The sequence below is a fragment of the Actinomadura syzygii genome (assembly GCF_008085905.1).
Taxonomy (GTDB): Bacteria; Actinomycetota; Actinomycetes; order Streptosporangiales; family Streptosporangiaceae; genus Spirillospora; species Spirillospora syzygii.
In genome coordinates this window covers 676,171-732,898 of record NZ_VSFF01000001.1, presented here as the reverse complement: position 1 = coordinate 732,898, position 56,728 = coordinate 676,171, and the positions used below count along the sequence as shown (strand labels likewise).

The following is a 56,728-nucleotide window of genomic DNA, read 5'->3' as shown; positions in this document are numbered from 1 at the left end:
ACGGCGGGGTCGTCCTTGTCGGGGAGGGGGACGGTGACCGTCGGGACCTCCGACTCGGGGACGTACACCGGCGCGGGTTCTCCGCTCCCCGTGGTCTCCTCGTCGGGGCCGTTGGTCTCTGATGGCTGCTTCACGCGCGTCATCCCGTCCCAGATCGTCCGCCCGGGGCCCTAATTTCCCCTTCTTCGCCGGACTAACGTCTCACACGTCCCGGGATCGGCGATGCCCGGCCAGGACCGCGTGATGATCTTCACCGTCGCGGGCCTCGGGATCCGGGTGGACGACGGCGCCGGACAGCCGGGGCAGCGCGTGCAGCAGGCTGTGCTCCGCGTCCACGGCGACCCGGTGGGCGTGGACGACGGTCGAGCCCGGGTCCACGACGACGGCGCACTCGGCGCGGAGGCGGTGCCCGATCCAGCGGAGCCGGACGTCCCCCACGCCGAGGACGCCGGGCGTGGCGCTCAGCGCGGCCTCGGCGCGGTCGACCAGGGCCGGGTCGACGGCGTCCATGAGGCGGCGCCACACCTCGCGGGCCGTCTGCCGCAGGACGGCCAGGATCGCGACGGTGATCAGCAGCCCGACGACCGGGTCCGCCCAGGGCAGGCCCAGCGCGACGCCGCCCGCGCCGATCAGGACGGCGAGCGAGGCGAACCCGTCCGTGCGGGCGTGCAGGCCGTCCGCGACGAGGGCGGCGGAGCCGATCCGGCGGCCGACGCGGATGCGGTAGCGGGCGACCAGCTCGTTGCCCGCGAACCCGACCAGCGCGGCGCCCGCCACGGCGGCGACGTGGTCCACAGGCTGTGGATGGACGAGCCGCTCCACGGCCGCGAACCCGGCCGCGACCGCCGAGACCGCGATCGCGAGGACGATCATCACGCCCGCCAGGTCTTCGGCGCGCCCGTACCCGTAGGTGTAGCGGCGGGTCGGGGGACGCCGTCCGAGGACGAACGCGATGCCGAGCGGGACGGCCGTCAGCGCGTCCGCCGCGTTGTGCAGCGTGTCGCCGAGCAGCGCCACCGAGCCGGTGAACGCCACGACCGCCGCCTGGAGGACGGTGGTCGCGCCCAGGCCCGCGAGCGAGATCCACAGGGCACGCATCCCCTGCGCGCTCGCCTCCATCTCGGAGTCGACCTTGTCGCCCGCCTCATGCGAATGCGGCCGAACGGCATGAACAACCCGCCCCCGCCACGCAGCCCACCCCGCACGTCCCCGACCGGAGCCATGCCCATGGCCGGGCTCGTGACCGTGGCCGTGGCCATGACCACGGTCGTGCCCAAGTCCGTGATCGTGGCGGTGAGCAAGATCGTGTCTGTGGCCGTCTGTGCTCATAGGTCCACGATGAACCTGAAATCGCGTTGCAGCACCTCGACACCTGCGGCGTCATCGCAGGTACGGGGGCTTTGTCAGTGCGGGTTCGTGGCCAGTAGCTCGGCGAGGACGTCGTCCAGCGTCACGATCCCGGCGAACTCGCCGTCCGCGTCGTTGACGACGGCGAGCTGGGCGCGGGCGCGGCGCATGCGGCTGACCGCGTCCAGGACGGTCGTCTCCGCCGTCAGGACGGGCGCCGGGTGGGCCAGCTCCCCGGCGCGCCGCCGTCCGTCCGGCTCGGTGATCGCGGCCCGGACGTGCACGATCCCCGCCATGGAGCCGTCCCCGTCCCGGACGAGCATGCGGTTGTGACCGCTCGCGGTGGCGGTCCGCCGGATCTGCGCGGCGGTCGCGTCCGCGCCGATCGTGGTGACGGACGTGGCGGGCACGACGAGCCGTCCGACCGTGGCCTCCCGCGCGGAGATCGCCCGGCGCAGCAGCTCGTGGTCGTGCCGCCCGATGAGGCCGAGCCGCCGGGATTCGCCGACGAGGTGGCTGAGCCGGGCCGGGTCGGTGTGGTCGTCCAGCTCGTCCTTCGGCGTGACGCGGATGAGGCGCAGCAGCGCGTTGGTGACCGCGTTCAGCGCCGCCAGGATCGGCCGGGACACCTTCGCGAACGCCCGGAACGGCAGCGCGAGGATCACCGCCGACCGCTCGGGATGCGCGATCGCCCACGACTTCGGCGCCATCTCCCCGACGACCATGTGCAGGAACGTGATCACGGCCAGCGCGCAGCCGAGCGCGATGGCCTTCGACCCCGTCTCCGGGACGCCGAGCGCGTGCAGCGGCGGTTCGAGGAGGTGCTCGAACGCGGGCTCGGTGACGATCGCGAGGCCGAGCGAGCACATCGTGATGCCGAACTGGGCGCCCGCGAGCATCAGCGACAGCTCCCGGACCCCGGCGAGCGCGGCGACGGCCGGACGGCTGCCCTTCGCGGCGGCACGTTCGAGTTGCGGACGTCCGGCCGCGACCAAGGCGAACTCGGCCGCGACGAAGAAGCCGTTCCCGGCCAGCAGAAGCACGGTGATGACGAGTGGCGTCAGGAGGTCCACGACGCCTCCTCAGACTCCGCGGACTCTCCGGATTCCCCGTGTCTCGCGGGATTCGCGGATTCCGAAGCCTGTTCGTACACCTCGACCGGCGTGATTTCCCCGGCCCGCTCAGCCGTTCCAGCCTGTTCGGCAGCTCCGGACTGCTCGGTCTCTCCGGCCCGCTTGGTCGCTGCGGCGTCCCCTGCCCGCTCGGCCGTCCCGGATTGTCCGGCCTCTTCGGCCTGCCGGGACGCTCGGGGCTGGTCGGGGGGCTGGGTGGTGGGGACGGTTCGGATTATGCGGATCTTCTCGGCGACCCGTCGGGCCACGCTGACGACCTCCAGTTCGACCGGCGGGCCGCCGTCCGGTTGGACCGTCAGGCGGTCTCCGGCGGACGGCAGGCGTCGCAGCTCGGCCATGACGAGGCCGCCGAGCGTGTCGTAGGGGCCGTCGTCCGGGAGGTCGAGCCCGGTGAGCCGGGCGACCTCGTCGATGCGCATGCCCGCGTCGACGAGCCACGAGCCGTCCGGGCCGGACGTCGGGGCGTCCTCGCGCTCGTCGGTCTCGTCGGCGATCTCCCCGACCAGCTCTTCGGCGACGTCCTCGAAGGTGAGGATCCCGGCGAGGCCGCCGTACTCGTCCACGACGCAGGCGAACTCCTCGCCGGAGTCGCGCATCCGCTCGATGACCCCGTACAGCGGCTGGCTGCCGGGCACGAACAGCGCGGGCCGCGCGACCGTCCGGATCGGGGTGGCCGGGTCGAGCGCGTCGTCGGCCACCTCGCGGACGCCCGCGACGCCGACGACGTCGTCGACCTCCTGCCCGTACACCGGGTAGGCGCTGTGCCCCGTCTCGCGGATCAGCGCGACGAGGTCGGCGACGGGCGCGGTGCCCGGCAGGGTCCGGACCTGGGGGCGCGGCACCATGACCTCGTCCGCGCGGAGGTCGCCGAAGGACACGGCCCGCTCCAGCAGCCCGGACAGGTCGGCGGGCAGGTGCCCCGAGCCGCGCGACTTGCCGATGATGTCGCCCAGTTCCTCAAGCGTCGCGCCGCCGTGCAGCTCCTCGACGGGCTCGACGCCGACCGCGCGCAGCAGCCGCTCGGCGGAGCGGTCGAACAGCCGGATCACCGGCCCGGCGACCGTCAGGTAGAAGAGGGTGGACGCGGCCAGCGCGCGGGCCAGCGCCTCGGCCCGCGCGAGCGCGAGGTTCTTCGGGAACAGCTCGCCCAGCAGCATCTGGATGAGCGTGGCCAGCACGAACCCGGAGGCCAGCGCGATCGCCCCGGTCGCGCCCTCGGGGACGCCGAGGACGTCCAGCAGCGGACGGATCAGCTCGGCGAGGGCGGGCTTGGCGATGAACCCGACGACCAGCGTCGTCATCGTGATGCCGAGCTGCGCGCCCGACAGCATGAACGACAGGCGTCCGATGACCTTCACGGCCCGCCGGGCGGACGTGTCGCCCCGCGCGGCGGCCTGTTCGAGCGTCGCCCGGTCGGCGGCGACGTACGCGAACTCCTGGGCGACGAAGTATCCGGTGGCGGCGGTGAGGACGATCACCGCGAGCACTCCGAGCGTCGCGCTCAGCATGGGGCACCGGGTCTATCACTGGGGTCCGACACCGCGGACTCACCACTCCTCTCGAAAGACGTGCTCGAATGTCGTAACGTCACCACGGAAAACGAGGTTCCCGGAGCACAGGGTACGGGTCGGCCTCCGGAGCGGCCGCGGGTCGGCCCCAGGCAGCCGGTCGGCCGTCCGAATCGGGGCGGCGGGGAGCCGGGCGCGGCCATTCGATCGCGATGAGATCGAGATCCGCGATCATCGGTACAGAATGGTGCTTGTCTGGTTCGGTGTCACGGATCACACTTGTATGAGAGCGTACGCCCGATAGTGGACCGGTCCGTGCTCCCAGACCGCCGTACCGGGCATGCTCAGGGGGTCCGTAGGAGAGCGAACGCGGGGCTGACGTTGGACCATAGCGGGGCCGGGCCCACCGCGCCCATGAGCCGGGAGGGCGTCGACCATGCCCTGCGGACGCTCCGCGCCGAACGCGACCGGATCTCCGCCTCCCTCCTCGACCTCGACGGCCACGAGGGCAGCCGCCTGCTGGAGGGCGCCCGGCTGACCGGCGAGACGTGGCGCCGCTGGGACGACGCGAAGACGCGGATGACGTCCCTGTGGGCGCTGTTCGACGCCTACCAGCGCGTCCTCGAAACGGCCCGGGAGCTGCGCGACCGGAACCCGCGGCCGGACGCGGCGACGCTGGTCGAGCTGTCCGGGATGCTGTCCGGGCTGTCGGTGGAGCTGCCCGACGGCGAGATCCCCCTCCAGGACCGCACCCTCCTCGGCCCGCACGAACGCCGGGTCACGCTGGAGGAGGCGGTCGCGCTGATGTCGGAGGCGTACACGTTCGTCGCCGGCGAGATCGCCGCCGCCGACGCCGCCTGGACGGCCCTGCTGCTCCCGCTGGAGAAGGCCGAGGAGTGCTGGCGCGGCACGGCCCGCCTCGCGCACTCCCTGGACGGCACCCGCCACCCCGAGCTGGACCGGGTCGGACGCGAGCTGACCGCGCTCGGCCGCCTCATCCGCACCGACCCGCTGTCGCTCGTCCGGAACGGCGCCCCGGACACGACCCGGCTCGACCGCGTCCGCACGATCCTCACCTCCCTCGGCGACGAGCTGGCCGGGGTCGCCCGCATGCGCGACGACTACGAGGGGCTCGTCGCGCGGGTCACCGCGTCCATCGAGGAGATCGAGGCGACGGAGCGGCGCGCGCACGAGGCGCACCGCACCGCGCTCAGCAAGATCGAGTCGCCGAACCTGCCCGCGCCGTCGCACGGGCTCGGCCGCGGGCTCCGCGACCGGCTCGCCGCGCTGGAGCGGCTGCGCGAGGCGGGCCGCTGGGTCGAGATGGCCGGACGGTTCGCCGAGCTGGAGCGGGCGACGGACGACGCGCTGGAACGGGCGCGCGGAGACCTGCGTCTGAGTGCGGGCCTGCTGGACCGGCGCGGCGAGCTGCGCGGCCGCCTGGAGGCGTACCGGGCCAAGGCCGCCCGGCTCGGCGTCGTCGAGGACGAGCACCTCACCGAGCTGTACGGGGAGGCGCGGGACGTGCTGTGGACGGCGCCCTGCGACCTGCGGCGGGCGACGACGGTGCTCGCCGAGTTCCAGCGGGCGCTGCGGGCGTGCGAGAGCGAGACGGGGACCCGGCGATGAACCGATGCGCCCAGCCCGGCTGCACCGGCGAGGTCGAGCCGGACGGCTTCTGCGACACCTGCGGCATGGCCCCACCGACCCCGGCGGCCCCGGCAGCCCCTTCCGCCGCGTCTGCCCAGCCCGCCGGACCCGCCGTCCAGCCGGTGACGCCCGCTCCGGTCACGACGCGGACGCCGGTGGCGCCGCCGACGACCAGGCAACCGTCCGGCAGCCCGGACGGCTCCAGCGGACGGAGCGGCCCGAGCGTCGCCTCGGCCGGGTCGGCGGCGTCCTCAGGCGGCTCGCGGGGCCTCGGCTCCGGACGGACGGCGTCGCGCGGCGGCAGCCGGAGCTCCAGCGGCTCCAGCGGGTCCGGGCGGCGCGGGATGCTCGGCGCCGGGCTGGTCGACGTCCCGCCGGTCCCGGCCCGCGACCCGGCGTCGGCGGTCATGGAGAAGCCGGAGGTGCCGGAGAACCGGCGCTTCTGCAGCAGCTGCGACGAGAGGGTCGGCCGCAGCCGGGACGGGCGGCCGGGCCGCACCGAGGGGTTCTGCGCGAACTGCGGGCACCCGTTCTCGTTCACGCCGAAGCTCCACCACGGCGAGCTGATCGGCGGGCAGTACGAGGTGCTCGGCTGCCTCGCGCACGGCGGGCTCGGCTGGGTGTACCTGGCCCGCGACCACAACGTCAGCGACCGGTGGGTCGTCCTCAAGGGCCTGCTCGACCTCGGGGACGCCGACGCGATGGCCGCGTCCACCGCCGAGCGGGCGTTCCTGGCGGAGGTCGAGCACCCCAACATCGTCAAGATCTACAACTTCGTGCAGCACGGCGGCTCCGGCTACATCGTGATGGAGTACGTCGGCGGACGGTCCCTCAAGGACATCCTGCTGAGCGTCCGCCGCGACCACGGCGACACGGCGGCGCTGCCGCTCGGCCAGGTGATCGCCTACGGCCTCGAAGTGCTGAGCGCGCTCGGCTACCTGCACGGCGTCGGCCTGCTGTACTGCGACTTCAAGCCGGACAACGCGATCCAGTCGGAGGAGCAGCTCAAGCTGATCGACCTCGGCGGCGTCCGCCGCGCGTTCGACGTGGACAGCCCGATCTTCGGCACGCCCGGCTACCAGGCCCCCGAGATCAGCTCGCAGGGCCCGTCGGTCACGTCCGACCTCTACACGGTCGGCCGGACGCTCGCCGTGCTCAGCTTCCCGTTCCGCGGCTACACCGGACGCCACCTGCGCAGCCTGCCGCCCCGCGAGGAGGTGCCGCTGTTCCAGCGGCACGAGTCCTACCACCGGCTGCTGCGCCGCGCCACGCATCCCGACCCGGCCCGCCGGTTCCAGAGCGCGGCGGAGATGGCGGAGCAGCTCACGGGCGTGCTGCGCGAGGTGCTGTCGGCCGAGGACGGGCATCCGCGGCCCGCGCCGTCCCCGCTGTTCGGGCCGGAGCAGCACACCGCGGGCGCGGAGATCGTCGAGGGCCTGGGCGCGGACGGCGCGCGGCCCGGCGCCGCGGCCCCGCCGATCCTCGTGCCGCTGTCCCCGGCGGCAGCGGCGGCGGCGCTGCCCGTCCCGCTGGTCCACGGGTCCGACCCGGCCGCCGCGTTCCTCGCCGGGCTCACCGCCCGCGACCCGGGCGACCTCGCGGCGGCGCTGAGCGCGGCGCCGGTCGCGTCCCGGGAGGTGCGGGTCGCGCTGGTCCGGGTCCGGATCGAGCTCGGCGACCTGGACGGCGCGCACCGCCTCCTCGAAGAGCTCGCCGCCGAGGACCCGGACGACTGGCGCGTCGACTGGTACCGCGGCGTCCGCGCCCTCGCGGGCGGGCGCGGCCGGGAGGCGGCGGCCGTCTTCAACGACCTGTACGACCTCGCGCCCGGCGAGCAGGCACCCAAGCTGGCGCTCGCGTTCTGCCACGAGACGCTCGGCGACCTGACCCGCGCGGAACGGTTCTACGAGACGGTCTGGCGCACCGACCCGACCCATGTGAGCGCCGCGTTCGGGCTGGCCAGGGCCCGGCTGGCGGCCCGCGACCGGCTGGCCGCCGAGCACGTGCTCGACTCCGTCCCGCGCATTTCGAGCAACTACCTGGCGGCGCAGCTCGCGTCCGTCGCCGCCGCCGTGCGCGGCCGGGGGCCGACGGAGCTGGACGCCGCGTCCCTGGTCGAGGCGGGACGGCGGCTCGCGTCCCTCCGGCTCGGCATCGAGCGGGCGGCGGCGTTCGAGGCGGAGGTGCTGGAGGCCGCGCTCGCCTTCGTCCTGACCGGACGCACCACGCCCGCCGGGTTCCGTAGCCAAATCCTCGGCACCGAGATGCGCGAGGACCCGCTCCGCGTGCGGCTGGAGGCGACCTACCGCACGCTCGCGCGCTTCGCCGACGACGCCGGACACAGGCACGCGATGGTCAAGCGCGCCAACGCCGTCCGCCCGAGGACGCTGTTCTGACGATGGACGCGGACCAGTACACCCACGCCGGGCCCTGCCATGGCTGCGGCCAGCCCGTCCGCCGCGACGACCGCTTCTGCGAGCAATGCGGCCGCCCCGCCCCACCGTCCCCCCACCCCCAGGCCCAGCCGGGAGCCCCCCGCACCACCCGCCCCGCTCCGACGCTCACGGACGCACCAACGCGAACCCGCGCGGAGCACCCCGCCCCGACCAGCCCCGCCCCGACCAGCCCCGCGCCACCGTGGCCGAACGCGGCCCACCCCGCGCCCACCGCGCCGGCGCCCGTCCCACCCGCCGCCCCGCCTGGGCAGGTGGCACGGCCGGGGCGGCCTGTGGCCGCGGTGGTGGACACTCGGGCTGATCTGCCTGTCATCGCCGAGTGCGCGGACTGCGGGGGCGGGGTCATCGGGGCGGACGGGTACTGCGAGCAGTGCGGGCTTCGGCGGCCGTCGTCGGCCCGCGAGGGACGCGGCCACTTCGAGATCGACCTCGGGTTCCTCGGTGCGGCCGTCAGTGATCGTGGGCTGAGGCGGCGTCGCAACGAGGACGCCGTCGCGCTGGCGGCGCTGCCCGCCGGGGCGTGCGGCGTGGTGTGCGACGGGGTCGCGACGGCGCCCGGCTCGGACGAGGCGTCCAGGCGCGCGGCGGACGCGGCGGCGGCCGTCCTGTCGGGGCGCGTCTCCGTCGGCGTGGACGCGCGGGACGCCACCCGCGCCGCCGCCGAGCGGGCCGCCGAGGTCGTCACGAGCCTCGCCCCGTCGCAGAACCCGGACGAGGCCCCCGCCTGCACGTTCGTCTCCGCCGTCGTCGACCGGGCGGGCGTCACGGTCGGCTGGGTCGGCGACAGCCGCGCCTACTGGCTGGCCCCCGGCGGCTCGTCCCTGCTGACGCGGGACGACTCCTGGGCCGCGCGGATGGTCGACAGCGGCGAGCTGAGCGAGGCGGCGGCGTGGGCGGACCGGCGGGCGCACGTCCTGACGGCGTGGCTCGGCGCCGACGCGGGCGCGGTCGAGGCGCGGGTGACGGCGTTCCGCCCGGCCGTCCCCGGCCTGGTCATGCTGTGCAGCGACGGCCTGTGGAACCACCTGCCGGAACCGTCCGCGCTCGCGGCCGTCGCCTTCGCCGCAGGCGCGGACGGCCCGGCGGGGGCGGCGCGGCGGCTGCTGCGGGCGGCGCTCGACGCGGGCGGGCACGACAACGTCACGGTCGCGGTGATCCCCTATCCGACGAGCAGGGAGCCGGGCAGATGAGCGAAGTCCCCCAGTTCACGGTCCGCGTGGACCAGAACCCCTACCTCCCGGCGGGCGGGCGGGAGATGCACGCCATCGTGACCGTGGAGGCCCACTCGTCCGGCGGCGCCGGCCCGAAGACGGGCCGCGCCCCGGCTGCCGAGATCATCATCATCGACACGTCCGGCTCGATGTCGTACCGGGGCAAGATGGCGGCGGCGAAGCGGGCCGCCCGCGCCGCCGTGAACGTGCTGCGCGACGGCGTCCGCTTCGCCGTGGTCGCGGGCGCGAACCAGCCGCGCATGGTCTACCCGCAGGCGGAGCGGCTCGTCGAGGCGAGCGAGACGTCCCGGCGCGGCGCGGTGAACGCGGTCGGACGCCTGGAGGCCGCGGGCGGCACGGCGATCGGCTCCTGGCTGCGCCTCGCCGAGCGGCTGTTCACCGGGAACGACGACGACGCCGTCAAGCACGCCATCCTGCTGACCGACGGCAAGAACCAGCACGAGACCGCCGACGAGCTGGACGCCGCGCTCCGCGCCTGCTCGGGCCGCTTCCTCTGCGACGCGCGCGGCGTCGGCACCGACTGGGACGTCGCCGAGCTGCGCAAAATCTCCTCCGCGCTGCTGGGCGGGTTCCTCGACGTCCCGGACCCGGCCGACCTGGAGGCCGACTTCCTCGCCATGACCAGGGCCGCGATGGGCAAGGAGGTCGCGGGCGTCGCGCTGCGCGTGTGGACGCCCCGGCAGGCGCGGCTCCGGTTCGTCAAGCAGATGGTCCCCGCCGTGGAGGACCTGACCGACCGCCGGGTCGAGTCCGGGACGCAGACCGGCGACTACCCCCTCGGCGCGTGGGGCGACGAGGCCCGCGAGTACCACCTGTGCGTCGAGGTGGAGCCCGGCGACATCGGACGGCAGATGCGCGCCGCCTGGGTGAAGCTGCTCGCGGGCGACACGGTTCTGGCGTCCGGGAACGTCCTCGCCGAGTGGACGGACGACGAGGCCATGTCCACCCGCATCAACGGACGGGTCGCGCACCACACAGGCCAGTCCGAGCTGGCCGACGCGATCCGGCAGGGCCTGGAGGCGCGCCGCGAGGGCGACGAGGACACCGCGACCGCCCGCCTCGGCCGCGCCGTCGTGCTCGCCCGCGAGGTCGGCAACGAGCAGATCTCCGACCTGCTCGACAAGGTCGTGGACGTGGTCGACCCGGCACGCGGCACGGTGCGGCTGAAACGCGAGGTGGCGAAGGCGGACGAGATGTCGCTCGACACCCGGTCGGTCCGCACGGTCCGGACTCGCCAGGACGACGTGGGGGGAGGAGGCTGAGGACCATGCCGGTCTGCCCGAGCGGGCACACGTCCGAGGCCGACGACTACTGCGACGTGTGCGGCGACCTCATGGACGGCGCGCCACGCGCCCGTTTCGGCGAGCCCACGCCCGCGCCCGCGCCGGACCCCGCGCCGGCGCCGACCTGCCCGCACTGCGGCAACCCGCGCTCGGGACGCTTCTGCGAGGCCGACGGCTACGACTTCGAGAAGGGCGCGCTGCACACCGTCCAGCTGGCGGCGGCGCAGGCCGTCCGGCCGCGCCCGGCCGCGCAGGCCCGCCAGCAGGGCCCACCCCCGCCGGCGCCGTCCGGCCCGTCCGCGCTGATCGCGGCCGACCGCGCCTACTTCGACACGGTCGTCGCGCAGATGGGCCCGGACGCGGCGGGGCTGGCGTTCCCGCCGTACTGCCCGGAGCGGCGCGTCCCGCTGATCGGCGACCAGGTCCGGATCGGGCGGCGCAGCACGTCCCGCGCGCTCCTCCCGGAGATCGACCTGAGCGCTCCCCCCGAGGACCCCGGCGTCTCGCACCTGCACGCCGTCCTGCTCGCCCGGCCGGACGGCGCCTGGAGCCTGGTCGACCCCGGTTCGACGAACGGCACGACGCTCAACGACGCGGCGGACCCGATCGGCGTGAACGTGCCGGTCCCGGTGTCCGACGGCGACCGCATCCACGTGGGGGCCTGGACGACCATCACGCTGTTCTTGCAGGAAGGCCCGCCATGACGCTGACTCCCCCCCAGGGTTCGCCGGTCAGGCCGGGCCCGCCCGCGTCCCGTCCCCCGGCGCCGCCGCCCGCCGCCGAGCCGCCGTCCCGGCCGCCCGCCGAGCGCGCCCCGCGCCGCGCCGGACGCCTGACGACGTTCGTCCGCGGCCGCTGGCTCCGGACGATCCCCGGCCGCATCGGCACCCACGTCGCGCTGTGCCTGATCGCGATCGTCGCGCTGCTCGCCGTGCTGACCGTGGCGATCGGGAACGCCCGCGACTCCGTCCAGACGATCGGGCACGACGCGGGCCCGCAGGTCGTCGCGACCGGCACCCTGTACTTCGCGCTCAGCGACATGGACGCGCAGGTCGCCAACATCCTGCTCATCGGACGCGACCACAACCTCGGCATCGGCTACGCCGAGTCGCTGCGGGTGTACGAGCGGCGCCGCGCGGAGGCCGACGCGGCGGCGGTGCAGGCCGCGCAGCTCGCCGGCCGCGACCCGGCGCTGCGCCGCACCGTCCAGGAGGTGCTGGACGGCCTCGGCAGCTACGAGCGGCTCGTCGGCGCGGCGATGAAGCTGAACGAGCAGTCCGGGCACGCGCCGGGCGAGCTGCCGCCGGACGTCGTGAACGCCTACCGCGACGCGACCGACCTGATGAAGCTCCAGCTCCTGCCGAAGGCGTACAACATCACGCTGGACAGCGGCGCCCACGTCCGGCAGGCGTACGAGACGAAGCGCTCGGCGGTGCTGTCCGGACGCACCTGGGTCGCCGTGACGGGGCTGATCGTCCTGCTGCTGCTCGTCGCGACGCAGCTCTACCTCGCGCGGACGTTCCGCCGCGTCCTCAGCCCGGCGCTGGTCCTCGCGACGCTCGGCGCGCTCGCCCTCACCGCGGTCGGCGCGGGGCTGCTGACCGCGCAGGCCGGGCACATCAGGAAGGCGAAGGAGGACGGCTTCGACTCCATCCTCCAGCTGTCGAGGGCTCGCGCGATCAGCCACAGCGCGTTCGCCGACGAGAGCCGCTACCTCCTCGACCCCGGACGCGCCGACACCTACGAGCAGACCTACCTCGACAAGTCCCTGTCGGTGATCTATCCCGACATCGGCGACAAGCCCGTGAACCTGGAGAACTACTCCGCCGGCCTCGACCAGCGGCTCGGCTCGTACAAGGCGGGGCAGGGGAGCGTCCCGTTCCTCGGCTTCCTCGGGGACGAGGCCCGCGCGGTCGAGCACGGGCGCGAGGCCGACGCGCTGCTGAAAACGCTGACCGCGTACCGGAACGTCCAGCGCAACGACGTGCAGATGCGGCGGCTCGCCTCGGCCGGGAACCGGAGCGGGGCGGTCGACTGGCGGATGGGCCGCACGTCGAACTCGATCCGCGACTTCGCGGCCTACGACGCGGCGCTCAGCTCGCTGACCGCCGTCCACCAGGACGCCTTCGACACGGCGATCGAGGACGCGGACGGCGGGCTGCGCGGCTGGAACGCCGTCCCCGCGGCGAGCGCCGCCGTGCTCGCCGTGCTGATCTTCCTCGGCGTCCGGCGCCGGCTGGCCGAGTTCCGCTGAGGGGGACGAGACATGCGTGCCGATCAACGAACGTTCCGCGCGGCCGCCGCGTCGCTGGCCGTCGCCGCGGCGCTCGCCGCGCTGGCGGCCTGCGGCCTCGGCGGCTCCGAGGAGGAGAGCGTCGCGGACAAGGACTCCCTGGTCATCGGCGTCAAGGCCGACCAGCCCGCGCTCGGCGTGAAACGCCCCGACGGGACGTACGAGGGCTTCGACGTCGACGTCGCCACCTACATCGCGGCGCGGCTCGGCGTCCCGGCGAGCCGGATCACGTTCAGGACGACGAACTCGTCCGTCCGCGAGAAGGTCCTCGCCGACGGGACCGTCGACCTGGTCGTCGCGACGTACTCGATCACCGCCAAGCGCAAGATGATGGTCACCTTCGCGGGCCCGTACTACGTCGCGCACCAGGACACGTTCGTCCGCGCCGACGCCCCCTCGATCAAGAACGTCCGCGACCTGAAGGACAAGCGGATCTGCGAGGTGACCGGCTCCAACTCCTGGCGCCGCGTCATCGAGGAGCGCAAGGTCGCCGCGAAGCCCGTCACCGTGAACACCTACGGCGCCTGCATGGACGCCCTCGCCGCGGGCCGGCTGGACGCCGTCTCGACCGACGACCTGATCCTCGCCGGGTTCGCGGCGGGCCGGTCCGGGCGGATGATCAACGCCCCGTTCACCGACGAGAAGTACGGCGTCGGCCTCAAGAAGGGCGACCTGAAGGGCTGCGAGGTCGTCAACCGCGCGATCACCGCCATGTACCAGGACGGCACCGCGCAGCGCCTGCTGAACAAGTGGTTCGGCGAGTCGGGCCTCAAGCTGAACACGAGCGTCCCCCAGTTCGAGGGCTGCACGTGAGCCCCTACCGGGTGGTGGACGGGAGCTCGCCGAGCGCCTCGCGCAGCGTGTCGTAGATCGGGATGAACTTGTCGATCCCGGTGATGCGGAACACGCGCTGCACCCGCGGCGGCAGCGCCACCAGGTGGACGGCGGTGCCGCGCTCCCCGGCCCGCCGGTTCGCGGCGACGATCGCGTTCAGCCCGGTCGAGTCGCAGAACGTGACCTCGCGCATGTCGACGACCAAGGGCTCGCCGGACTCGACGACCTCGAACAGCGCCTGCTCGAACCGCGCCCGGGACACCACGTCGATGTCGCCCTTCACCCGGACGAGGGTGCAGCGGTCGTCGCGCATCAGGTTGACGTCGAAATCCATGGTCACCTCACGCCCCACTCCGGTGGTACCCGGCCAACTCAGGTGACTCCTCAGGATTGCGCACCGGTGCCCGCAATCCAAGCTCTTCTCGGGAAACGGGCCAGGTCGCCCCGCGGCGGCCGAGGCCGTGACACGCACCGGTAACTCCGGCCGGACACCACGTTGCCGACCCTACCCGACGGAACCGGCGGCGCGTCCGGACCCGTCCCGTGACATCCGAGAAACGGGGCAAAAACGTACTGAAGGGAAACTTACTGTTTAGTAAGGGCCGCCGGATAAGGCGTCGCGCAGCCGTCGTGACCTGCGGTGCGGCCATTCCGACCCGCCTCGCGCGGGTAAAGCGGGCGCTGTCGGGGACGCGACCGGGGCAGACGTTACAGTGGCGGTGGCGAAATCGGGAGGCTGGGTGTTCTACACGTTCATGACGCGCGTGGTGCGTCCGATCCTGTGGCTGCTTTTCCGCCCGCGGGTCGTGGGCGGCGAGCACGTGCCGAACTACGGGCCGCTCATCGTGGCGAGCAACCACCTGTCGTTCATCGACAGCTTCATCATCCCGCTCGCCGTCCCGCGGCCGGTCACCTACATCGCCAAGGCCGCCTACTTCGAGGGCGGCGGGCTGAAGAAGGGCTTCGTCCGCTGGTTCCTGACGAACCTCGGGCACGTCCCGGTCCGGCGCGGCGCCCGGCGCGCCGCGATGGGCGCGCTGGAGCAGGCCGCCGAGGTGCTGGAGAACGCGGGCGCGTTCGCGATCTACCCCGAGGGCACCCGCTCCCCGGACGGCCGCCTCTACCGCGGCCGCACCGGCGTGGGCTGGCTCGTGCTGGAGTCCGGCGCGCGGGTGCTGCCCGTCGCGCTGGAGGGCACCGAGAAGATCCAGCCGATCGGGGCGTCGTGGCCGCGCGTGTTCGGGCCGCGGCCGACCGTCCGGATCGGCCCGCCGATGGACTTCTCGCACTACCGCGACCTGCCGCCCGCCAAGGCCCGGCGCGCGATCACCGACGAGATCGTCGAGACGATCCAGAAGATGTCCGGCCAGGAGTACGCGGCCGAGTACAACGGGCGCGCCGAGCAGGGCTGATCTCCGGCGCCCCGCTTCGGGACGATTCGGACGTCGGGTTCGTCCGGAAGGCGTGTCGTCCGCGCCCTCGCGCGCCCGGTGCGCCTAGTGTCGCGGCCATGGCGCACAGGCTCCTCCCGATCATGCTGGTGTCGACGGCCGCCGCGGTCACGGCGTGCGGCGCGGGCGCGGAACGCGCCCAGCCGGTGCGCGGCACCGTGCCCGCCGAGGTCGCGGCCGCCGGCTTCACCTCGGCGCAGCTCGGCCAGGCGCTGCTCACCGAGGTCCCCGGGCACCGCCGCGCGGGCGAGCCCGACTCCGGCGAGTACGGGACGCTCGCCGCGATCCAGAACTCGGCGCGCGTCCAGCGGGAGGCCGTGCTCGACAAGCCCCGCTGCGGGACGGGCCGGCCCGGCTCCGACGTCCCCGCCGACGCGCCCGCCGCGCTCGTCACGTTCGCGCGGCAGGGCCAGACGGTCACCGAGACGCTGATCGGCATGTCCGCGGCGGACGCCGAGAAGCAGGTCAACGCCCGCGTCCCGGCGGGCTGCCTGCGGTTCCGCACCAAGGTCGGCGCGCACTGGGCCGAGCACCGCGTCGTCGAGTCGCCGCGCGGCGACATCGGCGCGGGCTCCCGGACGGTCGGCGTCGCCACCGTCGCGGGCGCCGCCCGCGCCCGCACCTGGTACGTCGTCTTCCGCGACCGCGACTACATCGGGACGATCACCCTGTTCGGGCCGTCCGCGACCCGCGCCGACGCCGAGAACCTCGCCCGCGCGTCCCTCGCCCAGGCCCGCCGCATCCTCTCCTAGCGCGGGACGGCACCGGGCGCGGTGCGGGCGGCGCGGTCTTCCGGATACCGTTCGCCTTGTACGGCGCGGAGAGCGGGCTCCGCCCGGCGGCCGACCAGCGAGGAGATCGCCTTGATCGGTAAGGAGGGCCGGGTCACCGGCAGGATCGGTCCCGGCCTGGTCGGGGAGGTGATGATCCCGGTCCGCGGCGGGGTCGAGGCGTTCTACGCCCACCCCGTCGACCCGCGCGACGAGATCGGGGTCGGCGTGATCATCGTGGTGGTCGAGTACCACCCGCCGCGCACGGTCTACGTGGCCCCCGCGCTCGGCTAGCGGCGCCCGGTCTGCAGTTCTGGCCCCACCCGTAACGCGCTCTGCCGTTGAGGCGCGGAATGTGCCGGTATAGGCCGCCACAAAGGCGAACCGAACGATCGTCCGGTGCGTCTACTGGGAAACGCGGTCGTGCCTGACCTTGGGGGACGCCGCCCACAACCCAAGAGAGGACGCCGCTATGCCCGTCGTCGTGCTGGCGATCGCCGTCGTCGCCGCGCTCATCATTTTGATCATCTTGTTCAAGATGGTCTGGCGGGTCGCCGAACCGAACGAGGCCCTGATCATCTCCGGGCTCGGCGCCAAGTCCAAGCCGATCGACGGCGTGGACAGCCTCGGATTCAAGATCATTACGGGTAAGGGCACGTCCGTGCTGCCGGGGTTCCAGACGTCCCGGCGGCTGCGGCTCGACAGCCGGGCCGCGAACCTCGAAGTGCACTGCGTGACGCAGCAGGGCATCCCGGTGAAGGTCCGCGGCGTGGTGATCTACAAGGTCGGCGACGACTTCGTGTCGATCGCGAACGCGGCGCGCCGCTTCCTGGAGCAGCAGAAGTCGATGGACGGCGCGATCCACGAGCTGTTCACCGGCCACCTCCGCTCGATCATCGGCAACCTCACCGTCGAGGACCTCATCCTCAACCGCGAGCGGCTCACGTCCGAGACCCGCGGCTCGGCGGCCGACGAGATGAGCAAGCTCGGCCTGGTCGTCGACTCGCTCCAGATCCAGGAGATCGACGACGAGACCGGGTACATCACGAACCTCGGCCGCCCGCACGCCGCGCGCGTCGCCTCCGAGGCCCGGATCGCCGAGGCCGAGCGCGACCAGGAGGCCACCCAGCGCGAGCAGGAGGCCATGCGGGAGAACGCCGCCGTCATCCGCGACACCGAGATCAAGAAGGCCGAGTACCAGGGCCAGGTGCAGCAGGCCGCGCAGCAGGCCCGCCAGGAGGTCATCACCAGGGAGACCCGCAACGCCGAACTGGAGGCCGAGCGGACCGAGAAGCGGCTGGAGAGCGAGATCCGCAAGCCCGCGGACGCGAAGGCGTACGAGCAGGTCAAGCTGGCCGAGGCCGAGCGCGAGGAGCGCATCGCGCAGGCCCAGGCCGCGGCGACCGAGATCCAGCTCCGCGCGTCCCGCGAGGCGGAGGCGACCCGGCTGCTCGGTGAGGCGCAGGCCGACGCGACCCGGCAGAAGGGCCTCGCCGAGGCGGAGGCGATCAAGGCCCGCGCGGAGGCGCTGGCGAAGAACACCGACGCCGTCATCGCCCAGCAGCTCGCCGAGCAGTGGCCGCAGATCGTCGAGGCGGGCGCGGGCGTGTTCGGCAACGTCGACAACATGATCGTGCTCAACGGCGCCGAGGGCGTCGAGGAGATGCTCGCCAAGGCGCTCACGCTCGGCGGCACCGGCCTCGGGGTGGCCCGTCAGCTTCTCGGCAACATGAACGTCCAGAACGGCAACCCGAAGAACGGCGCGACCCCGGCCGTCCCGGCGCCGACCCAGGGGGAGTCGCCCAAGGACGGCGACTGACCCGGACGTCGCACGAGGCCCGGCCGCCGCCCGGCGGCCGGGCCTTCGCGTCGCCGGGAGCCCGTGCCGGTACGGGGTTTCGGAGGCCGCCTCCCCCATAGACTTCGTTCATGTCCGTCCCGCGCCTCGCCGTTTCCGTCGACCTCGTCGTGCTGACCGTGCGGGAGCAGCGCCTGTGCGCGCTGCGGTGGCGGCGCGACCGGGAGCCCTACCTCGGGGCGTGGTCGCTGCCGGGCGGGTTCATCCAGCTCGACGAGGACCTCCCGGCCGCCGCGTCCCGGCTGATGGCGGAGCGGGCCGGGCTCGCGGACGTCCGCATCCACCTCGAGCAGCTCGCCACCTACGGGTATCCCGACCGCGACCCCCGGCAGCGCGTCGTCAGCGTCGCCTACCTGGGCCTCGCCCCCGACCTGCCCGCGTCCAGCCGCGCGCAGGTGCTGTGGACGGCGGTCGACGAGCTCGTCCACCGCGACCGGGCCGCGTTCGACCACCGCCGCATCCTCTGCGACGGGATGGAGCGGGCCCGCGCGAAGCTGGAGTACACGCCGCTGGCCGCCGCGTTCTGCCCGCCCGAGTTCACGGTCGCCGAGCTGCGCCGCGTGTACGAGATCGTCTGGGGGACGAGCCTCGACCCCCGGAACTTCCACCGCAAGGTCACCGGCGCCGACCGCTTCCTCATCCCGACCGACCGGACGACGACCCGCGACGGCGGCCGTCCGGCCCGCCTCTACCGGCGCGGGGACGCCGAGCAGCTCCGCCCGCCGATGCTGCGCCCCCGCCCGTCCTGACCGCCTCCAGGCCGCTTTCAGGCTTTCAGACTGTCTCCAGGCCGGTTGCGTGACCTGGGGGGACGTCGCGGACACCGCGGGACGGTTGCTAGTTTCGCTGCCTATGAACGGTGACTCGCCCGAAGCGCTCAGCCTGCTCGTCCGGGACATCGGCGAGGCCGGACTCGCCGAGATGGCCGGGTCCCCCGGGCTGGCCGCGGCCGTCGACCAGCACGTGGCCGGGCTCCGCGCGGAGCTCGGCGGTTCGGGCGCGCCGCCCGGCCCGGACGAGCTGATGGGCTACCTGCGGGGCTTCGCGGAGGACGCCGTCAAGCGCGGCTGGTGGCCGGAGGACACCCACGACTGGGAGTTCGTCCGCATTGTGGCGGTTTGCTGGATGATGCGTAACGCTGCATAGGCTTGGATCATCAACCCCTGAGGCAATCTGGAGGACAACGGTGTCCGAGGCAACCACTCCGCGCTTCCGCTCCGTCCTCGACCGGTTCGTGGCTTACAAGCCCGGAAAGGTCGTGGTGTCGCCCGAGGGCCGCTCGTTCAAGCTGTCGTCCAACGAGTCGCCGCACGGCCCCCTGCCGTCGGTCGTGGACGCCATCGGCGAGGCGGCGCGGAACGTCAACCGGTACCCCGACAACAACGCGACGGCGCTGACCGAGGCCATCGCGTCGTTCTGCGGCGTCCCGGCCGACCATGTGGCGGTGGGCTGCGGCTCCGTCGGCATGACGCAGATGCTCCTGGAGGCGGTCGCCGAGCCGGGCGCGGAGGTCGTCTACGCGTGGCGGTCGTTCGAGGCGTACCCCCTGCTCGTGTCGCTGTCGGGCGCGACGGCGGTCCAGGTGCCGCTGCGGGCCGAGACGCACGACCTGACCGCGATGGCGGGCGCGATCAGCGACCGGACCCGGCTGGTCTTCATCTGCAACCCGAACAACCCGACCGGCACGGTCGTCGGGCGCGCCGAGATCGAGGCGTTCCTGAACCGCGTCCCCGAGGACTGCCTGGTCGTGCTGGACGAGGCGTACCGCGAGTACGTCCGCGACGACGACGTCCCGGACGGCCTCACCCTCTGCGCCGACCACCCGAACCTGGCGATCCTGCGCACGTTCTCCAAGGCGTACGGCCTCGCGGGCCTGCGGATCGGCTTCCTGGTCGCCCACCCGCTGGTGGCCGGGGCGATCCGCAAGACGTTCCTGCCGTTCAGCGTGAACTCGGTGGCGCAGGCGGCGGGCATCGCGTCCCTCGCCGCGACCGACGAGCTGCTGGAGCGCGTCGAGGGGACCGTCAAGGAGCGCGACCGCGTCCGCGCCACCCTGATCGCCGACGGCTGGACGGTCCCGCCGACCGAGGCGAACTTCGTCTGGCTGCGCCTCGGCGTCCGGACCATGGAGTTCTCCGAGGCGTGCGACGCGCAGGGCGTGAGCGTCCGCCCGTTCCCTGGCGAGGGGGCCCGGGTCTCGATCGGCTCCCCGGAGGAGAACGACGCGTTCCTGCAAGTGGCGAAGGCGTTCCCGCACCGCAACTGAGCCGCGCCCGGCCCCCGGGCGCGGTGGTCCGGGGGCCGGGGGCTCAGCTGGTCTTGGCGGCGGGGCCCAGCTTCTCGACGATCAGGCGGTAGAGCTGGCGGGGACGGCCCGGCTGCGGCGTGCGGTTCGGGGGGAGCGGCCAGGCGAGCCCCTCCTCGACGAGGGTGCGCAGGAGGCGGCGCGCGGTGCGCGGGGTGACGCCGAGCATCTTGCCCGCGTTCTCCGCGTCCACGATGAGGGGTTGGTCCTGGTCGCCCAGTTTGTCGGCGAGCCGGGCGAGGATCTCCAGGCCCTTCGGTTTGGCCTGCGGCTGCGCGCGCGGCGGGGTGCGCGGCGCCGGGACGAGGGCCCGGCCGTCGCGGTCGAGCGCGAAGCCCTGCGCGCGCTGGGAACTCTGCGAGCGGGCGAGCGCGGCGCGGGCGTGGTTCTCCGCCTCGTGCGCGGTGCGTCCCATGCCGATGCCGACCTCGATGGCGAGGCCGAGCTCCTCGCGGACGCGCTCGACGAACGGCGGAGTCCGGAAGCCCTCGGTGGACGCGGTCACCGAACCGCGCGTCGCGATCACGAGGTAGCTGTGGTCGTCCAGCGGCCACACCGACGCGTTCATCCGGTGCGCCTCCTGGAGCAGGACGCGGTGCAGCGCGAGCTTCAGCTCGTCCCGCCAGTAGCGCGGGGTGACGCGGCGGGGCGTCTCGCGCAGCGTCGGGACGTCCACCAGGACGACGACGAGCTGCGACTCCTCCAGCCGGTGGTGGGCGCCGAGCAGCGCCGCCGTCTGCAGGGAGCTGCGGATGGCCGCGCCGGTCGGGCGGACCCTGATGGTCGGGACGCCCGCCATCTCCATCCGCTCGGCGGTGGCGTGCACGCAGGTCATCGCGACGGTGGTCGCCCCGCGCCGCCAGAGCCGCTCGTGGAAGGCGGCGAGCGTGCCGGGGCCCGCTGCCTCCTCGCGCAGATGCACCTGCTCGGTGCCGAGGCTGATCTCGGAGTACGCCTCCTCGACCTCGGCGCGGCCGAGCACGTCGATGCTCACCCGGGCGGGATCGAAGCGGTCGTCGAGGGACGCGCGCAGTAATGCGCCTTGCAGCGCGGCCCCGTTCAACGGGACGTACGTCGCGGGCATGGTGAGCACGCCCGCCTTCCGCGCGAAGTCGTAGGGTACGGGGCTGGCGAAGAGGCACACGTCCACGCCAGATCCGAGCCGCACGACCTTGTCGGCGGCCTCCTGTTCGTCTCGGTATGCGGCGGCCACCAGCCGGCTAGGCACCGGCGTGGGGCCGTGGCCCATCAGCATGACTCTCTCGACGAGGTCATGGGGGCCCACGACGCCGATCGTGAGGTCGGGGGTGACCGACCCCGTTCGTGCGGCCGTCATCGATGATCGCTCGCTTCCGGTCCGTCCTCTCGGCGGGGGTCCGGCCCCGACCACGCGTTCGCGCACGCTCCGCCCATCGGTTGACTCATGGCTCGTAGCCCCTGCCTTCTGACCCAGCACCGCAGTTCCGTGCGATCCGCCCCGGCCGGGGCGGCATGGTGTGACGCCCAGACGCGAAATCGAATCAAGAGTGCGGCGAAAAAGTAACCTACGGGACCCCCTAGTCAGTAATTTGTCACCATTCGGCCAGCCTTGATCCTGCATCTTCGGACGTCCGAAGTTGAAAAACAAGACCCGAAAACACCCTGGAAGGGCTCTACCGACACTGTTGTCCACAGGAGAGACCCCTGGCGTGCGCGTTCGGTTTACCCGGGGCCGAAAACATTCCGGACCGCTGCCGTTCGGTCCGGAAAGACGAGTGATCCGGTGGCCCGGCGGCGGTCGGCGCGGACGGTGATTTCTTACCGCGTTACGGTCCGTCCGAAGCGGACCGTTCCACACGTTTCTTCCCAGCTCACCGGTTCGCGGAGGGCGTCATCCGGGCCTGGAATTCGTGCGGTGTGTAATCGCGCGGTGACACGTTGCTGAAGTGATTGGCGGCCGTGCGTTACTGCGTCGGTCAGAAGCTACTCGTGAGTTGGTCAGGAGGGGCCACATTCGGCCGAATCCGCTGCTCCGGGCCGTACCTTACGCGACCACCTGGTCACTTTGCCGGTGCGGCGGGGCGCGGCGAGCGGGGCGCGGCGGGTGCGGAGAGGCGGGCAACCGTGCTACAGGACGGGGTGCGGGCGGGGAGCGGCTGGGGCGCGGGCGGGGTGCGGCGGGCCGCCGGACGGGCGGCCCGCCCGGTGGCTAGCCGACCTCGCGGACGATGTCCGCGCCGAGCTGCGACAGCCGCTCGGCGGTGTGCGCGTGCCCGCGGTCGAGGTAGTAGGCGGACGTGATCGTGGTCTCGCCCTCGGCGGCGAGCCCGGCCAGCACGAGCGCGCTGCCGCAGCGCAGGTCGTGCGCCTCCACCTCGGCGCCGCGCAGCCCGCGCGGGCCGTTGACCTTCGCGCGGTTGCCGTCCACCTCGATGTCGGCGCCCATCTTCGCGAGCTCGTCGGCCAGCTTGAACCGGCCGTCGAAGATGCGCTCGTAGATGTAGGACGGGCCCTCCGCGAAGCAGGACAGCGCCATGATCGGCGACTGGAGGTCGGTGGCGAACCCCGGGTACTCGTCGGTGATCACGTTGATCGGGCGGAGCGTCCGGTCGCGGCGGACCTGCAACACCGCGCCCTGCTGGTGGAACTCGACGCCCATCTGCTCCAGCTTGTCGGCCGCGACGCCGAGGTGCTCCAGCGTGGCGCCGACGAGGTTGAGGTCGCCGCCGGTGATCGCGGCGGCCATCACGAAGACGCCCGCGTCGATCCGGTCGGGCATCACGGTGTGCTCGACGGCGGTCAGCTCGCCCACGCCCTCGACGGTGACGAACCCGGTGCCGCCCCCGCTGATCTTGGCGCCCATCGCCTGGAGGAGCGCGATGTTGTCGAGCACCTCGGGCTCCAGCGCCGCGTTCTTGATCAGCGTGGTGCCGCGGGCCAGCGCCGCCGCCATGATCAGGTTCTCGGTGCCGGTGTGCGAGGGGGTGTCGCAGTAGAGCGTCCCGCCGCGCAGGTCGCCGGCCTTGATGTGGATGATGCCGTCGCCGTTGTCGGCCACCTGCTCGGTGACCGTCGCGCCCATCCGCTTGAAGCCGTTGTAGTGGAAGTCGAGGTTGCGGCTGCCGAGATTGCAGCCGCCGACGCCCTCGATGACCGCCTCGCCGAAGCGGTGCAGCAGGGCCGGGACGAACAGGAACGAGCCGCGGAACCGGGACGCGATGTCGGCGGGCAGCACCGGGCTGCTCAGCGACGAGGCGTCGATCACCAGGGTGCGCTCGGTCTCGTGCAGTTCGGCCTTCGCTCCCACGGCCCGGGCGAGTTCGACCGCGCGCCGGACGTCCTCGATGATCGGGACGTTGCGCAGCACGGTGCGCCCCTTGGAGGCCATCAGCGAGGCGCCGATCATCGGCAGGACGGCGTTCTTCGCCCCCTGCACGAATACGGTGCCGTGCAGCTGACTGCCGCCGCGCACGCGGTAGCGAACCTCGTGGCCCATGCTCATGCCGCTGTACTCCTTCTCGGTGGGGATGGTGCCTGCAAGTGGGAGCACGAGGGCCGAGCGCGCCGAACGGTGTCCCCCTCTGCGCCAACGCGACCCCAGTAAACCACCGGGCCGCGAGTGTCGCGTGCGGCCCGCCTACTCGGGTGTCACTCTGCCCCTTGTGATGCCCACCGGACGCGGAAAGTTCGGTGGGCCCCCCGCTCGCGAAGCTTCGCCCGAACCGCGGAGATCAAACCGCGCACCACTGGTGATCAGCCGGAACGGGCCTCCAGCACCTCGACCGGATCGCCTACGGCGAGGGGGCCGAGGGTGCGCGGGACGGCGTTCACACCGAACCTGATGCCGCGGTCGCGGGTGCGGTAGGACGCGAGCGTCCGCAGCGGCTCGCGGCCCCGCTCGGCGGTGTCCTGGTCGGTGGTGGTGATCACGCAGCGGGCGCACGCCTTGACCACCTCGATCACGGTCGCGCCGACGCGCAGGAGCCGGACGTCGTCCTCGGCATACGGGCCGAGGCCCTCGATCACGAGGCTCGGCCGGAACCGGTTCATGGGCAGCGGCTCGTCGACACGTCCGGCGAGGCGCTCGTTCAGGTCGGCGAGGGACTCGGCGGAAATGACCAGCAATGGATGGCTGTCGGCGAACTTCACCACGCCGCCGCCCCGGGACGTCGGCCGATGGCCGGTGAACCGCACCAGCCGGCACTCCCGGTCCAGAAAGGACGAGAACCACGCCGCCGCCTCGTCGCCCTGATCGACGCCCCGGCATTCCGTGCGATGGACGAGCACGTCCAGCACTTCTCCGTCGTCGACCGCCTTGTGCGCGAGCGTCTTGGCGTCCCGACCGTTCACGGTGAGAATCTCGCCGTCAAAGGACGGCCGCAGCAACGCCATCTCCGCCAGTTCCCGCTGCGACAGAAAGCGGCCTTCCGGAGTGACGAGCATGAACTCACGATCGAACGGCAGACCGGTCGCGGTCAGCTCGGCGGCGCGCAATGCCGTCCCGTGCCCGCTTTTCAGCGGATAGACGTTCAGCTCGGTCAGTGTCGCCGTCGGTGTCTCCGTCAAGGCCCCTCCTGTGGTTTCCGCGGGTTACTGGAGGGAGGCGAGGCGGGCGAACATGGGGCCGAGGCGTTCGACGAAGCGCTCGGGGCGGCACACCTCGTCCAGGCGCCGCTCGTCCAGTTTCAGGCCCGCCGCGGCGGCGTGCGCGCGCAGCGTCTCCCGGAACGGCGTGCCGGTCTCCCACGTCTCCATGGCGGCCTTCTGGACGAGCGGGTACGCCTCGTCGTCCCGCGACATCCCCGCCTCGACCAGTTCGAGCAGGACGGTGGAGGTGTAGATGAGGCCGCCGGTCGACTCCAGGTTGGCCTTCATCCGCGCCTCGTCCACGACGAGGCCGGACATCAGGCGGTTCGTCAGGTTCAGCATGTAGTCGAGCGCGACGGCCGCGTCCGGCAGCGCGATCCGCTCCGTCGACGAGTGCGAGATGTCGCGCTCGTGCCAGAGCGGGATGCCCTCCAGCACCGGGACGATCTGCGCCCGCACGATCCGCGCCATCCCGGCGAGCCGCTCGGAGATGATCGGGTTCTTCTTGTGCGGCATCGCGGACGAGCCCTTCTGGCCCTTCCCGAACGGCTCCCACAGCTCGCGGACCTCGGTGCGCTGCCCGTGCCGCACCTCCAGCGCGATCGCCTCGCACACCGTCGCCATGATCGCGAGGGCGGAGACCCATTCGCTGATGCCGTCCCGCATGACGACCTGCGTCGACACGTCGGCCGCCTCCAGGCCCAGCTTGCGGGCGACGTGCAGCTCGACCGCCGGGTCGATGTTGGAGTACGTCCCGACCGCGCCGGAGATCGCCATCACGCCGACCGCCGCGCGGGCGCGGCGCAGCCGGTCGCGCGACCTGGCCAGCGCGAACGCGAAGTCGGCGACGCGGTGGCCCCAGACGTCCGGCTCGCCGTGGATGCCGTGCGTCCGCCCGACCCGCAGCGTCGCCCGGTGCGCGAGCGCGTGGTCGCGGAGGGTCGCGACGAGCGCGTCCGCCTTGCCGAGCAGGATGTCGGTGGCCTCGACGAGCTGCAGCGCGAGCGCCGTGTCCAGCAGGTCGGACGACGTCATCCCGAAGTGGACGTACCGGGCCGCCTCGCGGGGATCGGTGTTGTCCGCCCACGCCGACAGGAAGGCGATCACGTCGTGCTGCGTGACCGCCTCGATCGCGTGCACCGCCTCCGGCGTCGGCGGCGGCGCGTTCCGGACCGGCTCCACCACCTCCGGCGGGATCGTCCCGGCCTCGGCGTGGGCCTCGACCACCAGGGTCTCGACCTTGCACCAAAGCTCGTACTTGTGCGCGTCACTCCAGACGCGCCCCATCTCCGGCAGTGTGTAGCGCTCGATCACTGTGCCATTTTTGCAGCTCCCTCCTCCTTCGGGCCCGGGGGGCCCTCCATCGTCGGGAACTGCCGTGCGATCGCTGCATCGCTCCGGCTCGCCTGGCGGCTCGCTGCGCGATCAGTCCCCTCGCAGGCTCGGGACTGCCTTCGGACGCGATCGCGGTGGTCCAGGTCAGCGCGGGCGGGGGTGGCGGCTGAGGCCGTCAAATATCACTTTCGGCGGCCTGGAGGGCGATGTCGGTGCGGTGGTGGGAGGCGCGGAGGCCGATCTCGGCGACGGCGGCGTATGCGGCGGTGCGGGCCGTCGCGAGGGTGTCGCCGGTGCCGACCACGTTCAGGACGCGGCCGCCGTTCGCGAGGAGGCGCCCGTCTGCGTCCGTCTTCGTGCCCGCGTGCAGGACGTACGCGCCCTCGACCTTGGCGGCCTCGGCCAGCCCTGTGATCTCGTCGCCCTTCACCGGCGCGTCCGGGTACCCCTCGGCGGCCACGACCACGGTCACGGCCGCGCCGGGACGCCATTCCGGCCGGGACGCCGGGTCCAGGCCGCCGATCGCGCAGGACTGGAGGAGCGTCCCGAGCGGGGTGGCGAGCCGGTCGAGGACGACCTGCGTCTCCGGGTCGCCGAAGCGCGCGTTGAACTCCACGACGCGGATGCCCGCCGACGTCAGCGCCAGCCCCGCGTACAGGACGCCCACGTACGGCGTCTCGCGGCGGCGCAGCTCGTCCACGGCGGGCTGGACGACCGTGGCCATGATCTCGTCGACGAGGCCGTCCGGCGCCCAGGGCAGCGGCGTGTACGCGCCCATGCCGCCCGTGTTCGGGCCCTCGTCGCCGTCGTAGGCGCGCTTGAAGTCCTGCGCGGGCAGCAACGGGACGGCGTGCTCCCCGTCGCACAGCGCGAACAGGGAGACCTCGGGGCCGTCCAGGAACTCCTCGATCACGACGCGGCCGCACGCGGCGGCGTGCGCGGCCGCGGCCTCCCGGTCGGCGGTGACGACGACGCCCTTGCCCGCGGCGAGGCCGTCGTCCTTGACGACGAAGGGCGGGCCGAACGTGTCGAGGGCCTCGTCCACCTGCGCGGACGTCTCGCAGACCCGCGCCTGCGCGGTCGGCACCCGGGCCGCCGCCATGATCTCCTTCGCGAACGCCTTGGACCCCTCGATCCGGGCGGCGGCGCGGTCCGGGCCGAAGCACGGGATGCCCGCCCGGCGGAGCGCATCGCCCACGCCGGCCATCAGGACCACCTCCGGGCCGACGACGACGAGGTCGGCGCGGAGCCGTCCGGCCAGCTCGGTGACGGCGGTCGGATCGGTCGGGTCGAGGGCGTGGTTGTCCGCGACCTCGGCCGTGCCGGGGTTGCCCGGCGCGCAGTGGACGGCGGTGACGACGGGGTCGCGATGCAGGGCGCGGGCGAGCGCGTGCTCGCGGCCACCCGATCCAAGGACGAGTACTCGCACGTCACGCGAGCTTAGTGCGCGCCGGGCCTGGTTCGCGGCACGGCGGGGCAGCGCGGGCGGCGCGGGCATACCACCGCGCGGCCGGACGTTCCGCCGGATGAGGGGACGGTCACACTCGGGACAGGTGAACCTTCCCGATGCGGACGGCGTCCTAAAGGTCGGCTGGTAAGCTTCCACAGGCTTGACCGCCTGCCGTCGAGGCCGGGAAAGGAGGTGGTCGGGATGAGTCCTGGTGATCCTTGCAGTTCGCCGGAGAACCCTCACAGTCCGGGCAGGACTGTCCCTCCGTCCGCCTCCATCTGGCGTCCGGCCGTCGCCTCCGCGTGCTCCCTGCGCTGATCAGCCTGGGTTGAGCGCGCGCTACGCGCGTGTGGCCGGCGGGTTAGGAGCACCTCATGGCCATGACACGAGTCCGCCCCGGACGAGCGCTGTTCAAGACTCGCCGCCCCGCCGGCGTCCAGGCCCCGAACCGCGATACCGCCGTGATCGACTGGGCCGCCTACATCGACGGCCACCGGGCCTGCACCGACACCGTCGCCGACGCCGTCCGCCTCATCCGCGACGGCCGCCTCACTCCCGACGGTGACAGCGCGGGCTTCGTCTGGGTCGGGCTGCACGAGCCGTCCGCGACCGAACTGGCCGACCTCGCGGAGGTCTTCGGCCTGCACCCGCTCGCCGTCGAGGACGCGATCCACGCCCACCAGCGGCCGAAGCTCGAACGCTACGACGACGTCCACTTCGTCGTGATGAAGACGGTCGGCTACGTCTCCAGCGGCCCCGGCGGCGCCGAGGTCGTGGAGACCGGCGAGATCATGATCTTCTGCGGGCCGGACTTCGTGGTGACCGTCCGGCACGGCGCGCACGGGGAGCTGGGCTCCGTCCGGCGCGACCTGGAGAAGGACCCGGCCCGCCTCGCGCTCGGCCCGGCCGCCGTCCTGCACGCCGTCGCCGACCGCGTCGTCGACGGCTACGTGGGCGTAGCCGACGCCGTCATGGAGGACATCGACGAGGTCGAAGAGGCCGTCTTCTCCCCCGAGCGGACCGACGAGTCCCGCCGCATCTACCGCCTCAAGCGCGAGGTCATCCAGCTCAAGCGCGCCGTGGGGCCACTCGCCGGCCCCCTGCGCAACCTGTCCGGGCGCCGGTTCGTCCCCGCCGAGATCAAGGAGTACCTCCGCGACGTCGAGGACCACCTCACCCGCGTCCGCGAACAGGTCGAGTCCTACGACGAACTGCTCAACCCCATCCTCCAGGCGCACATGACCCAGGTGACCGTCGCCGACAACCGCGACATGCGCAAGATCTCCGCCTGGGGCGCCATCTTCATGGTCCCCACCGCCATAGCGGGCATCTACGGCATGAACTTCGACTTCATGCCCGAAACCAAATGGCGCTACGGCTACCCGATGATCCTGACAGTCATAGCGATGGCCTGCATGTCCCTATACCGAGGCTTCCGCCGCAACGGCTGGCTGTGAGGGCCTAGCCCGCCAGGACGTGGTTCAGGCGGTCGGGGTAGTCGGTGACTATTGCGTCTACGCCGTATTTGATGAAGCGGGTCATGTCTTCGGGGGTGTTGACCGTCCAGACGATGACCTGGAGGGCGGCGGCGTGGGACTGGTCTACCAGGGCCGGGGTCGTCAGGGCGTGTTCGGGGGAGAGGGCGTGTGCGCCTATCGCCTTGGCGGCGGAGACCGGGTCGGTTGGGGAGTGGCCTGCCAGCCAGGTTGTGTCGGGGGCGAGTGTTTTGCGTTCCAGGAGGGCTACTCGGCCGAACTCGGGATGGTTGCGGCTTGCCGTTGTCAGGACGCGCCAGTCGAAGGCCAAGAGGCGGGATCGGGCGGCGAGGCCGTGGGACGTCAGGACTTCGGTTACGGCGGACGTTAGGTTCTCGATCTCGGGCTCGGGCCAGGTTGGGTCGGTTTTCAGCTCGACGGAGAGGCGCACTTCGGTTGGGGCTAGCAGGGCGCACGCCTCGGCCAGGGTGGGGATTTGTGTGCCTGGGACGGGGACCTGGGTGAAGCGGGGATTCGAGCGGATGCCCGCGTCTACCGTGCGGAGTTGCGGCAGGGTCAGGTCGCGGATTCGCTTGCCGACGTAGGGGAAGGCGGGATCGTCCGGGTGCGCGGGCTCTGTGTCGGTCAGGTTCACCGAGGAGAGTGCCTGGTCGTGGTTCAGGACTACCACGCCGTCTGAGGAGAGGCCGACGTCCAGTTCGATGACGTCGACGCCCAGTTCCAGCGCGTGGACGAAACCGGGGAGCGTGTTCTCCGGGCGCAGCCCGCGCGCTCCCCGGTGGCCGTGGACCTCGACCCGCACGACGGCTAGACGAGCGGCCGCAGCGACAGCGTCTGGTCGCGGCCCGGCCCTACGCCGATCGCCGAGATGCGGCAGCCGGACATCTCCTCCAGCGCGCGGACGTACGCCTGCGCGTTGTCGGGAAGGTCCTCGAACTTCTTGGCGCCGGTGATGTCCTCGCTCCAGCCGTCCAGGTATTCGAGGATCGGCTTGGCGTGGTGGAACTCGGTCTGCGTGGTGGGCAGCTCGTCGACGCGGACGCCGTCCACCTCGTAGGCGACGCACACCGGGACCTGCTCAAGCCCGGACAGGACGTCCAGCTTCGTCAGGAAGTAGTCGGTGATGCCGTTGACGCGGGTGGCGTAGCGGGCGATGACGGCGTCGAACCAGCCGCAGCGGCGGTCGCGCCCCGTGGTGACGCCGTACTCGCCGCCGGTCGTGCGCAGGTACTCGCCCTGCTCGTCCAGCAGCTCGGTCGGGAACGGACCCGAGCCGACCCGGGTCGTGTACGCCTTGATGATGCCGATCACGCGGTTGATCTTGGTGGGGCCGATGCCGGAGCCCGCGCACGCGCCGCCCGCCGTCGGGCTGGACGACGTCACGAACGGGTAGGTGCCGTGGTCGAGGTCGAGGAGCGTGCCCTGCGCGCCCTCCAGCAGGACCACCTTGCCGTCGTCCAGCGCCTTGTTCAGGACGAGGGTCGTGTCGGCGACGAACGGCCTGAGGCGCTCGCCGTACTTCAGGTACTCCTGGACGATCGGCCCGGTGTCGATCCGGCGCCGGTTGTAGACCTTGGTGAGCACCTGGTTCTTCTCGCGCAGCGCCAGGTCGAGCTTCTGGGTGAGGATGTTCGGGTCGAACAGGTCCTGCACGCGGACGCCCATCCGGTTGATCTTGTCGGCGTAGGTGGGGCCGATGCCGCGTCCGGTGGTGCCGATCCTGGCCTTGCCGAGGTAGCGCTCGGTGACCTTGTCGAGGGCCCGGTGGTGCGGCATGATCAAATGCGCGTTCGCCGAGATCAGCAGGCGTTCGCAGGAGACGCCGCGGTCCCGCAGGCCGTCGATCTCCTGGAGCAGCACGGCCGGGTCGATCACCACCCCGTTGCCGATCACCGGGACGACCTCCGGCGACAGCACCCCGGACGGCAGCAGGTGCAGCGCGTAGCTCTTGTCGCCGATGACCACGGTGTGGCCCGCGTTGTTGCCACCCTGGTAGCGGACGACGTAGTCGACGTCCCCGCCGAGCAGGTCTGTGGCCTTGCCCTTGCCCTCATCTCCCCATTGGGCTCCGACAAGAACGATGGCCGGCATGCCGCTTTCCTTCCCACGACGAAGGCCCCGGTCGCAGCAAGCGCGCGAAGGGGCCTCTTGCGATCAAAGCGTACCCGCACCTGAGCGGCAAGGAAACCGGAGGCGAACGTCGGTGCCGGTCAGGGGCCGGTCAGGGGGCGTCCGCCCCGGCGGCGCGGCGGCGCGGCCAGTACTCGTCGGCGAACAGCCGGGCGACGAGTTCGCCGCGGCTGGACACGCCCGCCTTCCCGAACACGGCCTTCACGTGGTCGCGGACGGTGTGCGGGGAGATGACGAGCGCGGCGGCGATGTCGCCGGTGGACAGCCCGCGCGCGATCAGCTGGGTGATCTCCAGCTCGCGGGCGGACAGCCCGTACGCCTCCGCGATCACCGGTGCCATGTCGGACCCGGCGGCGGGACGGATCACCACGGCGGTCGGGCCCGGGAGGCCGCCGGGGCCGTCCGTGCAGGACGCGTGGCAGACGAGCCACTGCCCGTCGCGGGTGCGGATCCGCATCCGCGCGGCGCCCCGGTCGTGCCGGGCGGCGACGGCCCTGGCCTGGGCGGCCGTCCCGACGAGCCAGACCGGCAGGGGCGGGCCGAGCGGGGAGGGCGCGGACGGGCCGTCCGGCAGCCGGTCGAGGTGGTGGCGCGCCTCGTCGTTGATCGAGATCGGCGTGCCGGACGGGTCGAACAGGATCAGCCCCGGGTTCGGTTCCGACGCCGGTCCAGGCGCGCGGGGGCCGGGCCGTGACCCGGGCCGGGCGAGTTCGCGCAGGCGGCCGGCCAGCGGCGCGGACAGGCCCGCGACCAGCGCGACGTCCGCCGGACCGAACGGCTCGCGGCCCTTGTCGCGGAACAGGCTGACGACGCCCCACGGCCGTCCGCCGATCCGCAGGACGGCCCGCAGCTCGTCGCCCACGCCCTGGCGGCCGAGCAGCTTGCGGTACTGGGCGCTGCGCGCGGGCAGCCCGCCGGTGCTCGCCGCGAGCCCGGCGGCCGGGACGGCGGCCCGCGCCAGCTCGCGGAACGGGATCACGGTCTCCTCCAGCAGCGCGCACTCCCAGTACGCGAAGCACTGCTCGCCGCCGCCGAGGTTCTCCACCCGCATCGGCGCGGTGATCAGACCGGTCTCCGGGTCGGTCGCCGACCACGCCGCCGCCTGGTGGCCGACGAGTCGGCGCAGCCGGGACGACACGCCGCCGAAGAGGTCGGACGCGTCCCGCGCCCGCGCGACCCGGTCGAGGAGCGCGTGCCGTTCCCGCTGGTCGATCATGGATTCAGTCTGCCTGGCGGGCGGCGGCGTCCGAACCCCTCAGATGGGGGATTCCGGCCCGCCGCGGTCCCCGCGCCGGGGGGATGGGGCGGGCGCGGCGGGACGGCGAGGCTCGGCGGCATGGATATAGCGATCGTCGGAGCGGGCGCCGCCGCCGTCGGGCTGCTCGACGCCCTCGACCCCTCCGTGGTGACGTCCGTGACCGTGTTCGAGCCCGCGTCCACGCTGTGGCGCGGCCGCCCCTACCAGCCCGATCTGGATTCCGTGCTGGTCAACGCCCCGCCCGAGATCATGTCGATCCGGTCGGGGGATCGGGAGCATTACGCGCGCTGGCTCGGCGGACGGTGCGCGGGCTTCGCCGACGAGAGGCTCGGGCGTCCGATCCCGCCGCGCGCCGTGTACGGCCGGTACCTCGCGGAGACGGCGGAGGCCGCGCTCGCCCGCTTCGCGCGGACGAAACTGGTGCGGGTGGCCGTGACCGGGGTGTCGCTGGGCGAACGCCTCTCCGTCCGGACCTCGGACGGCCGTGTCCACGAGGCTGACCAGGTCGTGCTGTGCGTTGGCGGCGGCACGCCTCTCGACCATTACGGGCTGGCGGGCGAACCCGGGTTCGTCGCCGACCCGTATCCGCTCGAACGGACGCTCGCCGACGTCCCGCCCGGACGGGACGTCGCCGTGATCGGCGCGGGCCTGACCGCCGTCGACGTCGTGGCGTCGCTGGCCGCGCGTGGGCACACCGGACGCATCAGCCTGGTGTCGCGGAGCGGGACGCTGCCGTTCGTGTGGCAGCGTCCGGTCGAGACGGGCATCAGGCGGCTGACGCCCGAGCGGCTGCTCGCCCTGCCCCGGCCTGTCACGCTGGAGCACGTCATCGAACTTGTGCGCGCCGAGCTCGCGGACCACGGCGAGAGCTGGGACGACCTCGCCGCCTGGACCACCGCGTCCGCGCGCCGCGACCCGGTCGAGAGCCTGCGCGAACAGCTCGCCATGGTGGACGCCCCGCTCCTCGCCCGCCGCATCGTCCAGGAGGCCGCGCACACGGCGGGGCCGGTCGCGTGGCGGCTGCTGCCCGTCCGCGACCGGGAGCTGCTCCGCGCCCGCCACTTCCGGACGATCACGACCCTCGCCTCGCCGATGGTCCCGCGCAACGCCGCCGTCCTGCTCGACCTGCTCGACGCCGGGACGCTTGAGACGCTCTCCGGGATCGAGAGGATCGAGGCGGGGGACGGGTTCCGGATCGTCCACGCGGCGGGCGAACGCACGGCGGCCGTGGTGGTCAACGCGGTGAACCCGCCGCCGCACGCGATCCCGCGCGCCGCGCGGCCGCTCGTGTCGTCCCTGCTCAGGCAGGGCGCGGAGCTGGACCCGGACGGTGGCCTCGCCGCCGACCCGGACACCGGACGGATCATGGTCGGCGGACGTCCCGACCCGCGCCTGCACGTCGTCGGGGACCTCGCGGGCGGCGGGCCGTTCCTCGTGTCCGGCATCCCCGGTGTCGCCGTCCAGGCGGCGCGGGCGGCGCGGTCGCTCGGCTCCGTTGATCAGCCGGTCGATCAGCTCGTGAAGTAGTGGCCCTCGTCCAGGTCGGGGACGAGTCCGGGCTCGGTCGGACGCCAGCCGAGCAGCTTGCGGGTGTGTTCGCTGGACGCCGGGCCGTCGAGGGAGACGAACCTGGACATGATGCCGAAGTGGGCCTCCGCCTCGGCCCCGGGGACGCCGACGACCGGGACGCCCAGGTGGCGGCCGATGACTCCGGCGATGTCGCGGAGCGGCACGCCCTCGTCGGCCACCGCGTGCAGCCGGGCGCCCGCCGGGGCGTCCTCCAGCGCGAGCCGGACCAGCCGCGCCGCGTCCAGCAGGTGCACGGCGGGCCAGCGGTTCGCGCCGTCGCCCGCGTATCCGGCGACGCCCCGGTCGCGGGCGACGCCGATCAGCGCGGGGACGAAGCCGCGGTCGCCCCGCCCGTGCACGGTCGGCGGCAGCCGGACGACCGACGAGCGCACCCCGCGCCCGGCCAGCGCGGTCGCCGCGTCCTCCGCCGGACGGCGGTGCGAGCCGGGGTCGAGCAGGTCGTCCTCGGTGGCGGGCTTGCCCGGCGGCACCGCCAGCGTCCCGGACGGGACGACGACCGGCTTGCCCGTCCCGTCCAGCGCGGCGCCGATCGCCTCGATGGCGCGCAGGTCGACTGCGCCCGCGCCGGTGAGGTCGCCGCTGGCGAAGAGGTCGTGCCGGTACGCCATGTGGACGACGCCGTCCGCCCCGGCCGCGCCGTCGCGCAGGCTCTCCAGATCGTCGAGGTCGCCGCGGTGGACGTCCACTCCGCCGTTGGCGAGGGTCGCGGCGGCCTCGTCCGAGCGGGCCAGCCCGACGACCTCGTGCCCGGCGCCGACCAGTTCGCGGACGACGGCGGAGCCTATGAACCCGGTCGCGCCGGTGACGAAGACACGCATAGGGAAACTCCTTCGCGGAGGGGAATGGCGGTGTCCTCATCATGCGAAGGGGAGGAGATGCGAGTCCAAAGCTTGTTTCGCATCAGACAATACGATCTGGGCATCACCGCAGGTAAGAAGGCATGAAGTACGCTTCGGGCGTGGCCGACGCACCTGATCTCGATCTGCGGCTCGTCCGCTATTTCGCCGCCGTCGCCGAGCACCGCCATTTCGGACGCGCCGCCGAGGCGCTGCACATCACGCAGCCGTCGCTGAGCCGCCAGATCCGCAGCCTCGAACGGGAAATCGGCGCCCGCCTGTTCGACCGGACCCCGCACGGCGTCCGGCTCACCGACGCCGGGGAGGTGTTCCTGCCGCGCGCGAAGGCGCTGCTGCGCTCCGCCGCGCAGGCCGCCGCCCTCACCCGCGCAGCCGCCGAGCCCGGTCGGATCACGATCGGGTTCACGACGGGCCTGATCGTCACCCCGGCGGTGCGCGAGCTGCGCCGCCGCCACCCGGACGCCGACGTCCGCACCCTCCACCTGGACTGGGGCGAGATCCGCGCCGCCCTCCTCGACCACCGCGTGGACGCGTTGGTCACCCGGCTGCCGTTCCCGACGGACGGGCTGCGCGTGACCGTCCTCTACGACGAGCCGCGCGCGCTGCTGGTCCCGCTCGACCACCGGCTCGCCGGAAAGGAGTCGGTCGGCCTCGACGACATCGCGGACGAGCCGCTCCCCCGCCTCCCCGCCGACGCCGCCTGGAACGCGTACTGGCGCATCGACCCGCGCCCCGACGGCCGCCCCGCCCCGGACGGACCGGTCGTGAACGCCGTCGAGGACAAGAACGAGCTGGTCGCGTCCGGGCAGGCGGTGGCGATCGTCCCGGCGAGCATCAGGCACCGGCCGGACCTCACGACCGTCCCGCTGCACGGGGTCGAGCCGTGCCACGTCGTCCTCGCGACCCGTCCCGGGGGACGGAGCCGCCTGCTCGCCGACTTCTGCAAGTCCGCCGAAGCGAACCTCACCGGCGCCTAGCCGCTAGGACGCGGTGAGTGCGTCCGCGGCGGTCGGGCTGCTGTCGCGCAGGAACGTGCGGCAGCGCTCGGCCTCGTCGTCCTCGCCGATCGCGGCGGCGGCGCGGCCGAGGGCGTGCAGCGCGCGCAGGAACCCGCGGTTGGCCTCGTGCTCCCACGGGATCGGGCCCTGGCCGCGCCAGCCGGCCCGGCGGAGCTGGTCGAGGCCCCGGTGGTAGCCGGTGCGGGCGAACGCGTACGAGTCGATGACGCTGCCGTTCGCGAAGGCGCGGTCGGCGAGTTCGGCCCATGCGCCCGGGTGGTCGGGGTGCCGCGCGGCGACCTCGAACGGGTCGACGCCGTTCGCCAGGGCCGTGCGGGCCTCGGCGTTGTCCGGCAGTTCGGTCGGAGGCGGGCCGCCGAGCAGGTTCTGGGTCATGCGGGTCATCGTAGGTCGGCCCGGCCCGGCCGCACCAACCGGGGCGTCACCGCAGGTCGGACGCCACTCCGGTGGGCGCCCCGGCAAGCGCGGCGGCGGGCATAGCGGCGGGCATGGCGGCGGGCATGGGAAGCGGCAGGTGGTAGCGCGCGGAGTCGCCGTCCCTGGTCGCGCGGGCCGCCGGCCAGCCGCGCCGCAGGAACAGCATCGCGCCCCGGTTGGTGAGGACGACGTCCGCGTCGAACTCGGTGACGCCGCGCCGCTCGGCGAGCTTCGACAGGAACGCGACGAGCGCGCTGCCGAGCCCGTGGCGCTGCCAGGGGTCGCAGACGAGGACGGCGACGTCCGCGCGGCAGGGCCGTCCCGCGTCGCGGACGTACTCGGCGACGCCGACGATCTCGTCCCCGTCCAGGGCGACCAGGGCGTCCCGGTCCCAGTGGTCGACGCCGTCGAGGAGCCGGAGGTAGTGGTCGGGGATGTACGGCGTCCCGGAGAAGAAGCGCGTGTACAGGCTGGCCGTGGACAGCCGCTCCGACATCCGGCGGACCCGCTCCCGGTCGCCGTGCCCGTACGGGCGGATCCGGACGTCGTCGGCGCGTCCCCCGCGCCCGCCGAGTTGCGTCATGAAACTCATTGGACCGCAGAAAGTAGCGTGAAGCAACCGTGAATCGCTCAGGCGGCCGGACCGGGCTGCGGCGCCACGTCCGACGGGCCGAGCTGCGCGCCGCAGGAGTCGCAGGTGAACTGGGGGGTGAGCCGTCCGCCGCAGCCCCGGTGGCCGACGATCAGCGGCGGGCCCTCCGGCGCGTAGTGCCGGTCGCCCCACATCAGCAGGGTCATGATCACGGGCCACAGCTCGACGCCCTTGCGGGTCAGCCGGTACTCGAACCGCTCCGGCCGCTCCTGGTACGGGACGCGCCGCATGATCCCCTCGGCGCACAGCCGGTTCAGCCGGTCGGTGAGGACGTTGCGGGCCACGCCCAGCACGTCCTGGAAGTCGTCGAAACGCCGCACGCCCTGGAAGGCGGTGCGGATCAGCAGCATCGTCCAGCGGTCGCCGACGACCTCAAGGGACCGGGCGACCGAGCAGTTCTGTGACTCGTACGTGCGGGGCAGTGCCACATTTCGGAGCCTACCCGGAGTCTCATGAGACAACGCTCCGCCGAAACAACGGCATGCCCGCCCGGGGAACCATCCCCGGACGGGCATCGGACGGGCACCGGACGGCACGTCCCCTTACTGCGTCAGCGGCCGACCTCGGCGGCCGGTCACTTCAGCCGCTGGCCCGCGGACTGGAGGTTCTCGGCGGCCTCCACGACGCGGGCGGCCATGGCCGTCTCCGCGGCCTTGCCCCACGAGCGCGGGTCGTACTGCTTCTTGTTGCCGACCTCGCCGTCGACCTTCAGCACGCCGTCGTAGTTGCGGAGCATGTGGTCGGCGACCGGGCGCGTGAACGCGTACTGCGTGTCGGTGTCGATGTTCATCTTGACGACGCCGTACGACACGGCCTCGCGGATCTCGTCCAGCGTGGAGCCGGAGCCGCCGTGGAACACCAGGTCGAACGGCTTCTCCTTACCGTACTTCGCGGCGACCGCGTCCTGGATCTCCTTGAGGACCTCGGGACGCAGCTTCACCGAGCCCGGCTTGTACACGCCGTGCACGTTGCCGAACGTCGCGGCGAGGATGTAGCGGCCCTTCTCGCCCACGCCGACGGCCTCGGCGGTCGCGAGCGCGTCGCCGGGCGTCGTGTAGAGCTTCTCGTTGATCTCGTTGGCGACGCCGTCCTCCTCGCCGCCGACGACGCCGATCTCCATCTCCATGATGATCCGCGCCTTGGCGCACTCGTCGAGCAGCTCGGCGGCGATCTCCAGGTTCTCGTGCAGCTCGACGGCGGAGCCGTCCCACATGTGCGACTGGAACAGCGGCTCCTCGCCGCGGGCCACCCGCTCCTGCGAGATCTTGACGAGCGGGCGCATGAAGCCGTCCAGCTTGTCCTTCGGGCAGTGGTCGGTGTGCAGCGCGATGTTCACCGGGTACTTGGCCGCCACGACGCGGGCGTACTCCGCCAGCGCGCTGGCGCCGACGACCATGTCCTTCACCGTGGAGCCGGACAGGTAGTCGGCCCCGCCGGTGGACACCTGCACGATCCCGTCGCTCTCGGCCTCCGCGAACCCGCGCAGCGCGGCGTTCAGCGTCTGGCTGGACGTCACGTTGATCGCGGGGAAGGCGAAGCGGTCCCGCTTGGCGCGGTCGAGCATCTCCGCGTAGACCTCGGGCGTTGCGATGGGCATTGGTCAGCGTCCTTTCGTGTGCGCGGTGCCGCCGGGCGTCCCCGCCGGGCGGTAGGACCCGGTCGTCCGCGTACCCGGGCGAGCGCCCAGGTCACGTGAATTCGGGTCCGGCATGCCGTCCACGCTCAGTATCCCGCCTAATCGGAGGGCTGGGAAAGGTACGCTCGCCGTGTGGATCTCACGACCCTTCCTCTCGACATCACCGAGTACCTGCACCCGGAGGCGTGGCTGCAGCTGTTCGGGACGTTCGCGACGATCGGCGTCCTCGCCATCATCTTCGCGGAGACCGGACTGCTCTTCGGCTGCATCCTGCCGGGCGACTCGCTGCTGTTCACGGCGGGGATCCTGACGGCGGTCTCGACCGTCAACGGGCAGGAGTTCCAGCCGCTGTCGCTGCCCTGGCTGCTGATCGGCGGCCCGATCGCGGCGATCGCGGGCGCCCAGCTCGGGCACTTCCTCGGCGCCCGCTACGGGCGCAAGCTCTTCGACCGCCCCGACTCGCGCATCTTCAAGCAGGAGTGGGTGGAGAAGGCCGAGCACTACTTCAACCGGTTCGGCCCGGCGAAGGCCGTGGTGCTGGCCCGGTTCATCCCCATCGTGCGGACGTTCCTCAACCCGCTCGCCGGGATGCTCGGCATGCCGCCCCGCAAGTTCTTCATCTGGAACTGCGTCGGCGGAATCCTCTGGACGGACGCCCTTTTCATCCTCGGACACTTCCTCGGTTCCGAGGTTCCGGACGTCGAGCGCTACATCCTGCCGGGCGTGGCCGTCATCCTGGTTCTTTCCGTGATCCCGATCATCCGGGAGATCATGAAGGGCCGTAAAGCGGACCAGGGTCCAGATAAGAATGGCCCCGAAGAGTCACGTCCGTCGCTCAGCGGTGACAGTTATCGCTAACCTCCCCATGTGGGACGTCATCGGTCGGACCCTAGGGGTCTCGCGCGCATCCTGATCGCGGCCGTGGCCGTGATCGCGGCTCTGGCCCTTCTCGTGGTGGGCGCCATGGCTCTCGTCAACGCGGTCACCGGCGAACCCGACCCCAAGGGGCCCTCCGCGGCGGTCTCACCGTCCGACGCGGGCGCCGGGTCGCGGTCGTCGGACGCCACCGCGTCGCCGACGGCCGTGCTGCCCCTGGTGATCCGGGTGATCGGCCCGGCGACCGCGGTCGTCGTCCGCATCGCCGACACCAGCGGCAGGGTGCTCACCAACGGCACGCTCAAGACCGGCGAGACGCTCCAGTACCGGGAGGCGCCCCTCCAGGTCGTCGCCACCAACGGCGGGTCGCTGCAGGTCGTCATCTACGGCAAGCTGCAGCCGCGCGAGCCCGCCGGCGAGCGCGCGGTGTGGTTGGTGAAGTCCCGCTAGCCCTAAGAAAGACCCCGTAGCTAGGAAAGACCGAGGTCGGCGACGTCGTACGGGTGCCGGTAGGGCAGCCCCTCCGCGGCGATGCGCTCGGCCGCCCCCCGCTCCAGGATCGTCGCGACTCCCACGACCTCCGCCCCCGCCTCCCGCAGCGCCTCCACGGCGGTCAGCACAGACCCGCCCGTGGTCGAGGTGTCCTCCACGGCGAGGACCCGCCGTCCCGCCACGTCAGGGCCCTCGATGCGGCGTTGCAGCCCGTGCGCCTTGCCCTCCTTGCGGACGACGAACGCGTCCAGCACACGTCCCTGCGCGGCCGCCGCGTGCAGCATCGCCGTCGCGACCGGGTCGGCGCCGAGCGTCAGGCCGCCCACCGCGTCGTAACCGAGGTCGGCGGTGTGGTCGAGCATGACACGTCCGACCAGCGGGGCCGTGGCCCCGTCGAGGGTCACCCGGCGCAGGTCCACGTACCAGGAGGCCCGCTTGCCCGAGGACAGCGTGAAGTCCCCGTGCACGACGGCCTTCTCCTTGATCATCCGCAGCAGCTCATCGCGATCGCTCACGCTCAGACCCTAGCCACCCGTCCGGCGCCGCCGCGCGCCGCCCGTGTACGGTGCCCGGCATGACGCCGGGAACGCTCGTCCTGCTGCACGCCCCGAAGGAGACCTCGGCCGCCTGGGGCGACCTGCCCGCGGCGCTCCGCACGTCCGGGCTGGACGTCCGCGCGCCCGACGTCCCGGACGAGACCGGCCCCCGCTACATCGCCCGCGCCTCGCTGCTCGTCGGCGCGTCCGGCCCGGTGCCGCCGCTCGTCCTCGTCGCGCACGGCGCGGCGGGCCCGCTGCTGCCCGGCATCGCCCTCGCCCAGCGCGCCGCGCACCGCCCCATCGGCGGCTACGTCTTCGTGGACGCCGACCTCCCGCACCCGCTCCGCCACGACCACGCCGCGCCGGAGAATGACGTCCCAATGCCCCCAGATTGGCCGGAGGCGCCCTGCGGCTACCTCCGCACCCATCCGGACAGGAAAGCCTCTCCAGCCCACGACCAGGCAGTCAGAGAGGCACAACTAAGAGGCTGGCCCACCACAGAACACGAGCCCCCCACCCCGGTGGCCCAAGCCTTGAACGCCCTAATCGCCTCGCTCTGACCAACAACCCCTGGGAATTACGAGTTCTTGAGGAGGTCGTCGAGGAGGGCGTCGTAGTCGTCTTCGCTGCGGCCCAGGTCTATGCGGGCCCGGTAGCGGAGGCGGAGGAGGGCTTCGAGGCTGTCCTCGGCGAGGGCGACGTCGTCGGGGCCCGGGGTGAGCGTGTCGGCCTCGGGGACGGGCGGCGCATCGGGTCCGCCGCCGATGCCGGTGCCGACGGCGCGGTCGCGGAGGGCGAGGATCACGTCGGCGCCGCTGGTGGCCCACTCGTGGGCGCCGGTCGCGTCGCCCTGCGCGTACAGCACCTCGGCGACGGCGCGGTACACCTCGGGGTCGCGCGGACGGTCGGCGCGGATCTGCTCGACCAGGGCGCGGGCCTCGTCGGCGCGGTTCAGCTCGAAGAGCGCGTCGGCGAGGTAGGCGCGCGGGTCGCCGTAGGTCTCGCCGCCGTCGTCCAGGGCCTTGCGGTACAGCTCGGCGGCCTTGCCGTGGTCGCCGGCGTGCTGCCACTGCTCGCCCGCGCGCAGCAGGACGTTGGCGCGCGTCACCCCGCCCGACACCGATTCGGCCAGCTCGGACAGCCTGCGGGCCGCCGAGATGTGATCGCCGGTGCGCAGGGTGTCGAACTCCAGATCGTCGAGATCGTCTTCCGTCACATGCGTCACGCTTCAACGCTACCCGGCGCCGCGCGACCGAAGCGGGCGAATCGACGATGATCGTGGAATACCGGTGCTTACCTGTCAGCTCACCTGCGGGAACGTTCGAGCGCGTCCCAGAATCCGCGGCGCAGCGCGTGCCGTACCTCGTCGTGCAGGAGGAAGTCGATCGGCAGGGACGAACCCTGCAGAAGCCGGGCCTCAAGGTCGGACGGCATCCGCGGTTTGCGGGCGAGGACGGCCTCCAGCCACAGCGCGGGCGCGTCCCGCGCGACGGACTCGCCGAAGTCCTGGCCCTCCTGGTGGGCGGCCTTGACCGCGTCCGCCAGGGTCGGGGTGGTCTGCTGCACCGGGACGGGCGAGATCTGCTGCGGGCCGGTGTAGGGGCCGTGCCGCGCGTCCTGCTGCATGGTCTGCGGCGGCGGGGGCGGGGACGGCGAGGGGATCGGCGACGGCGCGTACTGCGGACCGGGCGGCGGAGGCTGCACGGGCGCGGCGGGCGGCGCCGGGACGGGCGACGTCGAGGACGGCCCGGGCGCGGGCTGCACCGGGAGCTGCTGCCCGCCCGTCGTGTACGACGGCGCGCCGGACCTGTCGGGAAGCGGCATCGGCCCGGTGCCGACGCCGAGCCCGGCGATGCTGTTCGGGCCGGTCAGACCGCTGCCGCCGCCCATGGCGGGGCCGAGGTCGCGGACGGACGGCGCCGCCGCGGGCAGCGGCGGCCCGCCGATCGGCGTCGCGGGCGGCGGCCCGTTCTGCACGGCGGGCTGGAGCGGGCCGAGCGTGCCGCCGTGCCCGTTCGAGCTGTGCGCGCCGTGCGTGCTGTGCGCGCTGTGCGTGCTGTGCGCGCCGTGCCCGTTGGACAGCGGGGCCGCGCCGAGCGTCGAGCCCGAGTCGACGCCCGCGAGCAGGTTGACGTAGGGCCGCAGGTGCCCGGACCCGATCTCGATCAGGTCGTCGCACTCCTGCCGCAGGACGCGGGAGATCGTCCAGTTGCCGTCGACGGCGACGTGCACGACGGTGACGCGGATGCCGAGGTCCTGCGCGTCGGCGACGATCTGGGCGAGGTCCTCGTCGCCGCTGACGAGGACGGCGTCGGCGAGCGCGGAGTTGCGGGCGAGCGTCATCAGGTCGCGGTGGATCTCGGTGTCGACGCCCTCGCGGCGGCCGGGCCGGATGCGGCCGAGCCGGAGTTTCAGGCCGGGCAGGTCGGCGAGCGCGTCGTGCTCGGGGGAGCGGCGCCCCTCGACGGTCGCCTCGTACCAGTAGCAGCGCAGCAGCGGCATCCCGGTGCGTTCCCGGGCGAGGTTGCCGAGGAGTTGCAGGAGGCCGCCGAAGTCCCACGAGACGGTCTCGCGGTGGCGTGTGCCGTGCACCGCCATCGCGCCGTCTGCCAGCAGGTAGCCGGCGTCTACGAACAGCGCGCAGCGATCCATGCGACACCGCCCTTCCTCAACACGGGAGTTCACGGCATGCCCATCCGGCGTATGTGTCCCCGAGCCGCCTATAGCGTAGTGAAGCGTGGCAACCCGGTAGGCCAATACGGCGATTCGCCACTCTTTCACGGCAGGCCGTCGGTTGGCGACTCCCCGGTAACAACGATTCGGGAGCCGCGGCGGACGCTACCAGCCCTTTCGGCCCGGCCCCGTCCTTCCTCCTGATCTTTACGGGAAGCAGCCGGTGCCGGGTCAGCCCCGGTGTGCCCGAGACCCTGCCTTCAACCGCCCATGGCGCCCGGAATGGAGGCTCGGGCGGCGGGGGGCGTGCCGGGGCGCGGCGTCCGCGCGCCGATACGGGACGGCACGCGGAAAGGAACGCGGTAGATCGGCCTTTATGCGGATGTGAATTTCGGGGCCGCCCGGGACCGTCCGCAGGTCGAGGCGGATCAGGATCGCGCCCGGACGTTCGGGCCGTTTCGGCCGGTCGGGCCGTTCCGGCGGTTTCCGCACGGGAGGTTTTCGCAGTACCGGTTTCCGTACGAAGGGTTTCCGCGGCTGGACGCGTCTCGGCGCCTCGGCCATCGGACGCGCCCGCCGGGTCGCGTGCGGCGGCGGGGGCGGCGGCTCGGCGGCGGGCGGCTCGGCGGGCGGCGCGGCGGGCGGCGCGGCGGTGGGCTCGGCGGCGGCGGGCGGGACCGGCGCGGGGCCCGTCGGCTCCTCGCCGGACACCAGCATCATCGCCATCGCGGCCGCCGCTGCCGCCGCGACCACGCCGCCGCTCATCGCCTGCCGCCGCTTCGGCAGCCGCCGGAACCACAGGAACACGCCGCCCTTGGACGCGAGGTACCCGGACGTCGCCGTCCCCAGGACGAGCGGCCCCAGTACACCCCGGAGCGCGCCGTTCACGTGCACCAGCTCCGCGCGGACGGCCGCGCAGCGCGCGCAGCCGTCCAGGTGCCGCCGCACCCGGCGGGCGTCGCGCTTGGCGAGCGCCCCGCGCACGTACGGGCCGAGCCGTTCCAGCGCGGGACGGCACGCGCCGTCCGCGGCGGCGGCGTCGACGTGCATCTGGAGGTACGCCTGGCGCAGCCCCTCCCGGGCCCGGTAGGCGAGCGCGGCGGCGGCGTTCGCGCTGAGCCCGAGCAGCGGGGCGACCGCGGCGGGCTTCGCGCGCTCGACCTCGGTGTGCCAGAGCACCGTCTGCCAGCGGGCGGGCAGCGAGCGGAACGCCGCCGCGACCATCGAGCGCTCCAGCTCGTCGACCGCCGGGTCGGCGAACGGCGCGCCGGGGTCGAAGTCCTCGATCTCGCCGGTGGACCGGACGCGCCGCTCCGCGCGGGCCCGGTCGTAGACCGCCCTGCGGACGGCGGTGAGCAGGTAGGGGCGGAAGCTCCCGGCGGGCCCGCCGCCGCGTTCGAGGGCGTCGAGCACCTTGGCGAAGGCGTCCTGGACGGCGTCCTCGGCGTCGTCCGCGCCGTCCCGTCCGGCGAGGTGGCGGGCGAGGCCGCGGGCGGCGGCCGCGTGCCGTTCGTAGAGCGTCCCGTAGGCGGCGACGTCGCCGGCGCGGACCCGCGCGATCAGCTCGTCGTCGCCGGGCTCCGCCGCTGCGCGCCCGTCCCCCTGGTCTTTACGCCGAGCACGTCGTCCCATGCTTGCTCATTGTGACGGCATGACCACGATTTGTCTTCCAATTCGGCAACGACGCAATCTTCGATCAGCTGCCTTCGATCATTCGCGTCATGGTCGGCGCGGGCCGCCGTAGGAGGGGCGTGGGCGGCACCGGGGCGGGGCCGCCCGGGCGGGGCGCGCTTCGTTCCGGCGAGGGGGTGGAGCGGGCGCGCCCCGCCGTACCGTTCAGCCAGTGATCTTGGCGCGGCCCATCTCGGTGAGGCCGCCGCCGTCCCGCGGGGTGTCCCAGCGGACGTCGCACTCGCGTCCCGACAGGTGGACGGTGGCGATCGCGTTGTCGAACCAGGGGCCGTCCGTCATCCGCCACCGGATCGGCGGGGCGGGCACCTTCGACAGCTTCGCCAGCGCCCGGAACGGAGCGCCCGCCGCGCGCGAGCACGCGATGCGGTTCGCCATGCGGAACTTGCCGATCAGCGGGTTCCGCAGCGGCGAGCAGACGATCTGCGTCACCTTCGACTGGACGCCGGGCTCGATGACCCGCGCCAGGTACGAGTAGTGGATGTCGCCCGACAGGAACGAGATGCTCGCCGGGGCCGGGCCGCGCTCCCCGCGCGCCACGGAGACCACGTCGGCGGCCACGGCCCGGAACGACTTCTCGAAGGCCGCCCAGTGCTCCAGGTCGGCGGCCTGCCGGATCTTCTCGCCGAGCCGTCCCGCCGCCTTGCCCCACGCGCCGCCCGCCATGGCCTCGTTCCACGACTCGGCGTGGTGGATCGCCTTGGGCAGGAGGTAGGGCAGGGAACTGGCGATGAGGAGGTGGTCCATGCCGCCCTGGCACTGGTCGTCCAGCCATTGGAACTCCTCGTCGTCGAGCATTCCGCGGCGGTCGGCGGTGAGGAGGCGGGAGCAGCGGCTGTCCACGACGATGAGGCGGGTGCCGCCCCAGTCGTGCGCGTAGCTCCAGCGGGTGCCGGCCGGTTCCTTGTCGGCCTTCTCGGCGAACTCGTCCAGGACGGCGCCCGCGTCGCCGCTCTCGTCCGACGCGGTCCGCAGCGCCTTGAAGACGGGGTCGGACGCGCGGTCCCCCGGCGACATGTTCCCGAGGTGCTGGTAGATCCAGTACGAGCCGATGCCGCCGGTGATGCGGGCCTTCCACCACGGCTGCGACCACATCTCCTCGCGCCACGCGAGGGAGGTGTTCCAGTCGTCCCGGATGTCGTGGTCGTCGAAGATCGTGAACGTCGGGACGGTGGACAGCAGCCACCGCACCGCCGGGTCGTCGTGCCAGGCCAGCTTGTAGAGGTGGGTGTAGTCCTCGAAGTCGGCGGCCTCGTCGTCGGGCGGGTCGCCGGGGGCGCGGCGGCCGCGGATGAACTCGCGCATCTCGTCGCTGAGCTCGTCCGCGTAGACCTGGTCGCCGACCATCAGCAGGAGGTCGGGCCAGTCGGCGTCGTCGGCGCCGCGCAGCCGCTGCGCGAGCGCGGTCAGCGCGTCGTGGCCGAACTCCTCGACGGTGCCGGGCGAGCGGCGGCAGGAGCCGAACGAGATGCGCAGGCCGCCGTCCGGGTCGAGCGTCCTGAGCCGGGGCGGCGGGTACCCGTCGCCCTCCTCCGGCCAGACGGTCTCGCCGTCCACCAGCACCTCGTACGGGACGCGCGCCCCCGGCGCGAGCCCGTCGATCTCGACGAGCGCGTAGTGGTGGCCGTGCGCGGTGAACGTGGGGGCGCCCGCGTCCACGCCGTGCTCCCGGTTGACGACCCGGACCTCGCACGGACGTTCGGTCTCCACCCAGATCGTCGCGGTGCGTTCGCTCACGTGCCGGAGGTGGGGGCCGAGTAGCAAAGCGGTCATAACACGTCTCTCTAGCGGACCGGACCCCGCCGCGTCCACCGAAGCGGGGTCATGGCCGGTCTGACGGGTGGAGGGCCTTCGCCTCGTCCTCCGGGCTCAGCCCGAGGACGGGACGGTCAGGACGCTGCGGAGCCTGTCCCCCGATGGACTGGAGCCATTCCCACGTATCGGCCACCGTTTCCTGGACGGGTCTGCACCGCAGCCCAGCCGACAGGGCCTTGGACACGTTCCCCCTGTGGATCGTGTCGTACGCCTCCCCCGGCGGGATCCAGACCGGAAGGTCCATCCAGGGTTCGATGCCCGCGTCGAGGATGGTCTCCGGAGGCGTCCAAACGAGGTCTGCGTCGGAACCCGTCGTGTGGACGCACGCTTCGAGCAACTCGGCCATCGTCGTGTGGGTGGACGGGCAGACCAGGTCGAACGGTCCGCCCAGGTTGTTCTCGACGGCGTCCAGCGTCCAGGCGGCGAGGTCCCTGACGTCGATGTACTGGATGCCCGCGTCCTGCGGGCCGGGCGCGAGGACGTCGCCGCCTCGGGCGATCCGCGTCAGCCACCAGGGGAGGCGTCCGATGTTCTCGTAGGGGCCGAGGATGAGACCCGCGCGCACGAGGAGCGCCCGGTCGCCGAACGCGCCGAGCGCGGCGAGTTCGCCGCCCCGCTTGGCCGCCGCGTAGTCGTCGTGGCCGTCGTCGTCGGGCGAGCCGTCCACGAGGGGCGCGCCTTCGCCGAGGCCCAGCGGCTCGGGGAACCGGTAGACGGAGCGGCTGGAGATGTAGGCGTAGGAGCCCGCTCGTCCGTGCAGGAGGTGCGCGGCGTCGCGGACGGCCGACGGTGCGCGCGACCAGGTGTCGACGACCACGTCCCACGTCCCGGTTTCGAGGGCCGCGAGACCGCCGTCGGCGGTGCGGTCGCCGTGCAGGGACGCGACGCCTGCGGGCGGGTCGTGGCGGCCGCGATGGAAGACGGTCACGTCCCAGCCTCGGGCGAGGGCGTCGTCGGTGATGGCGCGTCCGACGAACTCGGTTCCGCCCAGCATCAGAATCCTCATGGGGAGACTGTGCCGTCCGTACGTTCTGTACGGAACGGTTGCACGCTCAGAGCGGAACCGCATCCCGCGAATTTCTTCCCGGACGGATGTCGAAATCGGGCGGTCCCGATTGTCGACAGGGGAGAGACGGTTCGCGGGAGGAGCGAGAGATGGACGTGGGAGGCCACCGCCGCGCGGCGGAGGACCCGGCGCCGCGCCGCCGGGCGGCGCTGGGGCTGCTGTGCGCGGCGAACTTCATGGTGATCCTGGATTCGCAGATCATCCTGCTGGCGCTGCCGTCGATCGACCGGGACCTCGGGTTCGCGGGCGGCGGCGCGCAGTGGGTGCTGAGCGCCTACCTGCTCGGCTTCGGCGGCCTGCTGCTGCTCGGCGGCCGGATCGCCGACCTCGCCGGGCGGCGCCGCGCGTTCCTCGGCGGGACCGTCCTGTTCCTCGCGTCGTCGCTGCTCTGCGGCCTCGCCTGGACGGGCGGCGCGCTCGTCGCCGCCCGGGTCGCGCAGGGCGTGTCGGCCGCGCTGATGGCGCCGAGCGCGCTCGCGATCGTCACCGCGACGTTCCCCGCGGGGCCCGCGCGGAACCGGGCGATCGCGGTGTGGGGCAGCGTCGGCGGGTTCGGCGCGACGGCGGCGCTGCTGGTCGGCGGGCCGCTGACGGACGTCCTCGGCTGGCGGTCGATCTTCTTCCTGAACATCCCGGTGGCGCTGGCGCTGCTCGCGCTCGGGCCGGTGGCGCTGCGGGAGAGCCGGGGCGCCGCGCGGGCCTACGACCCGGTCGGCGCGCTGACCGTCACGCTCGCGGTGTCGGCGGCGGTGTACGGGGTCGTCCGCGCGCCCGAGGAGGGCTGGACGAGCGTCCGCACCGCCGCCGCGTTCGCGGTCGCGTCCGTCGCGGGCGCCGTGTTCATGTGGGTGGAGTCGCGGTCGGCGGAGCCGCTCGTCCCGCTCCGGACGTTCCGGTCCCGCGGCCTGACCGGCGGGAACCTCGTGACGGCCGCGGCGGCGGCGACCGTGTTCGGCACCTCGCTCGGCGTCTCGGAGTACGCGCAGGGCGTCCTCGGGTACTCGCCGCTGGAGTTCGGGTTCGCGTCGGCGGTGCTGCCGGTGATGGCGGTCGCAGGGTCGTTCGCGGCGCAGGCGGCGCTGCGGCCGGTGTCCGTCCGGCCGGTGGCGGTCGTCGGGCTCGCGGTGATGGCGGCGGGCTGCCTGCTGCTCGGCCGCGTCACGGCGGACGGCGGCTACGCGACCGGACTGCTGCCCGGCCTCGCCCTGCTCGGGTTCGGGCTCGGCGCGAGCGCGGTCGCGGGGTCGGTGGCGGCGCTGTCCGGCGCGACGGACGGCGACGCGGGCCTCGCGTCCGGGATCAACACCGCGGCGTTCCAGCTCGGCGGCGCGCTCGGGGTGGCGGTCGCGTCGACCGTCGTCCTCTCCCGGACGCACGGGACGACTCCCGAGGCCCTCACCGCCGGATTCCGCGCGTCCTTCCACACGACGGCCGGGATCGCCCTGGTAGGCGCGATCGTCGTGGCCGTCCTGCTGACCGCACCGTCCAGGCGACGAATTCCGGAGCCTGGGAAAGTCAAAGTCCACTAGGAGGAAACGATGCAGTACATGATGCTGATCTGCGGCAAGGAGACGGACGTTCTCCCGCCCGACGAGCAGGCGGCCCTCATCGCCGACACCGAGGAATGGGTCAAGGAGATGGACGGGCGCGGCGTCCGCCGGATCGGGAACCGGCTGCGCCTCACCGAGGCGGCCACCACGGTCCGCGTCCGCGAGGGCGAGACGCTCCTCTCGGACGGCCCGTTCGCCGAGACGAAGGAGCAGATCCTCGGCTTCGACCTGATCGAGTGCGCGGACCTGGAGGAGGCGCTGGAGGTCGCGTCCCGGCACCCGTCCGCGCGGCACGGCTCGATCGAGGTGCGCCCGCTCTGGCCGTTCGACGAGGAGGACTGACGGACGACAGCCAACTGACGGACGAGGTGGCGGCGGCCTTCCGCGCCGAATGGGGCCGGGTCGTCGCGACCCTCATCCGCGTGACCGGCGACTGGGACCTCGCCGAGGAGTGCGCCCAGGAGGCGTTCGCGCGCGCCCTGGAAACCTGGCCGGTCGACGGCGTCCCGCGCGGTCCGGGGGCCTGGCTGACGACGACGGCCCGCAACCACGCGCTGAACCGGCTCCGGCGCGGCGCCACCGAGACCGCCAAGCTGAGGGAGCTGACCGCCATGTCCGGCCCGCCGGAGACGCCGGATCCGCCGGACGTGAGCGGCGTCCCCGACGACCGGCTCCGGCTGATCTTCACCTGCTGCCATCCGGCGCTGCCGCTGGACGCCCGCGTCGCGCTGACCCTGCGCACGCTCCTCGGCCTGTCCACGGCCGAGATCGCGCGGGCGTTCCTGGTCTCCGAGCCCGCGATGGGGCAGCGGATCGTCCGGGCGAAGCGGAAGATCCGGCAGGCGGGCATCCCGTACCGGGTGCCGCCCGCGCACCTGCTGCCGGAGCGGACCGCGTCCGTCCTCGGCGTCGTCTACCTGCTGTTCAACGAGGGCTACGCGGCGTCCGGCGGCGCGGACCCGATCAGGGGCGGCCTGTGCGCGGAGGCGATCCGGCTCGCCCGCGTCCTGCGCGACCTGATGCCGGACGAGCCGGAGGCCGCCGGCCTGCTCGCCCTCCTCCTGCTCCAGGACTCGCGCCGCGACGCCCGGCAGGACGCGGCGGGCGACCTCGTCCCGCTCGAAGAGCAGGACCGCGACCGCTGGGACCGCGCCGCGGTCGCCGAGGGCGCCGCCCTCCTGGACGCCGCCCTCCGCCGCGCCGCGCCCGGCCCGTACCAGGTCCAGGCGGCGATCGCCGCGTGCCATGCCACCGCCCGCCGCGCCGAGGACACCGACTGGCCGCAGATCGCCGCGCTCTACGACCGCCTGCTCGTCCTGACCCCGAGCCCGGTCGTCCGCCTCAACCGCGCCGTCGCGATAGCCATGGCCGAAGGCCCCGAAGCGGCCCTCCCCCTCCTGGACGACCTGGAAGCAGACCTTCCCGGCTACCACCTGCTCCCAGCGACCCGTGCCGACCTCCTCCGCCGCCTGAACCGTCCCGACGAGGCCGCCGCCTTCTACCGCCAGGCCCTGGCCCTGGCCCGCGCCGAACCCGACCGCCGCTTCCTCGCCCGCCGCCTCGCCGATCTCGGGCCCGTGGACTGACGTTTCTTGACATGGCCGATTCCGGACCGGCCCCCGCGCGACCGGCCTGACCGGTCGCCATACCAAAGGGTATTTATCTCCCTCCGCGGAAATGTTCCTGGATGTTTACATCGGGTGTCGCGGGCGGCAAAGTTCTGGTTATCGTCTAGTTTCTGCAACTCTCATTCGGTGGGGGAATGGGCTTGCGCATTGACGACTGCCTCGCGTCCATGATGGCCATTCCGGGAGCGCGGCGGGTGACGCTGGTCGACTGCGCCAGCGGGCTCGCCGTCGCCGCGGCGGGCCGGGAGGACCTCGTCGACCAGCACGAGGACGCCGCCGGAGCGACCGACGTGGTGCGCGCGGTGCTGGCCTCGCCCGCGCTCAGCGCCACCGCGGCGGGCGACGACGTGGAGGAGATCATCGTTTGCGGCACCGACGGATATCACCTCCTGGTCCTCACCGGAGCGAATATCGACGGGCATCTGTTCGTCCATTTGCTGCTGGGCCGGGAAAGGGGAAACCTCGCGCTCGCGCGGCTGCGCATGCGCGACATCGTCGGCGAAATGACGGGCGGCCGAGATGGCGGCTGAGATCGCGGACGAGAGGATCGCTCACGTCCTCGGCGCGCTGGAGCGGGAAAGGAGCACCGGCCTGCTGCGGGTTGGCGACGACGGCGCGTTCCAGATCGTCCGCGGGGCCGTCGCCCACGCCGAGAGCCGGCACGCGCCGGACCCGGGCGAGCCGCCGGACGGCCCCGGCCGGGAACTGCCGGAACTGCTCGCGGTGTTCGACGCCGCCTACTTCCTCCTCGGCTCCGCCGCCGAGCCGGACTTCACCGAGGGGCCGCCGAGCGCCCGCCCGCGGCGGATCACCGCGGCGACGCTCGTGCACGAGCGGCGGCGCCGCCGCGGCCTGCTCGACGCCGCCTGGCCCGACGCGGGCGTGGACGTCGCGCCCGTCGTGCCGGTCCGGCGCGTCCGGCGGCAGCGCGTCATCCTGACCGGCGTCCAGGCGGAGATCCTGCTCAACGCCGACGGCCGCCGGACCCCGGCGGAGCTGGCCGCGCACCTCGGCCGGACGGCGTTCGGCTGCCTCCTCGCCGTCCGGGGCCTGGCCGCCGCGTCCCTGCTGCGGACGGAACGGCAGGCCACGGCCGCCGTCCCGGCCGCCCCGTCCGGGATCCCGACCGGTTGGGCGCCCGCCGACAGGGACCTGCTCGTCCGGCTCCACACCGCGCTGACGGAGCTCGGCTGACCGTGCTGAACCGGGCCCGCTTGATCGAAAGGCTGACGAAGGTGGCGAAACGTACCGGGACGGCGGCGGCGCGACCGGGGGCGGCGGGACCGCCCGAACCGGCGCCCGAGGCCGCGCTCGCGGCCGAGCTGAAGGAGCTGCGGGCCCGCGTCCCGCTGCTCACCGGGAGCCTCGTCGCGTCGGCGGACGGCCTGCTCATCGCGCAGGACCTGCCCGACCCCGTCGAGCCGACCGGCATGGCGGCCGTGACGGCGACCGGCCTGTCGCTCGCCCACCGCATCGCGCGGACCGCGCACGGCGGCGCCTTCCACGAGGTCGTGATCCGCGGCGTGGACGGCTACGTGGTCATCTACGCCGCCGGCCCGCACGCGTCCCTCACCGTCCTCGCGGGACCGGACGTCAACGTCGGACGCCTCCACCTGGAGTCGCGCCCCGCCGCCCGCGCCATCGCCGCGCACATCACCGGCACACGCCGTCCACCAGGTTCATGACAACGATCGGAAGGGAGCACGCATGTCCAGTCTCGACCTCGCTCTGAAGGACATGATGTCGATAGACGGGGCCATCGGCGTCGCCGTCGTCGACTACGACAGCGGGATGGCCTTAGGCCAGCTCGGCAGTTCCAAGACCCTCGACCTCCAGGTCGCCGCCGCCGGGAACACCGAGGTCGTGCGCGCCAAGCTCCGCACCATGGAGCAGCTCGGCCTCAAGGAGGACATCGAGGACATCCTCATCAGCCTCTCCGCCCAGTACCACGTGATCCGCCCGGTGACGGGCCGCAAGGGCAAGGGCCTGTTCCTCTACATGGCCCTGGACCGCACCCGAGGCAACCTGGCCCTGACCCGCCACCGCCTCCGCGAAATCGAAGAAAACCTCGAAGTCTGAGACGACGAAGCCCGCCGCCCACGATCGGGCGGCGGGCTTCGCTTTCGTTTACTTGGTGAGGGTTAGGCCGCGGGTTGGGTGGACGGTCAGCTTGTCGGCCTGTTCGTCCAGGTCGACGGTTACCTCGTCGCCGTCGCGGACTTCGCCGGAGAGGAGTTCGCGGGCCAACTGGTCGCCGATCGCGGTTTGGACTAGGCGGCGTAGCGGGCGGGCCCCGTACAGCGGGTCGTAGCCGGTCAGGGCCAGCCATTCGCGGGCCGCGGGGGTTACGTCCAGGGTCAGTTGGCGGTCGGCGAGGCGTTCGGCGAGCTTGTCGACCTGGAGGTCGACGATGCGGGTCAGCTCGTCGGTGGAGAGGGCGTCGAAGAGGATGACGTCGTCCAGGCGGTTCAGGAACTCCGGCTTGAAGGAGTTGCGGACGGCGTTCCAGACGGCCTCGCGCTTCGCGCCGTTCTCCAGCGTCGGGTCGACCAGGAACTGCGACCCGATGTTGGACGTGAGGATCAGGATCGCGTTGCGGAAGTCGACCGTGCGGCCCTGGCCGTCGGTGAGGCGTCCGTCGTCCAGGACCTGGAGCAGGATGTCGAAGACCTCGGGGTGCGCCTTCTCGACCTCGTCCAGCAGGACGACCGAGTACGGGCGGCGGCGGACGGCCTCGGTGAGCTGCCCGCCCTCCTCGTAGCCGACGTATCCGGGCGGCGCGCCGACGAGCCGGGCGACGCTGTGCTTCTCGGAGTACTCGCTCATGTCGATGCGGGTCATCGCCCGCTCGTCGTCGAACAGGAACTCCGCGAGGGCCTTCGCCAGCTCGGTCTTGCCGACGCCGGTCGGGCCGAGGAACAGGAACGAGCCGGTCGGACGGTCCGGGTCGGAGATGCCCGCGCGGGCGCGGCGGACCGCGTCCGACACCGTGCGGACGGCGGTCCCCTGGCCGATCAGGCGCTTGCCGAGTTCGTCCTCCATGCGGAGGAGCTTCGCGGTCTCGCCTTCGAGGAGGCGTCCGGCGGGGATGCCCGTCCAGGACGCGACCACGTCGGCGACGTCGTCCGGGCCGACCTCCTCCTTGACCATCGGGGTCGTGTTCTCGGCGGCCTCGGAGGCTTCTTCGAGCTGCTTCTCCAGCGCCGGGATCTCGCCGTAGGTGAGGCGCGCGGACGTCTCCAGGTCGCCGTCGCGCTGGGCGCGCTCGGCCTCGCCGTGGAGCTGGTCGATGCGCTCCTTGATCTCGCCGACGCGGTTCAGCCCGGCCTTCTCCTTGTCCCAGCGGGCGACGAGACCGGTCAGGTGCTCCTGCTTGTCGGCGAGGTCGGCGCGGAGCCTTTCGAGCCGCTGGCGAGAGGCTTCGTCCGTCTCCTTGGAGAGGTTCATCTCCTCCATCTTGAGGCGGTCGACCGTGCGCTGGAGCTCGTCGATCTCCACGGGACGGGAGTCGATCTCCATGCGGAGGCGGGACGCGGCCTCGTCCACCAGGTCGATCGCCTTGTCCGGCAGGTAGCGGGACGTGATGTACCGGTCGGAGAGCGTCGCCGCCGCGACCAGCGACGAGTCGTTGATCTGCACCTTGTGGTGCGCCTCGTAGCGGCCCTTGAGCCCGCGCAGGATGGCGATCGTGTCCTCGACGGACGGCTCGCCCACGAACACCTGCTGGAACCGGCGCTCCAGCGCGGCGTCCTTCTCGATGCGCTCGCGGTACTCGTCCAGGGTCGTCGCGCCGATCATGCGCAGCTCGCCGCGCGCCAGCATGGGCTTGAGCATGTTGCCCGCGTCCATCGCGCCCTCGGCCGCGCCCGCCCCGACGACGGTGTGCAGCTCGTCGATGAACGTGACGACCTGCCCCTCGCTCTCCTTGATCTCGTTCAGGACGGCCTTCAGCCGCTCCTCGAACTCGCCCCGGTACTTCGCGCCCGCGACCATCGCGCCGAGGTCGAGCGAGACGAGCCGCTTGCCGCGCAGCGACTCGGGGACGTCGCCCGCGACGATCCGCTGCGCCAGCCCCTCGACGACGGCCGTCTTGCCGACGCCGGGCTCGCCGATCAGCACCGGGTTGTTCTTCGTCCGGCGCGACAGCACCTGGACGACCCGGCGGATCTCCGAGTCGCGGCCGATCACCGGGTCGAGCCGCCCGTCGCGGGCCGCCGCCGTCAGGTCGACGCCGTAGCGCTCCAGCGACTGGTAGGTGCCCTCCGGGTTCTCGCTGGTCACGCGGGCGTGGCCGCGCACCTTCGCGAACGCGTCCAGGAGCGCCTGCGGCGTCGCGCCGAACTCCTTGAGCAGGCCCGCGGCCGGACCGCCGTCGGCGGCGAGGCCGACGAGCAGGTGCTCGGTCGAGACGTAGTCGTCCTCCAACTGCTGCGCGCGGTTCGCCGCCGTGTTGACCGACCGCTGGAGCTGCCCGGACAGCCGCGGCGTCGCGACCGTCGAGCCCTGCGCCTTCGGCTTCGCGGCGAGCTGCTCCTCGGCGCGCCGCCGGATCGCCTGCCAGTCGGCGCCGACCGCCTCCAGCAGCGGCACGGCCGTGCCGTCCGCCAGCCCGATCAGCGACACCAGCAGGTGCTCGGGCTCCACCTCGGGGTGCCCCTCGGCCGCCGCCCGGCGGACCGCGACCGACACCGCCTCCTGGCTCTTCTGCGTCAGCTTGTAGTCCATTGCCCCACCCCGTAATTCAATCTCGACCGCGTTCGTGCCACACGACGACGCTGGTATGCCTGATCGGGACCAGGTCGGCGCCGGGTGTGGCGGGCGGCTCCCCGCGCCGCCGCTGCTGCGCCAGCCGCGCCGCGACCGCGCGGGTCGATTCGAGTTCGTTGGCGAGCTCGTCCAGCGCGGCGTGCGCCTTCGCGAGCTCCTCGTGGAGCCGCGCGTTGTCGCGCTGCAGCTCCAGGATGTGCTTGATGCCGGACAGGTTGATGCCCTCCTCCTGCGAGAGCCGCTGGATCTCGCGGAGCATCACGATGTCGCGCATCGAGTAGCGGCGGCCGCGGCCCGCCGTCCGGCCGGGGGACACGAGGCCCATCCGGTCGTAGGTCCGCAACGTCTGCGGGTGCAGCCCGGACAGCTGCGCCGCCACCGAGATCACGTAGACGGGCGTGTCGTCGCCGAAGGGATTCATGACGGGGTCACTCCTGCCGTGCCTGCTGGACGAGGTCGGCGCGCAGGTCGTCCCCCGAACCGGACTCGCGCAGCTTGACCAGGGCCTCCCGGGCCTGGTCGTCGAGCTTCTGCGGGACCTGCACGTCCACGGTGACGAGCAGGTCGCCCTTCGTGCCGTCCCGCCGGGTCGCGCCGCGGCCCTTCACCCGGAACTTGCGGCCGTTCGGCGTCCCCTCCGGCAGCTTCAGCGTCACCGGCTGCCCCTGGAACGTCGGCACCCGGATCTCAGCGCCGAGCGCCGCCTCCGGGAACGTCACCGGGACGGTCAGCGTCAGGTTGTCGCCGGTCCGGCCGAACACCGGGTGCGGACGGACCTTGATGTTCACGTACAGGTCGCCGTGCGGGCCGCCGTTCTCGCCGGGCGCGCCCTTGCCCTTCAACCGGATCTTCTGCCCGTCCGCGACGCCCGCCGGGATGCGGGCCTGGATCGTCCGGGTGCCGGTCGCCCGGCCGCTGCCGTTGCAGATGGGGCACGGGTCGTCGACGACGAGCCCCCGGCCGTGGCACTCCTTGCACGGCTCCTGGAAGCCGAAGTTGCCGAGGTTGCGCGTCTCGTGCCCGGTGCCCTCGCAGTTCGGGCACACCCGCGGGACGGTCCCCGCCTTCGCGCCCGTCCCCCGGCACGAGTTGCACGCCGCCTCGCTG

At 73.0% G+C, this 56,728-nt stretch carries 54 protein-coding genes (2 of these 54 running past the window's edge); 27 read left to right on the top strand and 27 right to left on the bottom strand.

What is annotated here, in order from left to right; all coding sequences use genetic code 11:
• From FXF65_RS03570 to FXF65_RS03555, 4 genes are all read right to left on the bottom strand, one after another.
• A protein-coding gene (locus tag FXF65_RS03570; protein WP_148348199.1) for a hypothetical protein crosses the window boundary here: on the bottom strand, window positions 1-134 show its beginning. Its footprint begins 2,929 nt before the window's first position; the window shows 134 of its 3,063 coding nt (coding positions 1-134); its start codon is at window positions 132-134; its stop codon lies off the left edge, out of view.
• A gap of 67 nt (window positions 135-201) precedes the next feature.
• On the bottom strand, window positions 202-1,119 hold the full coding sequence (locus FXF65_RS03565; RefSeq protein WP_246198324.1) for a cation diffusion facilitator family transporter: 918 nt from the start codon (window positions 1,117-1,119) through the stop codon (window positions 202-204).
• Between the two features lie 284 nt (window positions 1,120-1,403).
• The gene (locus FXF65_RS03560; protein ID WP_148348197.1) at window positions 1,404-2,420 is read right to left on the bottom strand and encodes a hemolysin family protein; all 1,017 of its coding nucleotides are present in this window, start codon (window positions 2,418-2,420) and stop codon (window positions 1,404-1,406) included.
• A complete protein-coding gene (locus tag FXF65_RS03555; protein ID WP_148348196.1) occupies window positions 2,408-3,988 on the bottom strand; it encodes a hemolysin family protein in 1,581 nt (526 codons plus the stop codon). The genes FXF65_RS03560 and FXF65_RS03555 overlap by 13 nt, the downstream gene beginning before the upstream one ends.
• Before the next feature lie 414 nt (window positions 3,989-4,402).
• Between FXF65_RS03555 and FXF65_RS03550 the strand changes: the two genes are divergently transcribed.
• The 7 genes from FXF65_RS03550 (at window position 4,403) to FXF65_RS03515 (ending at window position 13,715) form a co-directional block, all read left to right on the top strand.
• A complete protein-coding gene (locus FXF65_RS03550) occupies window positions 4,403-5,617 on the top strand; it encodes a hypothetical protein (protein ID WP_148348195.1) in 1,215 nt (404 codons plus the stop codon).
• Window positions 5,614-8,034, top strand: coding sequence for a serine/threonine-protein kinase (locus FXF65_RS03545; RefSeq protein ID WP_148348194.1), 2,421 nt, complete (start codon window positions 5,614-5,616; stop codon window positions 8,032-8,034). The genes FXF65_RS03550 and FXF65_RS03545 overlap by 4 nt, the downstream gene beginning before the upstream one ends.
• 344 nt (window positions 8,035-8,378) lie before the next feature.
• Window positions 8,379-9,284 carry a PP2C family protein-serine/threonine phosphatase gene (locus FXF65_RS03540; RefSeq protein ID WP_222868349.1) on the top strand — a complete coding sequence of 302 codons (906 nt, stop codon included), beginning with the start codon at window positions 8,379-8,381 and terminating at the stop codon, window positions 9,282-9,284.
• Window positions 9,281-10,588, top strand: a complete 1,308-nt coding sequence (locus tag FXF65_RS03535) for a vWA domain-containing protein (protein WP_148348192.1) — start codon at window positions 9,281-9,283, stop codon at window positions 10,586-10,588. The genes FXF65_RS03540 and FXF65_RS03535 overlap by 4 nt, the downstream gene beginning before the upstream one ends.
• 5 nt (window positions 10,589-10,593) lie before the next feature.
• Window positions 10,594-11,313: an FHA domain-containing protein gene (locus tag FXF65_RS03530; RefSeq protein WP_148348191.1), complete on the top strand. Its 720-nt coding sequence runs from the start codon at window positions 10,594-10,596 to the stop codon at window positions 11,311-11,313.
• A complete protein-coding gene (locus tag FXF65_RS03520; RefSeq protein WP_246198323.1) occupies window positions 11,310-12,863 on the top strand; it encodes a hypothetical protein in 1,554 nt (517 codons plus the stop codon). The genes FXF65_RS03530 and FXF65_RS03520 overlap by 4 nt, the downstream gene beginning before the upstream one ends.
• A gap of 12 nt (window positions 12,864-12,875) precedes the next feature.
• The gene (locus FXF65_RS03515; RefSeq protein ID WP_148348190.1) at window positions 12,876-13,715 is read left to right on the top strand and encodes a glutamate ABC transporter substrate-binding protein; all 840 of its coding nucleotides are present in this window, start codon (window positions 12,876-12,878) and stop codon (window positions 13,713-13,715) included.
• Window positions 13,716-13,719: 4 nt separating this feature from the next.
• Here FXF65_RS03515 and FXF65_RS03510 read toward each other — a convergent pair whose 3' ends face one another.
• Complete coding sequence (locus FXF65_RS03510) at window positions 13,720-14,070, bottom strand: STAS domain-containing protein (RefSeq protein WP_148348189.1); 351 nt, start codon at window positions 14,068-14,070, stop codon at window positions 13,720-13,722.
• A 406-nt stretch (window positions 14,071-14,476) separates the two neighbouring features.
• On the opposite strand from FXF65_RS03510, the gene FXF65_RS03505 reads away from it, so the two are divergent.
• From FXF65_RS03505 to hisC, 7 genes are all read left to right on the top strand, one after another.
• Entirely contained in the window at window positions 14,477-15,148 is a 672-nt protein-coding gene (locus FXF65_RS03505) for a lysophospholipid acyltransferase family protein (protein ID WP_148348361.1), read from the top strand.
• 98 nt (window positions 15,149-15,246) lie between these two features.
• Window positions 15,247-15,939 (top strand): hypothetical protein, encoded by a 693-nt coding sequence (locus FXF65_RS03500; protein WP_148348188.1) that lies wholly within the window; start codon window positions 15,247-15,249, stop codon window positions 15,937-15,939.
• Between the two features lie 111 nt (window positions 15,940-16,050).
• On the top strand, window positions 16,051-16,251 hold the full coding sequence (locus tag FXF65_RS03495) for a hypothetical protein (RefSeq protein ID WP_148348187.1): 201 nt from the start codon (window positions 16,051-16,053) through the stop codon (window positions 16,249-16,251).
• Between the two features lie 178 nt (window positions 16,252-16,429).
• On the top strand, window positions 16,430-17,776 hold the full coding sequence (locus FXF65_RS03490; RefSeq protein ID WP_148348186.1) for a flotillin family protein: 1,347 nt from the start codon (window positions 16,430-16,432) through the stop codon (window positions 17,774-17,776).
• A 110-nt stretch (window positions 17,777-17,886) separates the two neighbouring features.
• Complete coding sequence (locus tag FXF65_RS03485) at window positions 17,887-18,564, top strand: NUDIX hydrolase (RefSeq protein ID WP_148348185.1); 678 nt, start codon at window positions 17,887-17,889, stop codon at window positions 18,562-18,564.
• Window positions 18,565-18,667: 103 nt separating this feature from the next.
• Entirely contained in the window at window positions 18,668-18,961 is a 294-nt protein-coding gene (locus FXF65_RS03480) for a DUF6401 family natural product biosynthesis protein (protein WP_148348184.1), read from the top strand.
• 40 nt (window positions 18,962-19,001) lie between these two features.
• The gene (gene hisC / locus FXF65_RS03475; protein WP_148348183.1) at window positions 19,002-20,081 is read left to right on the top strand and encodes a histidinol-phosphate transaminase; all 1,080 of its coding nucleotides are present in this window, start codon (window positions 19,002-19,004) and stop codon (window positions 20,079-20,081) included.
• 43 nt (window positions 20,082-20,124) lie between these two features.
• Here the strand turns inward: hisC and FXF65_RS03470 are convergent, their stop codons facing one another.
• The 5 genes from FXF65_RS03470 to purD form a co-directional block, all read right to left on the bottom strand.
• Entirely contained in the window at window positions 20,125-21,456 is a 1,332-nt protein-coding gene (locus FXF65_RS03470; RefSeq protein ID WP_083981496.1) for a transcriptional regulator, read from the bottom strand.
• An 852-nt stretch (window positions 21,457-22,308) separates the two neighbouring features.
• Complete coding sequence (murA, locus tag FXF65_RS03460; RefSeq protein WP_148348360.1) at window positions 22,309-23,595, bottom strand: UDP-N-acetylglucosamine 1-carboxyvinyltransferase; 1,287 nt, start codon at window positions 23,593-23,595, stop codon at window positions 22,309-22,311.
• Between the two features lie 257 nt (window positions 23,596-23,852).
• Window positions 23,853-24,665, bottom strand: coding sequence for an MOSC domain-containing protein (locus FXF65_RS03455; protein WP_148348181.1), 813 nt, complete (start codon window positions 24,663-24,665; stop codon window positions 23,853-23,855).
• A gap of 24 nt (window positions 24,666-24,689) precedes the next feature.
• Window positions 24,690-26,000, bottom strand: coding sequence for an adenylosuccinate lyase (gene purB, locus FXF65_RS03450; protein ID WP_148348180.1), 1,311 nt, complete (start codon window positions 25,998-26,000; stop codon window positions 24,690-24,692).
• A gap of 196 nt (window positions 26,001-26,196) precedes the next feature.
• Entirely contained in the window at window positions 26,197-27,450 is a 1,254-nt protein-coding gene (gene purD / locus FXF65_RS03445; protein WP_148348179.1) for a phosphoribosylamine--glycine ligase, read from the bottom strand.
• 395 nt (window positions 27,451-27,845) lie between these two features.
• Here purD and FXF65_RS03440 point away from each other — a divergent pair, with 395 nt between their 5' ends.
• Window positions 27,846-28,928, top strand: coding sequence for a magnesium and cobalt transport protein CorA (locus tag FXF65_RS03440; RefSeq protein WP_148348178.1), 1,083 nt, complete (start codon window positions 27,846-27,848; stop codon window positions 28,926-28,928).
• 4 nt (window positions 28,929-28,932) lie between these two features.
• Here FXF65_RS03440 and FXF65_RS03435 read toward each other — a convergent pair whose 3' ends face one another.
• From FXF65_RS03435 to FXF65_RS03425, 3 genes are all read right to left on the bottom strand, one after another.
• Window positions 28,933-29,769, bottom strand: coding sequence for a glycerophosphodiester phosphodiesterase family protein (locus FXF65_RS03435; RefSeq protein WP_148348177.1), 837 nt, complete (start codon window positions 29,767-29,769; stop codon window positions 28,933-28,935).
• Window positions 29,770-29,774: 5 nt separating this feature from the next.
• A complete protein-coding gene (locus FXF65_RS03430) occupies window positions 29,775-31,058 on the bottom strand; it encodes an adenylosuccinate synthase (RefSeq protein ID WP_148348176.1) in 1,284 nt (427 codons plus the stop codon).
• Window positions 31,059-31,188: 130 nt separating this feature from the next.
• Window positions 31,189-32,313 (bottom strand): response regulator transcription factor, encoded by a 1,125-nt coding sequence (locus FXF65_RS03425; protein WP_148348175.1) that lies wholly within the window; start codon window positions 32,311-32,313, stop codon window positions 31,189-31,191.
• A gap of 120 nt (window positions 32,314-32,433) precedes the next feature.
• Between FXF65_RS03425 and FXF65_RS03420 the strand changes: the two genes are divergently transcribed.
• A complete protein-coding gene (locus tag FXF65_RS03420; RefSeq protein ID WP_148348174.1) occupies window positions 32,434-33,882 on the top strand; it encodes an FAD/NAD(P)-binding protein in 1,449 nt (482 codons plus the stop codon).
• On the opposite strand, the gene FXF65_RS03415 is transcribed toward FXF65_RS03420, so the two are convergent.
• Entirely contained in the window at window positions 33,867-34,763 is an 897-nt protein-coding gene (locus FXF65_RS03415; RefSeq protein WP_148348173.1) for an SDR family oxidoreductase, read from the bottom strand. The two genes, FXF65_RS03420 and FXF65_RS03415, sit on opposite strands and share 16 nt — an antisense overlap.
• Before the next feature lie 140 nt (window positions 34,764-34,903).
• Between FXF65_RS03415 and FXF65_RS03410 the strand changes: the two genes are divergently transcribed.
• Window positions 34,904-35,779 (top strand): LysR family transcriptional regulator, encoded by an 876-nt coding sequence (locus FXF65_RS03410; protein ID WP_246198322.1) that lies wholly within the window; start codon window positions 34,904-34,906, stop codon window positions 35,777-35,779.
• A 3-nt stretch (window positions 35,780-35,782) separates the two neighbouring features.
• On the opposite strand, the gene FXF65_RS03405 is transcribed toward FXF65_RS03410, so the two are convergent.
• From FXF65_RS03405 to fbaA, 4 genes are all read right to left on the bottom strand, one after another.
• Window positions 35,783-36,205 (bottom strand): DUF3151 domain-containing protein, encoded by a 423-nt coding sequence (locus tag FXF65_RS03405; RefSeq protein ID WP_148348171.1) that lies wholly within the window; start codon window positions 36,203-36,205, stop codon window positions 35,783-35,785.
• Between the two features lie 37 nt (window positions 36,206-36,242).
• Entirely contained in the window at window positions 36,243-36,821 is a 579-nt protein-coding gene (locus FXF65_RS03400) for a GNAT family N-acetyltransferase (protein ID WP_246198321.1), read from the bottom strand.
• Between the two features lie 47 nt (window positions 36,822-36,868).
• The gene (locus tag FXF65_RS03395; RefSeq protein ID WP_222868348.1) at window positions 36,869-37,318 is read right to left on the bottom strand and encodes a winged helix-turn-helix transcriptional regulator; all 450 of its coding nucleotides are present in this window, start codon (window positions 37,316-37,318) and stop codon (window positions 36,869-36,871) included.
• Window positions 37,319-37,464: 146 nt separating this feature from the next.
• Window positions 37,465-38,487, bottom strand: coding sequence for a class II fructose-bisphosphate aldolase (gene fbaA, locus FXF65_RS03390; protein ID WP_148348169.1), 1,023 nt, complete (start codon window positions 38,485-38,487; stop codon window positions 37,465-37,467).
• A gap of 171 nt (window positions 38,488-38,658) precedes the next feature.
• Between fbaA and FXF65_RS03385 the strand changes: the two genes are divergently transcribed.
• Both FXF65_RS03385 and FXF65_RS03380 read left to right on the top strand, forming a co-directional pair.
• Complete coding sequence (locus FXF65_RS03385) at window positions 38,659-39,384, top strand: DedA family protein (protein WP_148348168.1); 726 nt, start codon at window positions 38,659-38,661, stop codon at window positions 39,382-39,384.
• 105 nt (window positions 39,385-39,489) lie between these two features.
• Entirely contained in the window at window positions 39,490-39,852 is a 363-nt protein-coding gene (locus FXF65_RS03380) for a RodZ domain-containing protein (RefSeq protein WP_246198320.1), read from the top strand.
• 20 nt (window positions 39,853-39,872) lie between these two features.
• Here FXF65_RS03380 and pyrE read toward each other — a convergent pair whose 3' ends face one another.
• On the bottom strand, window positions 39,873-40,409 hold the full coding sequence (gene pyrE, locus FXF65_RS03375) for an orotate phosphoribosyltransferase (protein WP_148348166.1): 537 nt from the start codon (window positions 40,407-40,409) through the stop codon (window positions 39,873-39,875).
• Between the two features lie 59 nt (window positions 40,410-40,468).
• Between pyrE and FXF65_RS03370 the strand changes: the two genes are divergently transcribed.
• Window positions 40,469-40,993 (top strand): hypothetical protein, encoded by a 525-nt coding sequence (locus FXF65_RS03370; RefSeq protein ID WP_148348165.1) that lies wholly within the window; start codon window positions 40,469-40,471, stop codon window positions 40,991-40,993.
• 17 nt (window positions 40,994-41,010) lie between these two features.
• Here the strand turns inward: FXF65_RS03370 and FXF65_RS03365 are convergent, their stop codons facing one another.
• From FXF65_RS03365 to FXF65_RS03345, 5 genes are all read right to left on the bottom strand, one after another.
• Complete coding sequence (locus FXF65_RS03365; RefSeq protein ID WP_246198319.1) at window positions 41,011-41,658, bottom strand: tetratricopeptide repeat protein; 648 nt, start codon at window positions 41,656-41,658, stop codon at window positions 41,011-41,013.
• Window positions 41,659-41,738: 80 nt separating this feature from the next.
• Window positions 41,739-43,085, bottom strand: a complete 1,347-nt coding sequence (locus FXF65_RS03360; protein WP_148348164.1) for an NYN domain-containing protein — start codon at window positions 43,083-43,085, stop codon at window positions 41,739-41,741.
• Between the two features lie 252 nt (window positions 43,086-43,337).
• Window positions 43,338-44,738, bottom strand: coding sequence for a sigma-70 family RNA polymerase sigma factor (locus FXF65_RS03355; protein WP_148348163.1), 1,401 nt, complete (start codon window positions 44,736-44,738; stop codon window positions 43,338-43,340).
• 204 nt (window positions 44,739-44,942) lie between these two features.
• A complete protein-coding gene (locus tag FXF65_RS03350; protein WP_148348162.1) occupies window positions 44,943-46,568 on the bottom strand; it encodes an alkaline phosphatase D family protein in 1,626 nt (541 codons plus the stop codon).
• A gap of 49 nt (window positions 46,569-46,617) precedes the next feature.
• Window positions 46,618-47,616, bottom strand: coding sequence for an NAD-dependent epimerase/dehydratase family protein (locus tag FXF65_RS03345; protein WP_148348161.1), 999 nt, complete (start codon window positions 47,614-47,616; stop codon window positions 46,618-46,620).
• A 149-nt stretch (window positions 47,617-47,765) separates the two neighbouring features.
• Here FXF65_RS03345 and FXF65_RS03340 point away from each other — a divergent pair, with 149 nt between their 5' ends.
• From FXF65_RS03340 to FXF65_RS03315, 7 genes are all read left to right on the top strand, one after another.
• A complete protein-coding gene (locus tag FXF65_RS03340) occupies window positions 47,766-49,205 on the top strand; it encodes an MFS transporter (protein WP_148348160.1) in 1,440 nt (479 codons plus the stop codon).
• Window positions 49,206-49,214: 9 nt separating this feature from the next.
• Window positions 49,215-49,568: a YciI family protein gene (locus FXF65_RS44355; RefSeq protein ID WP_222868347.1), complete on the top strand. Its 354-nt coding sequence runs from the start codon at window positions 49,215-49,217 to the stop codon at window positions 49,566-49,568.
• A 26-nt stretch (window positions 49,569-49,594) separates the two neighbouring features.
• Entirely contained in the window at window positions 49,595-50,812 is a 1,218-nt protein-coding gene (locus tag FXF65_RS03335) for an RNA polymerase sigma factor (RefSeq protein WP_246198317.1), read from the top strand.
• A 176-nt stretch (window positions 50,813-50,988) separates the two neighbouring features.
• Window positions 50,989-51,384 carry a roadblock/LC7 domain-containing protein gene (locus FXF65_RS03330; protein WP_222868346.1) on the top strand — a complete coding sequence of 132 codons (396 nt, stop codon included), beginning with the start codon at window positions 50,989-50,991 and terminating at the stop codon, window positions 51,382-51,384.
• Window positions 51,374-52,048, top strand: coding sequence for a hypothetical protein (locus FXF65_RS03325; RefSeq protein WP_148348158.1), 675 nt, complete (start codon window positions 51,374-51,376; stop codon window positions 52,046-52,048). Before FXF65_RS03330 ends, FXF65_RS03325 begins: the two co-directional genes overlap by 11 nt.
• 41 nt (window positions 52,049-52,089) lie before the next feature.
• Complete coding sequence (locus FXF65_RS03320; RefSeq protein ID WP_148348157.1) at window positions 52,090-52,539, top strand: roadblock/LC7 domain-containing protein; 450 nt, start codon at window positions 52,090-52,092, stop codon at window positions 52,537-52,539.
• 22 nt (window positions 52,540-52,561) lie between these two features.
• Window positions 52,562-52,933: a hypothetical protein gene (locus FXF65_RS03315; RefSeq protein WP_148348156.1), complete on the top strand. Its 372-nt coding sequence runs from the start codon at window positions 52,562-52,564 to the stop codon at window positions 52,931-52,933.
• Window positions 52,934-52,981: 48 nt separating this feature from the next.
• Here FXF65_RS03315 and clpB read toward each other — a convergent pair whose 3' ends face one another.
• The 3 genes in view from clpB to dnaJ are tightly spaced (at most 16 nt apart) and all read right to left on the bottom strand, a layout consistent with a single transcriptional unit that may run on beyond the window.
• Entirely contained in the window at window positions 52,982-55,579 is a 2,598-nt protein-coding gene (gene clpB / locus FXF65_RS03310; RefSeq protein WP_148348155.1) for an ATP-dependent chaperone ClpB, read from the bottom strand.
• Between the two features lie 16 nt (window positions 55,580-55,595).
• Window positions 55,596-56,042 carry a heat shock protein transcriptional repressor HspR gene (locus tag FXF65_RS03305; RefSeq protein WP_148348154.1) on the bottom strand — a complete coding sequence of 149 codons (447 nt, stop codon included), beginning with the start codon at window positions 56,040-56,042 and terminating at the stop codon, window positions 55,596-55,598.
• 7 nt (window positions 56,043-56,049) lie between these two features.
• Window positions 56,050-56,728 carry the 3' portion of a molecular chaperone DnaJ gene (dnaJ, locus tag FXF65_RS03300; protein ID WP_148348153.1) on the bottom strand. It continues 500 nt past the right edge of the window, so the window shows 679 of its 1,179 coding nt (coding positions 501-1,179); the start codon falls outside the window, past its right edge; it ends in the stop codon at window positions 56,050-56,052.

Coding starts and splice junctions, on each gene's coding strand:
- FXF65_RS03565 (WP_246198324.1), bottom strand. CDS start 1,119: ATGGAGGCGAGCGCGCAGGGGATGCGTGCCCTGTGGATCTCGCTCGCG.
- FXF65_RS03555 (WP_148348196.1), bottom strand. CDS start 3,988: ATGCTGAGCGCGACGCTCGGAGTGCTCGCGGTGATCGTCCTCACCGCC.
- FXF65_RS03550 (WP_148348195.1), top strand. CDS start 4,403: ATGAGCCGGGAGGGCGTCGACCATGCCCTGCGGACGCTCCGCGCCGAA.
- FXF65_RS03545 (WP_148348194.1), top strand. CDS start 5,614: ATGAACCGATGCGCCCAGCCCGGCTGCACCGGCGAGGTCGAGCCGGAC.
- FXF65_RS03535 (WP_148348192.1), top strand. CDS start 9,281: ATGAGCGAAGTCCCCCAGTTCACGGTCCGCGTGGACCAGAACCCCTAC.
- FXF65_RS03530 (WP_148348191.1), top strand. CDS start 10,594: ATGCCGGTCTGCCCGAGCGGGCACACGTCCGAGGCCGACGACTACTGC.
- FXF65_RS03520 (WP_246198323.1), top strand. CDS start 11,310: ATGACGCTGACTCCCCCCCAGGGTTCGCCGGTCAGGCCGGGCCCGCCC.
- FXF65_RS03515 (WP_148348190.1), top strand. CDS start 12,876: ATGCGTGCCGATCAACGAACGTTCCGCGCGGCCGCCGCGTCGCTGGCC.
- FXF65_RS03510 (WP_148348189.1), bottom strand. CDS start 14,070: ATGGATTTCGACGTCAACCTGATGCGCGACGACCGCTGCACCCTCGTC.
- FXF65_RS03500 (WP_148348188.1), top strand. CDS start 15,247: ATGGCGCACAGGCTCCTCCCGATCATGCTGGTGTCGACGGCCGCCGCG.
- FXF65_RS03490 (WP_148348186.1), top strand. CDS start 16,430: ATGCCCGTCGTCGTGCTGGCGATCGCCGTCGTCGCCGCGCTCATCATT.
- FXF65_RS03485 (WP_148348185.1), top strand. CDS start 17,887: ATGTCCGTCCCGCGCCTCGCCGTTTCCGTCGACCTCGTCGTGCTGACC.
- FXF65_RS03480 (WP_148348184.1), top strand. CDS start 18,668: ATGAACGGTGACTCGCCCGAAGCGCTCAGCCTGCTCGTCCGGGACATC.
- FXF65_RS03470 (WP_083981496.1), bottom strand. CDS start 21,456: ATGACGGCCGCACGAACGGGGTCGGTCACCCCCGACCTCACGATCGGC.
- murA (WP_148348360.1), bottom strand. CDS start 23,595: ATGGGCCACGAGGTTCGCTACCGCGTGCGCGGCGGCAGTCAGCTGCAC.
- FXF65_RS03440 (WP_148348178.1), top strand. CDS start 27,846: ATGGCCATGACACGAGTCCGCCCCGGACGAGCGCTGTTCAAGACTCGC.
- FXF65_RS03430 (WP_148348176.1), bottom strand. CDS start 31,058: ATGCCGGCCATCGTTCTTGTCGGAGCCCAATGGGGAGATGAGGGCAAG.
- FXF65_RS03425 (WP_148348175.1), bottom strand. CDS start 32,313: ATGATCGACCAGCGGGAACGGCACGCGCTCCTCGACCGGGTCGCGCGG.
- FXF65_RS03420 (WP_148348174.1), top strand. CDS start 32,434: ATGGATATAGCGATCGTCGGAGCGGGCGCCGCCGCCGTCGGGCTGCTC.
- FXF65_RS03415 (WP_148348173.1), bottom strand. CDS start 34,763: ATGCGTGTCTTCGTCACCGGCGCGACCGGGTTCATAGGCTCCGCCGTC.
- FXF65_RS03405 (WP_148348171.1), bottom strand. CDS start 36,205: ATGACCCGCATGACCCAGAACCTGCTCGGCGGCCCGCCTCCGACCGAA.
- FXF65_RS03400 (WP_246198321.1), bottom strand. CDS start 36,821: ATGACGCAACTCGGCGGGCGCGGGGGACGCGCCGACGACGTCCGGATC.
- fbaA (WP_148348169.1), bottom strand. CDS start 38,487: ATGCCCATCGCAACGCCCGAGGTCTACGCGGAGATGCTCGACCGCGCC.
- FXF65_RS03380 (WP_246198320.1), top strand. CDS start 39,490: ATGGCTCTCGTCAACGCGGTCACCGGCGAACCCGACCCCAAGGGGCCC.
- FXF65_RS03370 (WP_148348165.1), top strand. CDS start 40,469: ATGACGCCGGGAACGCTCGTCCTGCTGCACGCCCCGAAGGAGACCTCG.
- FXF65_RS03360 (WP_148348164.1), bottom strand. CDS start 43,085: ATGGATCGCTGCGCGCTGTTCGTAGACGCCGGCTACCTGCTGGCAGAC.
- FXF65_RS03355 (WP_148348163.1), bottom strand. CDS start 44,738: ATGGGACGACGTGCTCGGCGTAAAGACCAGGGGGACGGGCGCGCAGCG.
- FXF65_RS03350 (WP_148348162.1), bottom strand. CDS start 46,568: ATGACCGCTTTGCTACTCGGCCCCCACCTCCGGCACGTGAGCGAACGC.
- FXF65_RS03345 (WP_148348161.1), bottom strand. CDS start 47,616: ATGAGGATTCTGATGCTGGGCGGAACCGAGTTCGTCGGACGCGCCATC.
- FXF65_RS03340 (WP_148348160.1), top strand. CDS start 47,766: ATGGACGTGGGAGGCCACCGCCGCGCGGCGGAGGACCCGGCGCCGCGC.
- FXF65_RS44355 (WP_222868347.1), top strand. CDS start 49,215: ATGCAGTACATGATGCTGATCTGCGGCAAGGAGACGGACGTTCTCCCG.
- FXF65_RS03330 (WP_222868346.1), top strand. CDS start 50,989: ATGGGCTTGCGCATTGACGACTGCCTCGCGTCCATGATGGCCATTCCG.
- FXF65_RS03325 (WP_148348158.1), top strand. CDS start 51,374: ATGGCGGCTGAGATCGCGGACGAGAGGATCGCTCACGTCCTCGGCGCG.
- FXF65_RS03315 (WP_148348156.1), top strand. CDS start 52,562: ATGTCCAGTCTCGACCTCGCTCTGAAGGACATGATGTCGATAGACGGG.
- clpB (WP_148348155.1), bottom strand. CDS start 55,579: ATGGACTACAAGCTGACGCAGAAGAGCCAGGAGGCGGTGTCGGTCGCG.
- FXF65_RS03305 (WP_148348154.1), bottom strand. CDS start 56,042: ATGAATCCCTTCGGCGACGACACGCCCGTCTACGTGATCTCGGTGGCG.